Raw genomic sequence first — 56275 nt, 5'->3', positions numbered from 1 at the left:
CGTGCTGTCGACATAGTCGGCAAGGTCTGTCGAGTTCATCTTACCGTCGGTGGAAACGAAGCCGATGACCATCAGGAAGCCGGTAGAGGATTTGGAGACGGTGATGCCGTTGCTCTGGACGACCTGCGGCAGTTGCGACTGCACCAGCTGCAGCTTGTTCTGGGTCTGCACCTGGGCGGTGTCGGGATTGGCGGCGCTGGTGAAGGTCAGCGTGATCGAGGCCTGTCCGGTCGAGGTCGACGTCGCCGTCATGTAATCGAGATTGTCGATGCCGGTCATGCCTTGCTCGATGACCTTGGTCACCGAGTTCTCCACCGTCTGGGCGTCGGCGCCGGGATAGCTGGCGCTGATGTTCACCGTGGTGGGCGCGATCTGCGGGTATTGCGAGATCGGCAGCGACCGGAGCGCGAACAGGCCGCCCAGCATGATCACGATGGCGATCACCCAGGCAAAGATCGGGCGATTGATGAAGAAAGTCGACATCGCCTCAGTTCCCGGTTGCGCCAGACGCTGGTTGCTTGGCGGCGCCGGCAGCCTTGCCGCCAGCCGGTTCCGCCGTGGCGGAGGTCTGCTGGCGATCCTTGATCTCGCCGGTCGCCTCGTCGATCGTCACCTCGACCGGCGTCGCGTCGCCACCTGCGCGCACCAGCTGCACGCCTTCAACGATGACGCGGTCGCCGTCGCCGACGCCGGAGTCCACGAGCCAGTTGTTGCCGACGCTGTTGCGCACGCTGAGAGCACGCGACTCGACCTTGCCCTGGGCATTGACCACCATAGCCGTCGCCTGACCTTTCGGGTCGCGGGTGACGGCGCGCTGCGGCACCAGGAAGCTGTTCTGCGCCACACCTTCCTCGACGATGGCGCGCACATACATGCCTGGCAGCAGCAGGCGGTCGGGATTGGGGAACTGGGCTCTGAGCGCGAAAGTGCCGGTGGATTGGTCGACATTGGCGCCGGCGAATTCCAGCTTGCCGGTCCGCGAGTAGATGGTGCCGTTGTCGAGCTTGAGCTTCACGCTGACGTTGGGCCCGCTGACCTTCAGCCGACCTTCGTTGATCGCCTGGCGCAGGTTGAGCAGATTGGTGCTGGACTGCGTGACATCGACATTGATCGGGTCGAGCGCGCGAATGGTGGTCAGCACCGTCTCCTGGTTGGCGGTGACCAGCGCTCCCGGCGTGAGCGTGGATTTGTCGATCCGGCCGGCGATCGGCGCGGTGATCGAGGTGCGGTTGAGGCTGATGCGCGCCGTCTCGACGCTCGCCTTGGCCGATGCAACGTCGGCCTGGGCCTGCGCCAGCGTCGCGGCGGCATCGTCAAAATCTTGCTTCGAGACGACGTTCTGCTTCAGCAGTCCGGAATAGCGGTCGAATTTGGCCTGGGCGGTGGGGAGCGCCGCTTCGGCCTTCTGCTGGGCGGCGACGGCGCTGTCATAGGCTGCCTGGTAGCTCGCCGGATCGATAAGGTAGAGCGGCTGTCCCGGCACCACCTCGGCGCCTTCCTGGAACAGGCGCTGCTGGACGATGCCGTCGACCTGCGGGCGTACCTCGGCGATGAGTGAGGCCGCCGTGCGGCCGGGCAGTTCGGCGGTGATCGCGACCGACTGCGGATGCAAGGTGACAACGCCGACCTCGGGCCGGCCGACGCCGCCCATGCCCGCAGGAGCCTCGCTCTTTTCCTGCGAACAGGCCGCCAGAAAGAGTACCGCACACAACATTCCTGCCCAGGGGGAGAGGCGACGTGGCCTCGTCGGCAAAAGAGAATGACTAGGCTGGATATGCATCGGCTGGATCTTTCGCTGAAGGTGCAGTCGCCGCCTGACCATCGACGACTCCGGCCGCGACCAGCACGGCGACGAGGAGAAGATGCCTTTTACGCAATTTGCTGGTCATGATTTTCAGCGCTTGAAGACGACATCGGAAGCGACAGGCGGTAAGCGGCGAACCTCAGCCGGACCGCTCCTTTTAGCGCCTGCTTCGATAGGATCTGTTGCCTGGCACCGGCGCTGGAGCGGATCGGCAAGGGCGAGCCTAGCGAGGCAAGCAGCCGCAGCATCATCAGGGCTTCCCACATCATCATGCGCTCCATGCTTGACGGCGGTCGCGCGGACGCGTCCGCCAATTCGCAAAAGAACCGGCCGGTCCTTGAACGGGTGGATCAGCGGACCGGCCGGTGCAGACGGTCAGAGTTGCTCGCCATTCCGGGGTAGGGGTGGCTGAAGCTGTCCGTGCGGACCTCCGGGGCCGGCTGCGTCGTCCGGCGGATTGCCCCATGGACCGGGGGGCGGGCCGTGCGGCCGATCCGCCGAAGCGAGGATTTCGAGCTGTTCGGGCGTAAGCTTGGTGCGCAGCACGGCGATCGCATCCTTCAGCTTGGCGGCCGAAGCCGCGCGCTTGGTGACTTCGTCGGCCAATCGCTCCTGGAAGGCGAAGGGATCGCCTTGCGCCTGGTCGGGACCGCCGGGCGCGGGCGGCCCGCCTGCTTCAGAGCCACCGAGAGCGCCGGGGCCATGGTCGAACCGCGGCGGCGCCAGGACCGCCTGCAGCGCGCTGGTATAGTCGCGCCAGGCATCGAGCTGCTCGGTGCGGATGCCGATGCGGGTCTCGAGCGCCGAAAGCCGAGCGGCAAGCATCTCCGGCGGTGGCGGTCCCATGCGGCGGAAGGCTTCCGGCCCCTGTGGCATCGGTCCGTGCCGCATCGGCCCATGCGGGCCGGGCCAGGGCATCGGGCCCGGGCCCGCATCGTCCTGCCGGCCGATCGCCGGCGGTTCGTCACCAGGCGCCGCGGCAGGGTCGGGCTGGGCGGCCAGCACGGGATGGATGGCCGCGACCGAGAACAGGCCGAGCGCCAAAAGTCTGCTTCGCATGACGTGATCCTTTCCTGCATGCTTCGGATGGCGGGAGGATAGGAAGCGTCTTTTGCCGTTTTGCTTCGGCGCGTTGCCGAAGGTTTCCAGAAAAGGGAGATTTGTTTCTGAATGTTTCCGGAGCCTTCCCGGAAACATTCGGTTGCAAATTTCCATGCCGCTCTTTCGGCCGCTCTTCCTATAATCGGTGGCGAACAAGGTGAGATGGGCTGGGAATGCAGGCACAACCCCACATCCTCGTCGTCGATGACGACCGCGAGATCAGGACGCTGCTCGGACGCTATCTCGACGGGCAGGGTTTTCGCGTCTCGGTGGCGGCCGACCGGCGCGAGTGCGAGCAGAAGCTCGGCTCAGGCCAGTTCGACCTCATCGTGCTCGACGTCATGCTGCCCGACGGGTCGGGTCTCGACATCTGCCGCGCCTTGCGCGACCGCAAGCCGCATATCCCGGTCATTCTGCTGACCGCGCTGAAGGAGGATGTGGACCGCATCATCGGGCTGGAGCTCGGCGCCGACGACTATCTCGGCAAGCCGTTCAACCCGCGCGAGCTTTCAGCCCGCATCCGCGCGGTGCTCAGGCGCTCGGCGCCGGAGGAAGCCGCTCCGCCCAAGGTTCGCGTCTACCGTTTCGCCGGTTACAGGCTTGAGCCGGACACGCGCAAGGTGATCGACGCCGAAGGTGCCGCGATCGACCTCACCGGCGCCGAGTTCGACCTGCTGCAGGTCTTTCTCGACCGGCCGGGGCGGCTCCTGTCGCGCGACCAGCTCCTCGACCTGACGCAAGGGCGCGAGCGCGAGCCGCTCGACCGTTCCGTCGACGTGCTGATGAGCCGGCTGCGCCGGAAGTTTGCCGAAGCGGGCGAGGAGAACCTGTTCAAGACGGTACGTAATGGCGGCTACCAGCTCACCGCCCGCGTCGAGACGGCGGAGACCGAGGCATGACCTCGCTGCGCCGGCGGCTGATCATCCTTCTGGTCGTTTCGATCCTGGGCGTGGTCGGGCTCGCCACCTTCGTCGCGGTGAAGGTGCTCGGCGGGCCGTCGCCGGAACTGATCATGGGCCCGCTCGCCCACCAGATCCAGTACATGGTGCAACTGGCTCCCGCCCACGCGCCGAATTCAAGCGATGCACCCGTCATCGTGCAGGATCGCCCGGCCGACGGCTTCGAGGACCGCAAGCACACAAGGGTGTTGAACGAGATCCTGCACCACAACGGCCTCGATGTTTCGGCCGTGGTCAGCCGCAATGCCGACCGGCCGGGAATGGTCGCTTCGGTCGAGCTGCCCGACCATCGCTGGATGATCGTCGATGTCCCCGATTTCGGTCCGCCGCGCGATGTCTGGTACGGGCTGGCGGGCTGGATGGTGCTGATCGTGCTCGGCGCCACGCCGGTGTCGATCTACTTCACCGGCGTGCTGGTGCGGCCGCTGGAAATGCTTGAGGCCGCCGTCAGCAAGATCGGTTCGGACGGGGTGCTGGCGACGGTTCCTGAAGAGGGGACGGCCGAAGTCAGGGCCACCGCGCATGCGCTCAACCAGCTTTCGGCGAGGCTCGAGGCGGCGATGGAAAGCCGCATGCGCCTGGTCGCCGCCGCCGGCCATGACCTCAGGACGCCGATGACCAGGATGCGACTCCGCGCCGAGTTCCTCGACGAGGATCGCGAGAAGTGGCTGAGCGATCTCGACGAACTCGACCGCATCGCCGACAGCGCGATCCGCCTGGTGCGCGAGGAGGTCAACCAGGACGCGGTAGAACCGGTGGAACTCGACGGGCTGGTCCGCGACATCGAGACCGAGATGACGGCGCTCGGCCACGCGGTGACGATCGACCACCTCGATCATATGTCGGTCAAGGCCGGCGCGCTCGGCCTGCGCCGCGCGCTGCGCAACCTGATCGTCAACGCCGCGACGCACGGCAAAAGCTGCACCGTCTCGCTGTCGAGGCAAGGCGGCCGGGCGGTTCTGACCATCGCCGACCGCGGCCCCGGCATCCCGCCGGACCTGTTGAACAAAGCCTTCGAGCCGTTCTTTCGGGTCGATCCGGCGCGCACGCAGTTCATCCCGGGCGCGGGACTGGGGCTGGCGATCGCGAAGGAAATCATCGAGCGCTACGGCGGGACGATCCGTCTGGAGAATAGGCAGGGGGGAGGGCTGGTGCAGATGGTGGTGTTCGCGGCCGTTTCTTAATGGAATCGACGCTATCGAGGTCGCTTTATTTTACTTGTTCAATCACCGGGGCCGGCGGCTGGTCGGTTGCCGGAGCCAGCGTGCAATCTTGCCCTTTGCATTCCTGCACAGGGTTATCCTTCGGGGGCAAGCAATTTTGCCCCTCGCAGTGTTTTGCCGGCTGTTCTTGCGTTGCATCACCGTTCGACTGGGCAGGCTGATCCTCGGCGCGGAGGGGCTGCAGTCCTGCGAGGCTGATGGCAATGCACGAGAGTGCGGCCCGAAGCAAGTTCATCCCGGCGCCTCCTCGTTGAGAGTGGGGAGAAGTTTACACGCTGTAACTGAGGCTCAGATACCGCCACCCGCCAACGACGTTAACAACGCGTTTCCGCTCCAGGGAGTGCCCGTTGTGCCGACCCCGCATCGCCAATTTCCGTTCAAAGCAACGTTTTGGTGATCTTCCGGACACCTTCAATCAGTTCGGCCACTTCTTCCTTTGTGGGATCAGTAGCCTTCTTATGATCGCACTTGTTTCGCAGATCGCCCAGGTGTTGGATGAAGCGCCACTGCGCGACGTCTGCGACAGAAGCTGCCTTCAAGGCGTCATTGAGATCGGAAATGGCGGGGTCTTTCTTGCGCAACATTACCTTGTGGCGATCGCAGACGGCAGCCAAATGACCTTCCAAGACGACCCCTGCCATTGCTCCGGCTCCGCGCTGAAAGCCATTCTTGTTTAGCTCTTCGGCTGCATGAAGCTCATCATCCAAAAGGTCTGCGTGCAGCAGCGCCTTGATATCGTAAAGGGACGAAGCGAAGCGATTCGCCAATCCAGAAATAATATTGAATTGTTGGTACATGGCGGCATTGGCAGCCGATGGGCCGACGATTACGTCGCCTGCGCGTGTTGCGCTAATGCCACGAAGGTAGTCCGACATCGTGTAGTTTGCGTAGGAGAGGTCCTTTCTCGTACCTTTTGGAGCGTAATATGATCGAAAATCGTCTTCCCTCTCTGGAATGAGCTGACTGACAAGCGCAAGAGCTTCAGAATACCAGCCCTGATAGCTGGATCGAACGTTCGGCAAGTTTTTCAGTTCTTCCTCGGTGAAAGGATGAACAGTCTTTGTGCGCGGATCCGCTTCGATCTGCATCGCAAGGGCCAGCTTTCCACCGAGCGACGCGAGACGTTCTATGTCTTTCTTGTATCGCTCAAAAGTGTTTGCCATTTTCTATCCCCCGCGGCGCATGCTCGATTAGCACAAATCGCCACTCTGCAAAATTTCAATCGGGGGGTGGGAGGGTTTCTGGTACGCCCAAGGGGAATCGAACCCCTGTTACCGCCGTGAAAGGGCGGTGTCCTAACCGCTAGACGATGGGCGCGCTCAGACGAAGCGGCTTATAATTGCGTTGTTGGCAACCGGCAACCCATGCGCAGCCACATGCGACAACTTTTTTCAAGCGTGGCAAAAAGCACGATTTTGGCCAGTCAGGTCACGGTTTGCGGCAGCCGGTTGCTCGTGCATCCTTGGAGATTGGCTGGAACGCCACTCAAGGTCGTCATTCTATGGCGGAGCAAGGAGCGTAGCGACGCGGCGCAGACCATAGAATCCATTCCGTCACCTAGAAGCGTTGCCACGGTGCAGAATTCTGCTCGGCTGCATTCTTCGGCCAAGGTCACGGAATGGATCCTCGGGTCTTCGCGTCCGCTTCGCTCCCGCTCCGCCCGTGGATGACGACGTTCGGAGCGGCTTCGGTTAATCGCCACGTTTGGCACTGCGAGGTTCGTCGCAACGAAGGCGGTGGGCCGCCGACTGTCGAGACTCAGCCGTCCTCGCCGCTGCTGGCGCGGCGGCGGCAGCGCCAGTTCCAGTCGCGCTCGGGGCCGACGTCGACATGGATCGATTCGGTGTGGCAGTAGGTGCCGACGCCGCCGCGGCCGGGCATCGAGCGAACATAGCTCGCCAGTTCCCACTTGGAGACGCCGGGTACCTGGATGTCGGCGGCGGCGCAGTACATGTGCAGCGAGTTCTTGGCGCCGTTGGCGCGGCGGTTGCGGGATGGATCGCGATAGCCGGAGGTGACGATCATCTTGCGGCCGAAATGGCCCTCGATCGTCTTCAGCACGCGCACCAGCGACGGCTTCAGGCAGGCGACGTCGACGCTTTCGTTCTGTTTCAAGAGGCCGTTGGGGGCGAGCCTCGCCATGCCGGCGGCGGACGCCACCTGGTAGGAACCGCCCTCGTCCTCGTTGAGATCGACGTCGCTCTCGTCGTCGATGCCGGACTTGCGCTTGATCTCGAACAGCGCCGTCTGGCGCACGCCCGGCAAGGCATCGGCACCGGTGATGTGGTTGCTTGGATCGTCGCCGAGGGAGGCGAGTTGCACCGGTTTGTCGCCTGGTGTCGCGGAGGCGAGCGTCACGATCGGCTTGGCCGGTGGCGGCGTGGTCTTGGCCTGCGCGGCGGGCTGGTCGCTCGAACGCGTGTTGATCAGAGGCGCGGGCGCTGCCGAGGCCGGGGTGGTGCTGAACAGCGAGGCGAACAGGCCCTTTTTCGGCGCGACAACCGGCTGCTGCGCCGGGTCGCCCGCCGTTACGTAGACGCCCTTGCTCATCGCCTGCACGGTGGCCTGCGCCTGCGATGCGACCGCGGCGGCATCGCCGGCAGCGATCTTCTCAGCGACGGCTTTTGTCTCGTCGGCGGTCTGCGTCGGCTGCACCAGCGGTTGCGGCGTATTGCCGGCAATCGAGGTGGCGCCTGCAGGCACGGCGACCGCAGGGAAGGCGGCTCCGGGCCGTATTTCCGGCACATAGGCGACCTTTTCGGGCAGTGGCTTGTCGCCTTCGCCCATCACGGTCGATGCCGCCTCGGGCGAGGCCGACGCCACTTGCTGGGTCGAATCGGTCGAGGCCACGGGCTTGGCGGTGGAAGCCGCGCTCATCTCGGTGGCGGTTGAATTGTAGCCGGGAGTGACGACCGACATCGTCGGGTCGCCGGTCGAGGTGCAGGAGGCCAGAAGCACGGAGAAAAGCGCTGCCACAATGCTGCGGCTTTCCCTTCGTGCAAGACGCCAACCTGCTGGTTTCAAAATAAAATTCCCCCTCGGTATCCGGTCCGTTCATCATCGCCGTAGCGCTCCAGTGCCCCTGGCGATGACCTCCTGTTCCCGAACCGGAAACGGGATCTGTGTCGATCTGCAAGCCTCGGATTTTCTTCTGCGTCTGAAGGCGAACTGAGGCTGCGAAAACGATTAACGCCACCATTTCGCCCTGTTTTGAGGGGCCGTCAACTCACCAGACATTACAGTCCGTTACACACGCACCTTGACATAGGTGCCCGGTGCATCCCCCAAGGTTTTCATACGCTTGCCCGGTTGGCGGGCGGGTACATGCACATTGTCCTGGCTTTCGATCCAGTGCTGCCAGTGCGTCCACCACGAGCCCGGATGCTCGTGCGCGGTGGCGAACCAGGTGTTGAAATCGCCCACCGGCTTGGCGCCGGTCCAGTATTGGTATTTATGCGCCGCGGGCGGATTGACGACGCCGGCGATGTGGCCGGAGCCCGCCATCACATACTCGACGTCGCCGCCGAAAAATCGCGAGCCGAGGAACACGGAAAGCGCCGGCGCGATGTGGTCTTCCTTCGTCGCCAGGTTGTAGACCGGTATCGTGATGTCGGCCAGCGAGACGGTGCGGCCGGCGAGTTCCATCGTGCCGCGCGAGAGATTGTTCTCCAGATAGCAGTTGCGCAGGTAGAAGGAATGGTTTGCCGCCGCCATGCGCGTCGAGTCGGCATTCCAGTAGAGCAGGTCGAAGGGCAGGGGATCCTTGCCGCGCATGTAGTTGTTGATGACGTAGGGCCAGATCAGGTCGCCGGAGCGCAGCATGTTGAAGGCGGTTGCCATCTTGGTGCCTTCGAGATAGCCCTTCTCGTTCATCGAGCGCTCGACGGCCGCGACTTGGTCCTCGTCGACGAAAACCTTCAGGTCGCCGGCATGGGTGAAGTCGACCTGGGTGGTGAAGAAGGTGGCCGACTTGATGCGGTGGTCGCCTTCCTGCGCCAGAAGCGCGAGCGCCGCGGCCAGCAGCGTGCCGCCGACGCAATAGCCGATCGCGTTGACTTGCTTTTCGCCGGTCGCCTTCTCGACCATGTCGAGGCCAAATTGCAAGCCTTCGCGAATATAGGCTTCCCAGCCCTTGGCGCCGTGGCGCTCGTCAGGATTGATCCAGGAGATGACGAAGACCGTATGACCCTGCTCGATCGCCCAGCGGATGAAGGATTTCTGCGGGTTGAGATCGAGGATGTAGTATTTGTTGATCCAGGGCGGGCAGACGAGCAGGGGGCGCCTCAGCACCGTCTCGGTCGTCGGATCGTACTGGATGATCTCGGCGACATCGCTGCGGCCGATCACCTTGCCTGGCGTCGTGGCGATGTTCTTGCCGATCTCGAACGGCGCGTAGTCGGCCTGGCGGAGCTTCAGGTCGCCCCTGCCGGCGGCGATATCCTCGGCCAGCATCTTCATGCCGCGCACGAGGTTTTCGCCGTTGGAGGCGACGGTCTCGCGGAACAGTTCCGGGTTGGTGAGGATGAAATTCGAGGGCGCGATCGCGTTGGAGACCTGCTTGACGTAGAAGCTCGCCTTGTGGCGGGTGTGCTCGTCCAGGCCCTCGGCATGCTCGACGAGGTCGGAGGCCCAGCGCGAGGTGACGAGATAGGCCTGTTTCAGGAAATCGAAGAAGGCGTTGCGGCCCCATTCCGGGTCCTGGAAACGCTTGTCGCCGCGCTCGGGCTTGAACGCGTCCTCGGCGGCTTCGGCATTGGGGCTGACCTTCTGAATGGCGTTCGCCCAGACCGTCATGTAGCCGGCGAAGAGCCGCGTCTGCGCTTCCAGCGCGCGCTGCGGGTCGGCCAGCCAGTATTCCGAGAGCTTGGAGAAGGTCTTGACCATGTCGACCACGGGTTCGGCGACATGGTCGCGCACCTCACCCTTCTCGCGCGGCTCGGCCCAGGCGGAGGCAGCCTTGCCTGCCTGCTCGATCATGCGCGCCATGTTCAACGCGAAACGCTCGGGATCTTTGACCAGATATTGCTCGACGGTCGAAGGTCCGCCATTTTCCGCTTTGTCCGAATCGGGCGCTTTGGACATGGTTCGCGGGGTTCCTCCCGGAGCGTTTTCTTGACATATTACCATGGGACATCTGACTGGGTCCAACACGCTCTAACCCGGCTGCCAGGAAAACAATATGACGATTAATGTAGGCGGGACTTATTTTCTCGGCACCGGTTCGATTTGCCGCATCGCCGTCGCGGCGGTGGTGCTGTGCGCGCCGCTGCTTGCGGGCGGCTGCGAAACCAGCAGCAACAATTCGGCGCCGACTGCGTTGACCGAGGGCCCGAAGGATACCGGCTCCTATCCGAACCTCAACATTCCGCCGCAGGTGGCCGCCAAGCAGCTGTCCAAGGAAGAGACCGCCGCCAAGCTCGGCGAGCTCAAGGCCGACGAGCAGGCGCAGCTTGCCAAGGGCGGCGGCGTCAAGCCGACCGCCAATCCTGCCGCGCTCAACACGCTCGCCAGGACGCATGGCGACGACACGCTGAAGCAGATCGAAGGCAAATGCGATCCCGCCCTCGACCCTAACTGCAATTAGGTTTATATCGCGCGCCGAAAGCGCCCCCCTTTGATCGTCTGGAACTGAAATGGAAGAATTTCACAAGGTCCGCCGGCTTCCGCCTTACGTGTTCGAGCAGGTCAACCGGCTGAAGGCCAGCGCCCGCTCGCGCGGCGCCGACATCATCGACCTTGGCATGGGTAATCCGGACCTGCCGACGCCGAAAGCCATCGTCGACAAATTGTGCGAAGTGGTGCGCGATCCGCGCACCCATCGCTATTCGTCCTCGCGCGGCATTCCCGGCCTGCGCCGCGCCCAGGCGAACTACTACCAGCGCCGCTTCGGCGTGAAGCTCAACCCCGACACGCAAGTCGTGGCCACCCTTGGTTCGAAGGAAGGCTTCGCCAACATGGCGCAGGCGATCACAGCGCCCGGCGACGTCATCCTCTGTCCCAATCCGACCTATCCGATCCACGCTTTCGGCTTCATCATGTCGGGCGGCGTCATCCGCTCGCTGCAGGTGGAACCCAATGACGCCTTCATTCCGGCGGTCGAGCGCGGCATCCGCCACTCGATCCCGAAACCGCTGGCGCTGATCCTCAACTATCCGTCCAACCCGACGGCGCTGGTCGCCTCGCTCGATTTCTACAAGGATGTGGTCGCCTTCGCGAAGAAAAACGACATCATCATCCTGTCGGACCTTGCCTATTCGGAGATCTATTTCGACGGCAATCCGCCGCCTTCGGTGTTGCAGGTTCCGGGCGCGATCGACGTCTGCGTCGAATTCACCTCGATGTCGAAGACCTTTTCCATGCCCGGCTGGCGCATGGGCTTCGCGGTCGGCAACGAGCGGCTGATCGCGGCGCTGACCCGGGTCAAATCCTATCTCGACTACGGCGCCTTCACGCCGATCCAGGTGGCGGCGGCGCATGCGCTGAACGGCGATGGCGCCGACATCGCCGAGGTGCGCGAGGTCTACCACAAGCGGCGCGACGTGATGGTCGATTCCTTCGGCCGCGCCGGGTGGACGATTCCTGCGCCGGCGGCCTCGATGTTCGCCTGGGCGCCGATCCCGGAGCAGTTCCGCCACCTCGGCTCACTCGAATTCTCCAAGCTGCTCATCGAGCATGCCGACGTGGCGGTGGCACCGGGGATAGGCTTCGGCGAATACGGCGACGATTTCGTCCGTGTCGCGCTGGTCGAGAACGAGCACCGGATCCGGCAGGCGGCGCGCAACATCAAGCGGTTCCTGGCTTCGACCGCCAAGCAGCCCAACAATGTCGTGCCGCTTTCGGCCCGCCGCTAAGCTCATCGCACATCACACCGACCAATCTTTGAGGGGCGTCGCCGGACATGGCTGAAGCGTTGCGTGTTGGAATTGCCGGCCTTGGCACGGTGGGCGCCTCGGTGGCGCGCGTGCTCAACGAAAAGGCGGCGGAGCTCACCCGCCAATGCGGTCGCGACATCGTCGTCACGGCCGTATCGGCCCGCGACCCGAAGCGCGACCGCGGCGTCGATCTGAGCGCTGCCAGGTGGTTCGGCGACGCCGTGGAGATGGCCGAAAAGGCCGACATCGATGTCTTCGTCGAGCTGATCGGCGGCGACGAAGGACCTGCCCACGCATCCGTCAAGGCGGCGCTCGAGGCCGGCCGTCACGTCGTGACCGCCAACAAGGCGCTGCTGGCCAAGCATGGCGTGCAGTTGGCGGAGATCGCCGAGAAGAAGGGCGTGCTGCTCAACTACGAGGCGGCGGTCGCCGGGGGCATCCCGGTCATCAAGACGATGCGCGAGGCGATGGCCGGCAACCAGGTCACCCGCGTCTTCGGCATCCTCAACGGCACCTGCAACTACATACTGACCCGCATGGAGGCCGAAGGCATCTCCTTCGACGCCTGCCTGAAGGACGCGCAGCGGCTTGGCTATGCCGAAGCCGATCCGACCTTCGACATCGAGGGCCACGACACGGCGCACAAGCTGTCCATCCTGACCAGCCTTGCCTTCGGCACAAGGATCGCCGCCAACGACATCTACATGGAAGGCATCTCCAACATCACCCAGGCCGACATTCGCGCGGCGGCCGATCTCGGCTACCGCATCAAGCTGCTCGGCGTCGCCCAGCGCACCGACAGCGGCATCGAACAGCGCGTGCATCCGACCATGGTGCCGACGGCCTCCGTCATCGCGCAGGTGCACGGCGTCACCAATGCGGTGGCGATCGAGACAGACATCCTTGGCGAGCTTTTGCTCTCCGGCCCCGGCGCGGGCGGCAACGCCACCGCCTCGGCGGTGGTCGGCGACATTGCCGATATCGCCAAGAGCCGGCCGGGCTTCCAGCACGGGCCGGTCTTCGGCTGGCCGGCGAAGGAATTGAAGCCCTATAAGAAAGCACAGATGCGCAGCCATGCCGGCGGCTATTTCATCCGGCTCACGGTCCATGATCGCATCGGCGTCTTCGCCGCGATCGCCAAGCGCATGGCCGACAACGACATCTCGCTGGAATCGATCGTGCAGCAGGCGGCCGGTCCGGAAACCCAGGCGCAGAAGACGGTCATCCTCGTCACCCATGAGACGACGGAAGCGGCGGTGCGCAAGGCGGTCGAAGGCATCACCAAGGACGGCCATCTGACCGACAAGCCACAGGTGATCCGCATCGAGCGGGCCGAATAGTTCGAGTCACATTTCACCTTTAATCGATTGATATTGCTGCCATTTCAAAAATTGGCATAGCAAGTCTTGCCGTTGTCATGGAGCTTTGCCAGAAGAAGCGCGCCTCTGGCGGGAGGCGCAGCGCGGTAGAGCGGTTCGGAACTGAACCGCCTTCATCAACGAGGAAAGCCCATTCATGAACATGGCCCAGAACATCGCAGCCGGCCTCGACCGTATCCTCACCATGGAAGTGGTGCGCGTCACCGAGCGGGCCGCCGTTGCCGCCGCCAGGCTGCGCGGGCGCGGCGATGAGAAAGCCGCCGACCAGGTCGCCGTCGATGCCATGCGCCAGGAGCTCAACCGGCTGGCCATCAAGGGCACGGTGGTGATCGGCGAGGGCGAGCGTGACGAGGCGCCGATGCTCTATATCGGCGAGGAGGTCGGCACCGGCAAAGGCCCGGCGGTCGACATCGCGCTCGACCCGCTGGAAGGCACGACGATCTGCGCCAAGAACCTGCCCAATGCGCTCGCCGTCATCGCCATCGCGGAAAAGGGCAGCCTGCTGTTCGCGCCCGACGTCTATATGGACAAGATCGCCATCGGGCCCGGCTACGCCGAGGGCATCATCGACATCGACGCCCCGCCGGCCGAGAACATCGCCAATCTCGCCAAGGCCAAGGGTGTGGCGGTGTCCGACATCACCGCCTGCATCCTCGACCGGCCGCGCCACGCCAAGCTGATCGACGCCGTGCGCGCCACGGGCGCGGCGATCCGGCTGATCGGCGACGGCGACGTCGCCGGCGTCATCCACACTACCGACCCGGAAGAGACCGGCATCGACATCTATCTCGGCACCGGCGGTGCGCCGGAAGGAGTGCTGGCCGCAGCGGCGCTGCGCTGCACAGGCGGGCAGATGCAGGGCCGGCTGATCCTCGACACGCCGGAGAAGGCGGCACGCGCCGCAAAGATGGGCATTTCCGATCCGAAGCGGGTCTATCGCGCACAGGACATGGCACGTGGCGACGTGCTGTTTGCGGCAACCGGCGTCACCGACGGCAATCTGCTCGACGGGGTCAGGTTCGGCCGCACCTTCATCACCACCCACACCATCGTGCTGCGCTCGTCCTCGCGCACCGTGCGCGAGATCAAGGCGCGTCACCAGGATCTGGAAAAGTTTTGATTCGTCCTGCCCACTTGTTTGACATAATCGCCGACGGGCAACCGTTCCACAGTTTTCCTGGAGTTGCCGACTTTCCCGGAATTGCTACCGCCGTCGCATATTGATATCTGCCGAAGGATGATCTGCGGACGGCGCGTCGCATGACGGGCGAAAGACGTTTCTTCCTCGATGTCAGGCAGTCGGCGACCGGTGTTTCCTGGGAGCACCGGCTGACCGAACGCCAGGACATGGCCGCTTTGGCCATCGCGCAAGGCCATGGGGTGCCGGACATCGTCGCGAGGGTGCTCGCCGGGCGTGGCGTCACGGCCGAGCAGACCGAGCGCTTCCTCGATCCGACCATTCGCGAGCTTTTGCCGAACCCGACCTCGCTGACCGACATGGAGAAGGCGGCGGCGCGGCTGGCGGAGGCGATCGCGGCCGGCGAGAAGGTGGCGATCTTTGGCGACTACGATGTCGACGGCGCCGCCTCGTCGGCGCTGCTCAAGCGCTTTCTCGCGCATTTTTCCGTGCCGTCCGAAATCTATATTCCAGACCGCATCTTCGAAGGTTACGGCCCCAATCCCGAAGCCATGCGCGAGCTCATCTCGCGCGGCGCGAAGCTGATCGTCACCGTCGACTGCGGCACCAACAGCGCAGCATCGATCGAGGCGGCCAAGCAGGCCGGCGCCGATGTCGTGGTGCTCGACCATCACCAGGTCGGCGGCGCGCTGCCGGCGGCCGATGCGGTGGTCAACCCGAACCGGGAGGACGATCTTTCGGGGCAGGGGCATCTATGCGCCGCCGGCGTCGTCTTCCTGTGCCTCGTGCAGACGGCGAAGGTGCTGCGCGAGAAGCTGCCGGACGTCGCGCCGTTCGACCTGCTGTCGCTGCTCGATCTCGTCGCGCTGGCGACGGTTTGCGACGTGGTGCCGCTCACCGGCGTGAACCGCGCTTTCGTGGTCAAGGGACTGCAGATGGCGCGCCAGCAGAGGAACGAGGGGCTGGCGGCGCTTGCGCGGGTTTCGCGCATCGGCGAGCCGATCAACACCTTCCATCTCGCCTATCTGATCGGGCCGCGCATCAATGCCGGCGGGCGCATCGGCGATGCCGCGCTCGGCAGCCGGTTGCTCGCCACCGACGATCCGGTGGAAGCGGCAAGCATTGCCGAGACGCTCGACCGGCTGAACCAGGAGCGACAGCAGATGGAAATGGAGATGCTGGCGCAGGCGCGTGCCGAGGCCGATGCCGAGCTTGCCGGCGGCAATGGTCCTGCCATCGTCGTCACCGCCAGCAATAGCTGGCATCCCGGCATCGTCGGGCTGCTGGCCTCGCGGCTGAAAGAGCATGCGCGCCGTCCCGCGTTCGCCATTGCCTTCAACGCCAATGGCATCGGCACCGGCTCGGGGCGCTCTGTCTCCGGTTTCGATCTCGGCCGGCTGGTGCGCGAGGCGGCCGATGCCGGGCTGATCCGCAAGGGCGGCGGCCATGGCATGGCGGCCGGCATCACTGTCGAGCGCGCCAAGCTCGGCGCGCTGCGGGCCTTCTTCGAGGAGCGCGCCGCGGCGGACGTGTTCCGGCTGCAGCGCGAGGAAAGCCTGGCGATCGACGGCGCCTTAGCCGCCGAGGGGGCGACGCTGGCGCTTCTCGATGCGCTGGAAAAAGCCGGCCCGTTCGGCGCCGGGCACATCGCTCCGGTGTTCGTGCTGCCGCGCCACCGGCTCGCCGATGCGCGGCCGATCGGCACCAACCACATCCGCGCCGACCTGCAATCGCAAAGCGGCGGCAACCTCCAGGCAATCGCATTCCGCGCCGTCGACACCGCGCTCGGCGAATTCCTGTTCAAGAACAGGGGCAAGACTGTGCATGTCGCCGGTTCGCTGTCGGGCAATTACTGGAACGGCAACCGGACGGTCCAATTCCGCATCACGGACGCCGCGGTTGCTTGAACTTTGACTGCGGTTTCAGATCAGGCGAGCACCGTCTGCAACCGCGTCAATTCGCTGATCTGAGACATCGTCGCCTGATAGCCGAGGCGGATCGCCTCGTCGGCGCGATGGAATTCGGTCAGGCCGATATGGCTGAGCTTCGGCTGCAGCGACATGTCCGGCGGGTCGCCGGCGAGCCTGGCGCGCGAAATCCGGTCCTGGATGATGTTGAAGGCCTCGACCATGACGCCAGTGATGCCGAGGCGCGTCTGGTGCGGCTGATGCTGAGGGTTGACCTGGCCGGGGCGCGGCGCGTCGTTCTCGACGACGAGCTCACCCGCACTGTGCTTGATGACCGCGGCACGCCCGAACAGATCGTAATGCAGGTTGACGGCCACCACGAGCGGCTGCTCGTAGGCACGGCAGACAGACACCGGCACCGGATTGACCAGCGCGCCGTCGACCAGCATGCGGCCGTTGCAGTTCACGGGTGAGAAGACGCCGGGCAGCGCGTAGGATGCGCGCATGGCGGTGATCAGCGAGCCGTGCGACAGCCAGATTTCGTGGCCGGTGCGGATTTCGGAAGCAACGGCGACGAAGGGCTTCGACAGATCCTCGAAATGGATACCATCCACGTGCTCACGCAGACGCGCATCGAGCTTCATACCGCCGAACAGGCCGCTGCCACGCAGATTGAGATCGAGAAGCCCGAAGATGCGGCGCTTGGTCAAGCTCCTGGCGAATTCCTCCAACTCGTCCAGCTTGCCGGCAAGATAGCAGCCGCCAACGAGCGCGCCGATCGAGGTGCCGGCGATCATCGACACTTCGATACCTGCTTCGTCCAGCGCGCGCAGCACGCCGATATGCGCCCAGCCCCGCGCGCAGCCGCCGCCGAGCGCCAGCGAAATGCCCGCCTTCCTCGCCATTTTCGATCCGGGCACGCCGCCGGACGATGCAGGGCCGTTGGCTTCCTGAACGTCAGGTCTGCTGCGCAATGACGCCCATTCGAGCATCATGATCTCCTTTGTCCCGTATCCCTTCTACATCAAGGATATTTGAGAATAGTGAATGTGAGTGGTTTGTGAATATTGAATGGTTCACACCGGCTTCCGATACGTTTGTTGCGCATCGAACAGCGGCTTGCTGCCATCGTCGGCAAGCGTTGCCTTGCCGTCGTCGAGCCCCACCGTCCGATAAAAGCAGGAACGCCTGCCAGTGTGACAAGTTGCGTCGTGGCCCAGTACTTTGACGCTCAACCATATCGCGTCCTGGTCACAATCCGTGCGCATCTCAACGACGCGTTGGAAGTTGCCCGAGGTCTCGCCCTTCTTCCACAGCGCGTTGCGCGAGCGCGACCAATAATGCGCGATGCCGGTTTCCAGCGTCAGCGCCAAAGCCTCCGCGTTCATATGCGCGACCATCAGAAGCATGCCGTCGCCGGCGTCGGTGACGACGACGGTGACGAGGCCGGCTGCATCGAAGCGCGGAGAAAGAACGGTGCCTTCCTCCAGCGCCTTCTTGTCTGCTGGAGCTTCGGGAAATTGCAGTGCCGACATCGCCGGTCCTTGTTTTGATCCATGCTGATATTCAGCGGAGGCCGGGCCTGCGTAAACGGCGGCTCCTTGCGCTTCCGGTGCTCGCGTACTTCAAATACGCTCCGCTCCGGATTTCGGAAACCACCATTTTCGACTCAGCCTACGCCTTTAGCAGGTGACGGCGGGCGCTTAGGCGCGCACCATGGTGACGAAGCGCACCTGCTCTTCGGGCGTGTCCTTGAAGACGCCGGTGAAGGTCGAGGTGAGCGTGGTCGAACCCTGCTTGCGGATGCCGCGCATGGCCATGCACATATGCTCGGCCTCGATCATGACGGCGACGCCGCGCGGATTGAGCACGTCCTGGATGACGCCGGCGATCTGCGCGGTCATCGCTTCCTGCGTCTGCAGACGATGCGCGAAAATGTCGACGACGCGCGCGATCTTGGAGAGGCCCACGACCTTGCCGTCCGGCAGATAACCGACATGCGCCTTGCCGATGATCGGCACCATGTGGTGCTCGCAATGGGAGTGGAACTTGATGTCCCTGACGATGACGAGATCGTCGTAGCCGGCCACTTCCTCGAAAGTGCGGCCAAGCTCCTCTGCCGGGCACATGTCGTAGCCGTTGAACATTTCGCGGAAGGCCTTGGTGACGCGCTTCGGCGTGTCGACGAGGCCTTCGCGATCCGGATTGTCGCCGGTCCAGCGCAAAAGCGTGCGCACGGCGGCTTCGACCTCGGCCTCGCTCGGGCGATCGGTGACCGGCTTCTCCATATAGGAGGCAGGGGGCATGAGTTTCTTGATGACGGCATCCATAAAGGCGTCTCCCGTAGTCCCACTCAAAGGTGGGACGAGTTGAACGGACCACGACCTTTCGGGTGAAACTCGCCCGGTTTCCAGCCCGTAAGTGGCGTGAACAGATGAGCAATGACAATGGCTTGAGCTTGCCTTGTCGATGCCCGGCTGCCAACATTATATATGGTCGTGCAGAGCGAAAGGAAGACGCAACAGCGGCAAACCCTGTTCGCTTGGCGGCGACGGATTGGAAAAATATGATCGACGACGTCTACAATGCGAAAATTCTGGGATTCGCTGGAAACATCGCGCGGATCGGCCGGCTCGACCACCCCGATGCGACCGCCAGAGCGCACTCCAAATTATGCGGCTCGACAGTCACTGTCGACCTCAAGATGGATGGCGATATCGTGACCGATTTCGCCCATGACGTGAAAGCCTGCGCGCTCGGCCAGGCATCCTCGTCGATCATGGCCCAGCATGTCGTCGGCGCCAACGCCGACGAGCTGCGCGCGGTGCGCGAGACCATGCTGAAGATGCTCAAGGAAGACGGCGCGCCGCCGGAAGGCCGGTTTGCCGACTTGAAGTATCTGGAGCCGGTGCGCGACTACAAGGCGCGCCACGCATCGACAATGCTGACCTTCGACGCGGTGGTCGACGCGATCGGCCAGATCGAGAAGAAGCGCGCCGGACAGGCGGCTTGAGGACACTCTCCTAAAGCGTGCCGCGATCTTTCAGATTCGCTCCTTGCGCTGTAGGTTTTTGATTTTGCGCATGTCTTTGTCCCGAAACCGGTTCCCACTTTCGGAAGACATGCCCTAGCCCGCTCCCCTGCTTTGGGCAAATTCACTCCGTATCCAGTCGGCGAAAGCTCTGGCCGGCTCGGAAAGATTCCGCAAATCTCTCGCCACCAGCCAGTAGGCGCCGGACGCGACGTCGATGTCGAAGGGCTTGACCAGCGCGCCGGAGGCGAGCTCGTCGCCGATCTGCAAGAGATCGCCGAGGGCCACGCCATGGCCGAGCAATGCTGCCTGCTTCGAAAGCGACGCGTCGGCCAGCATCGGGCCACGCGCCGGGACGGCGTCGGCCGGCACGCCGGCAGCCTCGAACCAGCGCGCCCAGCCCTGGCGGTTTTCCTCATGCAGCAGAGTGTAATGGCGAAGGTCGACCGGCTTCTCCAAGGGAGGGCCGGACGCCAGCAGTGCCGGCGACAGGACAGGTGAATCGACTGTCGAGGCCAGCCGTTCGGCATCGCTGCGCGGCCACGAGGTCGCGTGTGGGCTGAAGCGTAAGGCGAGCTCGGGCTGGTCGCCGCGGAACTCGATCAATCTCGGATCGACGTCCAGGGAAACGTCGATATCGGGGCGCAACTGACGGAAGCGGTTGAGCCTCGGCACCAGCCAGACCGCGGCAAGCGAGGGTTCGACGCTGACGCGCAGTACCGTTTGCGCCGGCGAGGCCACTAGATCCGAAAGCACGCGATCAATGTCGTCGAAGCTCCTCACCAGTTGGTCGAGCAGCCGGCCACCGGCATCCGTCAGCTCGACGCGGCGATGGAGGCGGACAAACAAGGGCTGTCGCAGAAAGGTCTCGAGCTCGCGGATCTGCCGACTGATCGCGGCCTGCGAAACGTAAAGCTCCTCCGCTGCGCGGCTGAAGCTCAAATGCCGGCCGGCCGTTTCGAAACTTCGCAATGCCGTCAGCGGCAGCCGGCCCCGCTTCATAACGCATAACCTCAAGTTATCCGAAGCGGAAATTATACTCGTTTGAGGGCAAAGGCCAGCGGCGGTCTAATCGGCGCTCGAAGGAGCAACTGCCGTGAACCAGTTCTTGGCCATTTTGAGCGACGTCATGCGGATCGCCACCTTTCAGTGGCACGGCGAAGCCCGGTACGGGCGTGGCTGCCATGACCATCGGCATATTTCATGTCACCACCCACCATGGACGGACAGGTATCCTAACCGTCGCTCCAGACCATGAGGGCAAAAGATCATTGCGTTCACAGTTCGAAGCCCACATCTATCGCGAAGAAGAACGCTGTGGAGCAAAGTGGTTGGCTGACCACGATGGGCATACGCATGGCAGCCGGCCGATACGGCGCGGGCGCAACTGGCCGGGACCTTGGCGCAAGACTCCGGGACGCATCCTTGGCACGTCGCTGGTGCGCCTTTATCAGCTGACGCTTTCCGGCTTCGTCGGCAACAGCTGCCGGCATCTGCCGACCTGCTCCGAATATGCGTATGAAGCTATCGCCCGTCATGGCCTGTGGGCCGGAGGCTGGATGGCGCTGTTTCGTGTTTCGCGCTGCGGGCCGTTGGGAACGCACGGCATCGACCGCGTGCCGGAGACGCTCGCGGCGCGCTATGTCTGGTTCATGCCGTGGCGCTACTGGCAGCTCGGCGGGAAACGCGGGCAAGCGGAGCGCTGACCGCATGGACGTTCCGCAGACCGTGTTTACGGTCCGGTAGGGTTAACGCCAAGCTGCACAAACACTGCGAATTTGAGACAAAATCGAGACATGACGCCTCGCTAAGTCCCTTCCCGTAATCCCTTTCCGGAGTGAGCTTCGATGCGCCAGATGGACCGCTATCCCTTCTTTATTGCCATTATTCTGTTCCTTCTGGCCTGGATGCTCGGCCTGCCGACGCGGGCGCAATCGGCGCCGCTCGAGGACATCCACTGCACGCTGATCCAGGATTCGGAAAGCGGCGCGACGCTTTACCAGGACGGTGTGTGCGACCGGCGCGTCAGCCCGGCTTCCACTTTCAAGGTGCCTCTGGCACTGATCGGCTACGATTCCGCAATCCTGAGCGACCAGCACACGCCGAGCTGGGACTGCAAGCCGGAGTTCAACGCGGTGAAGCGCGACCGCAAGACCGTCGACCCGACGATCTGGGAACGCGACTCCATCATCTGGTATTCGCGCGAGATCACGCGCCGGCTGGGAACGGATCGTTTCGCGGGCTATGTCTCGAAGTTCGGCTACGGCAACGCGGATGTTTCGGGGACCGCCGGCAAGAATGACGGCCTCACCAATTCCTGGGTGGATTCCTCGCTCGAAATCTCACCCGTCGAGCAGGCGGCGTTCCTGCGCCGGCTGCTTGCCGGCAAAATGCCGGTTTCGGCCAAGGCGCATGAGATGACGAAAGCGATCATCCCAACCTTCGAGACGGGGGAATGGATCGTGCAGGGCAAGACCGGCAGCACGGGGCTCGACAAAAACAAGCGTTCGCTCGGCTGGTTCGTCGGCTGGGCCGAGAAGGGTGGCCGGCGCATCGTGTTCGCCCGATTGGTTGTCGATGGCACGCGCGGCGACAAGCCGAAGGGGCTCGCCACGCGGGCGGCGTTCCTGAAGGATCTGCCGCAGCTGGTGAAGTGACCGGATTTCAGACGCTTCGGCGGGCGCGAAGAATGTGCCCGCCGGAATTGCGACGGCCCGCGCTGGGGGTTCTGGCAAAACGGGCGGCGATGGCGCCGCTCTCGAGATCCTCGATTTCGTCGAAGCCGAGCTCGTTGAGGGATTTCGCCAGCGCAATAGGATCAAAGAAGCTGATCCAGGGCTCGCCGATGGTGGCGACGCGCGCCGCATAGAAGGCGAGCGTCGCCTGACCCGTCACATCGCGGTTCTCGGCCGGTTCGCTGTAGTCGAACACGACCTCGGAACCCGGGATGCCGGCAATGTAGGACAGCGTGCCGAAGATCGCTTCCCGAGTAAGGTAGGGCACCACTCCCAGCCACATGAAGAAACTCGGCTCGGTCGGCTTGAAACCGGCCGACGGCAGTTCTTCCGAGAGAAGCTGGCGCTCGAAATTGATCGGCACGAAGGCTGTGCCGGCGGGCTCGTCAAGGCCCGCGTCGGCGATACGCTGGCGTTTCCAGCTTTGCGTTGCCGGGTGGTCGACCTCGAAGACTGCGAGGTTCGGATACGGATTGCGCAGTGAAAATGTGTCGAGACCGGCGCCGAGCACCACGACTTGCCGCACACCGCGTTGCACCGCTGCCGCCAGCCAATCCTCGGCGAGGCGGGCGCGCGCCGCAACGAACAAGCGCATGCGGCGGCCATGCTCGTCTTCCTGTTCGAGTTCCTGCGCGCGAGGCGCGGCTTCGCCCAGAATTGCTGCCGCGTAGGGATCACGAAACAGCGCGGCCTGCGGCGAAAACTGATGCAGCGCCCGCAAGCGTGCGACGCGAAGGGCGGTTCGGCTGGGTGCGGCGTCTTCCATTCCGGTCATCCAAATCTGTCCCGGGATTATTCGCAAGCCCTCGCGACCGGCCTGCGACATCGCTGGCGACAATTCCTGACGGGCCGCTCTTTACCTGAGGCGGCGCTGCCTCTAAAACCGCGCCCGCCGGCCCTCCGGCTAACCCCTCTGCATGCCCCAGCGCATTCCTGCGACATGCATTTTCACCACCCGCGCTCGTTTGCGGGACTGGATAGGAGAAGATTGATGCTGAATTCCGTTTCCCTGACGTTTCCCGATGGTTCGGTCCGCGAGTACGACGCGGCTATGACCGGCGCCGGTCTTGCCGAATCGATCTCGAAGTCACTGGCCAAGAAGGCCGTGGCCTACAGCCTCGATGGCACCGTGCGCGATCTTTCCGCTCCGCTCGGCAAGTCCGGCAAGGTCGAGATCATCACCCGCGAGGATCCGCGCGCGCTGGAACTCATCCGCCACGACGCGGCACATGTGCTGGCCGAGGCCGTGCAGGAGCTTTGGCCGGGAACGCAGGTGACCATCGGGCCGGTGATCGAGAACGGGTTTTACTACGACTTCGCGCGCAACGAGCCGTTCACGCCGGACGATTTCCCGGCGATCGAAAAGAAGATGCGCGAGATCATTGCCCGCAACAAGCCGTTCACCAAGGAAGTCTGGTCGCGCGAGAAGGCGAAGAAGGTCTTTTCCGACAAGGGCGAGCGCTACAAGGTCGAGCTGATCGACGCTATCCCCGAGGATCAGGACATCAAGATCTACGCGCAGGGTGATTGGTTCGACCTCTGCCGCGGTCCGCACATGGCCTCGACCGGCCAGGTCGGCAATGCCTTCAAGCTGATGAAGGTGGCGGGCGCCTACTGGCGCGGCGATTCCAACAACCCGATGCTGACGCGCATCTACGGCACCGCCTTTGCCGACCAGGCGCAGCTCGATGCCTACCAGACGCTGCTCGAGGAAGCCGAGAAGCGCGACCACCGCAAGCTTGGCCGCGAGATGGACCTGTTCCATTTCCAGGAAGAGGGGCCGGGCGTTGTCTTCTGGCACGCCAAGGGCTGGAAGATGTTCCAGAACCTGGTCAACTACATGCGCCGCCGCCTCGACGAGCACGGCTACCAGGAAGTCAACGCGCCGCAGGTGCTGGACAAGAGCCTTTGGGAGACGTCCGGCCACTGGGGCTGGTACCGCGACGCGATGTTCAAGGTCACGGTCGCCGGTGACGATACCGACGACGACCGGATCTTCGCGTTGAAGCCGATGAACTGTCCCGGCCATGTGCAGATCTTCAAGCATGGGTTGAAGTCTTATCGCGAACTGCCCGTGAAGCTTGCGGAGTTCGGCAACGTGCATCGCTACGAGCCGTCCGGCGCGCTGCACGGGCTGATGCGCGTGCGCGGCTTCACGCAGGACGATGCGCATATCTTCTGCACCGAGGAGCAGCTCGCCGCCGAATGCCTGCGCATCAACGACCTGATCCTGTCGACCTATGCCGATTTCGGCTTCGACGAGGTCGCCGTGAAGCTGTCGACGCGGCCGGACAAGCGCGTCGGCACCGACGAGGCCTGGGACCATGCAGAGGCGATCATGAGCAACGTGCTGGAGACGATCCGCACGCGCTCCGGCAATCGCATCAAGACCTCGGTCAATCCGGGCGAGGGCGCTTTCTACGGCCCGAAGTTCGAATATGTGCTGAAGGATGCCATCGGCCGCGAATGGCAGTGCGGCACCACGCAGGTCGACTTCAACCTGCCGGAGCGGTTCGGCGCCTTCTATATCGGCTCGGATTCGGAGAAGAAGCAGCCGGTCATGGTGCATCGCGCGGTATGCGGCTCGATGGAACGCTTCCTCGGTATCCTGATCGAGAACTATTCCGGCCATTTCCCGCTGTGGTTCGCGCCGCTGCAGGTGGTGGTGGCGACGATCACCTCGGATGCCGACGAATACGCGATGAAGGTCGTCGATCGGCTCAAGGCGGCTGGCCTGCTGGCCGAAGCCGACCTGCGCAACGAGAAGATCAACTACAAGGTGCGCGAGCACAGCCTGGCCAAGGTGCCGGTCATCCTCGTCTGCGGCAAGCGCGAGGCGGAAGAGGAGACCGTCAATGTCCGCCGGCTCGGTTCCCGTGACCAGGAATCGCTCAAGCTTGCGGATGCGGTGACGTCGCTCGCCGACGAGGCGGTCTCCCCGGACCGCAAGCGCCGCGCGGCCTGATTTTTCCCAAACAGTCTTAAAGCGCATCGCGCTGCGACGCGCTTCAAGTTTCTTCGTTTTGATGCATGTCGTTTTCCCAAAACCGCTGCGCACTTTTGGGCGACATGCATCGGAATGGCGATGGCATGGTCCACCGCCATTTCACACGCCTGTCACGCCAAACCTGTAACGAGCCGCCATGCTCAAGCTGAAATTGCGGGAAAGGCCGTTTCCCGAGCTCTCCTACGCGAACCAGCATCAGCCGGCGCTGACGCGATGGTTTATCCATTCCGTCGAAGGCCTGTCGGGCCGCGACCGCTTTGCCGTGCTCTATGATTTCTGGAGGCGCCAGGTGGCGCCGACCGGTGAGCGCGTGTTCAGCCGCATGCTGGAACTGATCGACGTCAGGGTGCGCAACGCCGGCCATTGGCCGCCGGTGAATTTGCCGGACACGCCGCTGGTTATCGTCGCCAACCATCCGTTCGGCATCGGTGACGGCATTGCCGTGCTGTCGCTCGCCGAGCAACTCGGGCGGCCGTTCCGGGTCATGATCCACAAGGATCTGCTCAAGATCCGCGAGATGGAAGCTTATTCGCTGCCGGTCGATTTTTCCGAGACCAAGGAAGCGCTGAAGAACAACATGGCCGTGCGCCACGAGGCGGTGCGGCTGCTGAAGGAAGGCGTCACCATCGTCGTCTTCCCGGCTGGCGGCGTCGCCACGGCGCCGAAGGGTTTCGGCCGGGCGATCGACCTGCCCTGGAAGATGTTTCCAGCCAAGCTCATCCAGGAGGCCAAGGCCTCGGTCATTCCGATGCATTTCTCCGGCCAGAACGGCCGCCTGTTCCATCTGGTCAGCGGCCCCATGAACATGGCCGAGCGCGACAACCGCGTGGCGAAGTTCGTCGGCAAGGCGTCGCTGACGCTGCGCACATCCTTGCTCATCCGCGAGTTTGCGCGGCTGTCCGGCAAGGCGATCGAGGTGCGGATCGGCGATGTTCTGAGATGGGGTGAGCTCGAGCCGCTGCGCGACCGCAAGACGCTGCTCGACCGGCTCTATCGCAGCGTTTTCGATCTCGCGCCGCCGGCTGCGCCGCGCGGGCGCGTGCCGTTCCTGCCGAAGCGAATGCGCAAGGCGGCCTGAGCCTTTTGGCAATTCCGGACCGAAAACCTCAGTCCGCGCCTTCCTCGGGATCGATGGCGGACGATTCATTGGCCACGACCTCGATCTCCTGGTTCTGGCCCGCCACGACGGTGAAATCCTTCTGGTAGATGCGGTCGCGGTTCTTGGCGATGATGGTGTATTGGCCCTCGGCCAGCACCATCGAGGCGAAGGCGCCGACGGCTTCCTTGATCGGATCGCCCGATTCGTTGAGCAGCGACCATGAGGTGTCGGCGATGGCTTCGCCGCCGGGCTCGCGCACGAGCTTCATCGTCATCTCGGCCGCGCGGTGCTCGACGGTGGCTTCCGTCAGCTTGCCGGCCTCGACGCGGATGTCGGAGCGGATCACGGCGTTGACCGCGCCATAGGTGGAGACGACGTGGTAGGTGCCGGCATTCAGCCGCACCACCGTATTCGGCTCAACATCGGGGACGATCAGCGCGCGGTCGCCATTGGCCTCGGCCTGGCCTTCATAGATTGCGAACCGCAGCTTCTTCGGCGGGATATGCGCGCCGCCCGACGTCACGGCGTCGAGCTTCAGGCCGCCGGCATCGAGGACGAGGTTCTCACGCTTGGCATCCTTGCCGACAGTGATGCGCTTGGTGGCGCCGGCCCGTCCGTAGGAGGCATGGACCAGATAGCTGCCGGGGTCGAGCTGGAACACCGCCGTGCCGCCATGCGCGGACGCCACCATCGGCAGCTTGCCGTCGCCGGTGGGTTCCGGCTTAAACACACGCCAGACGATGCCGCGGGTGATGTCGGCGCCCTTGTCGGTCAGTTGCGCCGAAAGGGTGATTGCCCCGCCGCTGCCCAGCGCCAGCGACCTCTCGCTCTTCGGCGTCGCATAACTTGAAATGCCCGGCAGCTTGATGTTGCCGACGTCGTTGGCGTTCTGGGCCAGCGCGAACGAAACCGGCACCGCGAACAGCGCGGCGATGAGCCCGATCACGAAAAGGCGCAGAGTCCCCTCAAACATGCCTTGCGTTGAAGCCCAAGGCGGTGGCAATTTCAAGGCTCAAGAGCCTGCCGCCTCCCGCCAGGGCTCTTTATCCGGCGCATAACGCGCCATTGCCCGAGCCGCCCCACCTCCCGATGGCGCGCTTCAGCTCAAAATTGAATGCATAGGAGACTTGCGCCCATGGCGTCGCCGATCATCGACTTCCTGCTGACGCGCAATTCCGCGCCGATTCCCGACCTCAAGGAGCCGGCGCCGACCAATGCGGAGATCGCCACGATGATCGCGGCCGCCTCGCGCGTTCCCGACCACGGTCGGCTCGAGCCCTGGCGGTTCATCCTCTACCGCGGCGAGGCGCGGGTCGAGATCGGCAGGAAACTCGCGGCCCTTGCAGAGCAGCGCGAGGGGCCGCTGCCCGAAGGGCGGCGCAATCAGGAACTGGCGCGCTTCTCGCGCGCGCCGCTGGTGATCGGCGTGGTGTCGGTGCCGCGGGAGAACCCGAAGATCCCGCAATGGGAGATGTTCCTGTCGGGTGGAATGGCGGCTATGAATCTGATGATTGCGGCCAACGCGCTGGGCTATGGCACCAACATGATCAGCAACTGGTATTCCGACCTCGCGGAAGGCAGGGCGATCCTCGGGCTGTCGCCGCAGGAGCGCGTCATCGGCTTCGTCCATATCGGCTCGTACCAAGGGCCGGCGCCCGAGCGGCCGCGGCCCGATCCGGCGAAGCTCTATGCCGACTACACCGGGCCCTGGGCCGGCTGACATGTTCTACGAGCCGTCCAAGGGGCACGGCCTGCCGCACGATCCGTCGAAGGCGATCGTGGCTCCCCGCCCCATCGGATGGATATCGACGTTGAACAGGGCCGGTGAGATCAACCTTGCGCCCTATTCCTTCTTCAACGCGTTTTCGACGCGTCCCTTCATCGTCTGGTTCTCATCGGAAGGCGCGAAGGACAGCGCCACCTTCGCTGAAGAGACAGGCGAATTCGTCGCCAATCTCGTTAGCCGCAAGCTGGCCGAGAAGATGAACCGCACGGCAGTGGACGCGCCGCGCGGCGTCAGCGAGTTCGCCTATGCCGATCTCGCCATGGCGCCGTCGCGCCTCGTCGCGCCGCCGCGCGTGGCGGAGGCGCCCGCTGCCCTCGAATGCAAGGTGACGGAGATAATCCGGCCACGGGCGCTGGACGGCACCGAGACCAGCGCCATCGTCGTCGCCGGCGAGGTCGTCGGCGTCCACATAGACGATGCTTATCTCAAGGATGGCCTGTTCGACATCGTCAGGGCCGGCAATGTCGCCCGGCTCGGCTACATGGACTATGCCAGCGTCAGCGAGATATTTTCGATGCGTCGGCCGCGCTGGGGGAAGGACTAGCGCGGCGCGCGGTCATCACGGCGCGCACATAGCCTGGCTCGCCGATCCTGATGCTGCCGTCGGGAAGCCCGAGAATGCGGTCGAGCGCGATCTCATAGAGCCTGACGCGCTTTTCCAGGGCTTCGATCGCAACTTCCATGTCTGCATCGCTGCCGCTGGCAAAAGCCTTGGCGATGACGTCGTGCGTGGCCATGCCGAACTGCATGACGATATCGGCGACCCCTTCCGGATCGAAGGTGCGGAACGTGCCGTCCGCGACGCCTTGCCGGATGATCTCGACCAGCACGGGGGAAAAGGACGCGCTGGCCGCCAGATTGATGCGGTGGAACAGCACCAGGTTTTCCGGCCGGAACAGCGTTTCGAACAGCGCCCAGGCTTCCGCGGCGGTCTCGATCTTTGCCTGCCGTGATTTCGCCAGCAGCGCATTCAGTCGACCCAGCGGGTCGAGGGCCGGATCGGCGACAATGTCCTCGACGCCGGCGAGCGCCTGTTTCGCAAAGCGCTTAGCCAGCGCTTCCAGAAGCGCCTCCTTGGAGGGGAAGTAGTGGTAGAAAGCGCCCTTCGAGATGCCGGCTGCGGCAATCACGTCATTCAGGCTCGCTTTGTCATAGCCATGCGTGAGGAACAGGACCTGGGCATGGTCCAGCAGTTCTTCGCGCCTGAGTTCCGGGTGCTTGACGATACGGGGCATGACGAAACCTTGTGCATGCGACGGCCGTTCCCGTCCAGATGACGACAGTCGACGCTTGAGCTATAGACCGTTGGTCGGTATGATAGACCGGTGGTCGGTTTCGACCAATAGCGGCGGGGCATGTCATGGCAGGTGGGTCATGGTCGCGAAATTGATTATCCAGACATTCCTGTGGTTCGGCTTCATGGGCGCGTTGCTCTTCATGTCGGCCGGAACGATGCACTGGCCGGGAGCCTGGGCCTATCTGGTGCTCATGGTGGGGCTCAGCCTGACGCTGGGCATGGCGCTGGCGCGGCGTGATCCCGGCCTGATGAACGAGAGGCTCAGCCCACCGATCCAGAAGAACCAGACGGCGGCCGACAAGGTCCTGCTCTCCATCCTGCTCACTGCCATCTTTGCCTGGCAGATCCTGATGGGTCTCGACTTCCGCTTTGGCTGGTCGGCCGTTCCCGCTTGGCTGCAGGTGATCGGCGCGATCGTGCTGCTGGTCAGCATCTGGATCTGCTACCTGACGATGCTGGAGAACAGCTTCGCGGCACCTGTCGTGAAAATCCAGGACGAGCGCGGCCAGAAGGTCATCACCACCGGCCCCTACAGCTATGTCCGCCATCCGATGTACGCCGGGGCCATCCTGTTCTTCGCCGGCACGGCGCTGCTGCTTGGCTCGTGGTGGGGACTGTTATCGGTCCTCGCCTTCATCGTTCTGCTCGCCATCCGCACCTTCATCGAAGAAAAGACGCTGCGTACCGGCCTGCGCGGCTACGACGATTACGCAGAGAATGTCCGCTACCGGCTGATCCCGATGGTCTGGTAACGGTTCAGGCGGAAATGCCGGCGGCTTTGGCGCGGGCGAGCAGCCGCTGGGCGAGCCGCAGATGAGGGCGGTCGTACATCTTGCCTTCGATGCCGACAACGCCCGGATCTCCCGCCGCCGCGAAGGCGTCGACGATCGCCTGCGAGCGCTCGATCGCCTCGGCCGACGGTGTGAAGGCGGCGTTGATGACCGGCACCTGCGCCGGATGGATCGCCATCTTGCCGGTAAAGCCGTCGCGTTCGGCCTCGCGGCATTCGGCCTCGAAAGCGGCCATGTCGCGGAAATCCGGAAAGACGGTGTCGATCGCCGCGACCTCGGCCGCGCCGGCTGCCAGGATCGTCAGCGTGCGCGCAAGGCGGAATAGATCGGTATAGCGGCCGCTCTCGTCGCGCGCCGAGCGCGCGCCGATCGCGGCGGACAAATCCTCCGCTCCCCAGGTAAGCCCGGCAAGCCGCGCGCTTGCCCCGGCATAGCTTGCCGCCGCCAACACGCCGGCCGCGGTTTCGGTGATGATCGGCAGGATTCTTATGCCGCCGTCCGGCAATCCGTTTTCGGCCTCGTGCACGCGAAGCTTGGCCGCCAACTGCTGCACATCCTGACCGCTGTTCGACTTCGGCAGCATGATGCCGTCGGGCTTCACCGGGACAAGTGCGGCAAGGTCGTCATCGGTCAGGCCGGTCGTGAGGTCGTTGACGCGCACATAGATGGCGGAGCTGATCGGCTGTTTCCGGTTGGCGATGAAGCTCGCGGCGACTGCGCGCGCAGCCGCCTTGTTGGCGGTGGCGACGGAATCCTCTAGGTCGACGATGACAACGTCGGCGCCGGTACCAAGACCCTTTTCCAGCTTGCGCTCGGAATCGCCGGGCACGAAAAGCAGCGAGCGCATCAGGCCGCCTTCTTCTTCATCATCGCCTGCCTCGTGCATTTGGCGACGAGCACGTCGTCCTGATTGTAGGCGCGATGCTCGAATTCCACGATGCCGCGATCCGGCTTCGACTTGGATTCGCGCACCGAAACGACCGTGGTCTCGACCCGGATAGTGTCGCCATGGAAGACCGGGTGCGGAAACACGGTTTCCTTCATGCCGAGATTGGCGACGGTTGTGCCGACCGTGATGTCGTTCACCGAAATGCCGATCATCAGGCCGAGCGTGAACAGCGAATTTACCAAGGGCTTGCCCCATTCGCTCTTCGCCGCGAAGGCGAAATCGATATGCAAGGGCTGCGGGTTCAGCGTCATCACCGAAAAAAGCATGTTGTCGCTTTCGGTGACGGTCTTGCGCAGCGAGTGGCGGAAGACATGGCCGACGACGAACTCTTCCAGATAAAGCCCGGCCATGGTCGATCTCCTCCGCTTGTCCCTGCTTGATAGGCGTTGGTTACGGCTCCATCAAGCCGGTTAAGAAACATGGTGAACCGTTCGTAAACCATTTCCAGACTACCGTTCACAACGGGGCCGGGGAACATTCCGGCGAGGGCGTAGCTGGTCGGCATGATTGTTTCGCATTTTCTAAAATGGATTGATACGGCAAGGGTTTCCGAGCGCGCCGCCGCCGCGAGCGCGCTGGCCCGCGCCTACATAAACTCCGACCTGCCGTTCGAGGATCGCTGCGCCGCCGAGGCAGCGCTCACGCTGCTGCTCGACGACGTCTCCGCCAAGGTCAGGCAGTCGCTCGCCGAGGCGTTGTCGATGAGCCACCACGCGCCGCCGCAGGTGATCGCAGCACTCGCTTCCGACCAACCTGAGGTGGCGGCGCTGGTGTTGGCGCGTTCGCCTTTGCTTACCGACGCCGATCTCATCGACCGCGTCGCCAGCGGCCAGAAGGCCACCCAGAAGGTGATAGCCAACCGCCCCATCGTTTCGATGTCGTTGGCGGCAGCCATTGCCGAGATCGGCGAGCCAGAAGCCTGCGCAACGCTCGTTGCCAATAGCGGCGCCGATATCGCGTCGCTGAGCTTCCGCCGCATGGCCGAACGCCACGGCCATGTGCCGCTGGTGCGCGAGGCGCTGATCGCCGACGCGCGTCTGCCTGCCGATTGCCGGCATATGCTTTTGGTCAAGCTCGGCGAGACGCTGAAAGGGTCGCCTCTGGTCTTGGCGCTGATGGGCGCCGCCCGCGCCGATCGCGTGATGCGCGATGCCTGCGTGAAGGCCTCGGTGACATTGATCGAGGGCACACGCGCCGAGGAGCATGCCGCGCTGATCGAGCATCTGAGGCTGCGCGGCGATCTCACTGCAGGCTTCATCATCCGCACCATCGCGCATGGCAAGGTCGACTTCTTCGGCTCGGCGCTGGTCGCGCTTGCCCAGCAGTCCGAACAGCGGGTGAGGGCGCTGCTGGCCGGCGGCCACGACGTCGCGCTGCAGGCGCTGTTCCGCAGCGCCGGCCTCGCCGCCGCCACGCACGGCATCATCCTGCGGGCGCTGAAGGTCTGGCGCGAGGTCGCCAACGGCAAGCGCGTCGCGGGCGTTCAGGAAGTGAGCTGGCTGATGCTGAAGGAGCTCGGCGGGCAGACGGCCGAGGGCGATCTGGCAGGGCTGGTGAAGTCGATCCATCTCGACGCGCTGCGCGAGAACGCCCGCGGACACGCGCTGGCGATAGCAGCCGCTTGAGACGTCAGCCTCGACCTCTCGCGAAAAAATCCGGATAATCCTCCATCGCCGCGGCGATGATGCGCAGCGAGGCCGCGATCTGCAGCATTTCGGGCCGGTCGTTGCGGTCGGCGATGCCGGCCGCATATTGCCTCGCCACGGCGACGGTCGACGTCTGCGGCTCGCCATGTCTCCTGAACAGCAATTCCCGCGCCAGGCCCCTCAGGAAATTGCCGATCGATTCGACCGTCTCGTGCGGGATCGCGGAATTCAGCTGCGCGCCGCGCAGCCGCAGCACTTCGAGCCCGATGGTGACGGCGGCGATGCTGCCGCCCAGTATGGGATCGCCCTTCCTGCCTGTCTGCTGCAACTGCGGCATCAACTGGTTGATCCGGTCATAGGCCAGGCTCTCGAAGGCCGAACGCCTGGGAATACGCTCATGCAGGCAAAGGCGTGCCAGGTCCTCGCGCATTGCCTGCGAGATGCGCTCGACGGTGATCCAGGGGTTGGCCGGCAGCACGACGATGAAGACGCCGATGGCGATCAGGATGCCGACCAGGATCGACGCCGACCCGGCGAAGAACGGGCCGGGATCATAGGTCATCAGCTGGTGCGGGCTGAGGAAAGCCAAGAAATTGATGGCGAAGGCGGTGGCGACGCCGACATAGCGCGGATTGGCCATGCCGAGCGCCGCCGGCACCATGATGGGCACGACAAAGAGCGTGAACCAGCCGAAGCCGGGGAGTGCCGGGAGAGCGATCTGGCCGACAAGGAAGGCGAAGGGCAGCGCGAGCAGCGTTCCCCTGAAGAAACCCCAGGCGGACTGGACCGGATCGGGCCGGGCCGCGAACAGGCTGGAAACGACGGCGACGAGGATGACGGTGCCTGCGGTCTCCGACCATTTGGTCGTCAGCCAGAAGGCTGCCACCAGAAGCGTGGCGAGTGCGGCGCGCACGGCGTTGCGCCAAGCGGCGTGATAGTCGCGATGCACGACCAGCGCCGGCTGCTGTCGTTCACGAGACGACCTGGAAACCGGCGAGCGAAGCGCATCCAGGCCACGCATCACCTGTTTCAGCGCCTCCGCGAAATCCGCGGCGATGGTGAGGCGGGTGATGGTGCCGACCCTGTCCTCGCCGGGTTCGGCTGGCGTAGCCGGCGCCTCCCGCGCCTTGGTCGTGATCGCGTCGAGCCGCGCAACCCAGGGGCCGGTATCGTCAAGTGCGCCTGGCGTTGCCGAGAGCTCACCGACGAAAGCCTGCAAGTCGCTGCGCACGGGAAGGAGCGTCGCGTTTTTCGGCGCGGCATGAGTATGCAGCGCGCGGGCCGCCGATAGCGCCCACAGGAGCTGTCCGATCGTGCGCCGCACCGGATGGGCGCGCGTGGCGAAACTCGGCGCCTCCAGGCGCGCATAGGTGCGCATCTCGGCGAGCGTCTGGGCGTCGGTGATCAGCTTGCGCTGGAGGGCCACAAGGCTTGCCGGATCGCCGCCGGAAAAGGCGCCCCCCGCATAGTCCGCAAGATCGAGGATGCTGCGCTTCAGCCTCGAAATGATGGCGTCCGCCGCCAGCTTCGGCAGGATCAGCCGGCTGGTGACGCCGGCGCAGACGATGCCAAGCACGATTTCGGCGCAGCGCGCGATGGCGAGATCGACGACGAGATGCGGCTGACCGAAGGCCGGCAGGCTGATGATCATCGCGGTGTAGCCGGCAAGGGCGGCACCATAGGCCTCCGGATTGCGCAGCAGCGAGGAGACGAGCGTGCAGACGCCGATCCACAGCGCCAGTGCCGTCACCAGGAGCCAGGGATTGATGTCGAACAGCGACGTGATGCCGATCGCCGCCAAGCCGCCGGCCAACGTGCCGAGCAGCCGGTAGAAACCTTTCGCCAGCACCATTCCGGCCACCGGTTGCGCGACGATGAAGACGGTCATCATCGCCCATTGCGGATGGCCGAGCTTGAGGGCGTAGGCGACAAGCAGCGCGATCAGCCCGGCCGAAACCGTGCGCAGGGCGAAGATCCAGTCCGAGCGCGTCGGCTGCGTCAGGCCGCTCAGCGGTGTCTCGACAAGCTCTTTCAGCCGCGTCCAGGTCACATGCAGGTCTCCGTGCCGGAGCCTGTTATGACCGGCAGGTGCTCAGATATCCAGCACGTCGGTCTCGGCGAATTCGGCGCGTTCCTGGATGAAGCGGAAGCGCGCCTCGGGCTTGGTGCCCATCAGCGCGTCGACGGCATCCTTGGTCGCCTCCTCGGCATCGATCACATCGACCCTGAGCAGCGTGCGCTTCCTCGGGTCCATGGTGGTCTCCTTGAGCTGTGAGGCCATCATCTCGCCAAGGCCCTTGAAGCGGCCGATCTCGACCTTGCCGCGCCCGGTGAACTCGGTGCGCAGCAATTCGTCCTTGTGCGCGTCGTCACGGGCATAGGCCACCTTGCCGCCCTGGCGGATCGAATAGAGCGGCGGCACCGCCATGTAGAGGTGGCCGCCACGGACCAGGTTCGGCATCTCCTGATAGAAGAAGGTGATCAAAAGCGAGGCGATGTGCGCGCCGTCGACATCGGCGTCGGTCATGATGATCACGCGATCGTAGCGCAGGTCCTCGTCGCGGTATTTCGAGCGCGTGCCACAGCCGAGCGCCTGGATCAGGTCGGAGATCTGCTGGTTGGCGGCAAGCTTGTCGTTGCCGGCGCTGGCGACGTTGAGGATCTTGCCGCGCAGCGGCAGCACCGCCTGGCTGGCGCGGTCGCGCGCCTGCTTGGCCGAGCCGCCGGCCGAGTCGCCTTCGACGATGAAGATCTCGGCCCCCGCTGCGGCGTTCTGCGTGCAGTCGGCAAGCTTGCCGGGCAGGCGAAGCTTGCGCACCGCGCTCTTGCGCGACACTTCCTTTTCCTGGCGCCGGCGCACGCGTTCGTCGGCGCGCGCAATCACCCATTCGAGAAGCTTCGAGGCTTCTTGCGGGTTGTCGGCCAGCCAATGATCGAACGGGTCGCGGATGGCGGTTTCGACGATGCGCATCGCCTCGATGGTGGCCAGCCTGTCCTTGGTCTGGCCGACGAATTCCGGCTCGCGGATGAATACCGACAGCATGCCGGCGGCCGATATCATGACGTCCTCGGTGGTGATGATCGAGGCGCGCTTGTTGCCGATCAAATCGGCATAGGCGCGAAGGCCGCGGGTCAGCACATTGCGGAAGCCCGCCTCATGCGTGCCACCCTCGGGGGTAGGAATCGTGTTGCAGTAGGAATTGAGGAAGCCGTCGCCGCCGAACCAGGTCACCGCCCATTCGAGCGAGCCGTGGCCGCCCTGCTTGTCGCTTTTCCCCGCGAAGACCTCGCGGGTTACCTGGAATTCGTCGCCGAGGGTTGCCTTGAGATAGTCCTTCAGGCCGCCCGGGAAATGGAACTCCGCCTTGGCCGGGGTCTGGTCCTTTTCCTTGATCAGCGACGGATCGCAGGTCCAGCGGATCTCGACGCCGCCGAACAGATAGGCTTTCGAGCGCGTCATGCGGTAGAGCCGGGCCGGCTCGAAGGCGGCGCCCTTGCCGAAGATCTGCTCGTCGGGATGGAAGCGGGTCCTGGTGCCGCGGCGGTTGTGCACCTCGCCGAGGTGCTCCAGACCGCTTACCGGAACGCCCCGCGAGAAGCGCTGACGATAGAGCTGGCGGCCGCGCGCGACCTCGACCTCGAGGTGATCGGACAGTGCGTTGACGACCGAAACGCCGACGCCGTGCAGACCGCCGGAGGTCTCGTAGACCTTGGAGTCGAACTTGCCGCCCGAATGCAACGTCGTCATGATGACTTCGAGGGCCGGCTTCTTGAATTTCGGATGCGGATCGACCGGGATGCCGCGGCCATTGTCGGTGACGGTGAGAAACCCGTCGGCCGAAAGCTCGACATCGATGAAGGTGGCATGGCCGGCGACCGCCTCGTCCATCGAATTGTCGATGACTTCGGCGAACAGGTGATGCATCGCCTTGTCGTCGGTGCCGCCGATATACATGCCCGGGCGGCGCCGCACCGGTTCCAGCCCCTCCAGCACTTCGATGTCAGCGGCGCTGTAGCTTTCGCTGCCGTCGCGGACAGCGACCGAGCGCTTGGCGGCCTGTGCGATCGGATCCGCAGCGCGCGATGGCGTGCGCACTGGTTGTGGCTGCTGCTTTTCCAGGTCGCCGAAAAGGTCGTTTCTATCGTCCATGCTGGCCCTAGCGTTGGGTACTGCGAATCACTCCTCGATACTGCCACGCTTTTGGCGGGCGAACGAGGTTCCTGTTCCGTTCAGGGATCAAAGTCTCTCTTATTCTAAAACCATTCGATAACCAAGCCGCCGGAAATAGGGCGGTCTCCATACCCTTGGATTCCTGATTCTTTAACAATGACGCCTAGGGTGAGTAGTAACCAACAAAAGACCACGGGGCGTCAGGGGTTTCGTTGTGAGGGGCAGGGCCATAACAATGATCGGCATCGCCGCCGTTTTTGGCGCGATCTCGATCTTTGCCGCGGATTTCTGGGTCAAAAGCCAGGCGAAAGCCCAATCCGAGCAGAAGGTGGCGTCGATCGCGGCGCCGCAAGAGCCCAAGGTCGAGTTCAAGACCATAGTGGTGGCGAGCGCGCCTCTGCGTTACGGCACCGAGCTTGATCGCTCGCAACTCACCGAAATCCCGTGGCCGCAGGATTCCTTGCCGCAAGGCGCGTTCCCGACCATCGACAAGCTGCTTGCCGAAGGCAGCCGGGTGGTGCTGTCGCCGATCGAAGTCAACGAGCCGGTGCTGCTCGCCAAGCTGTCGGGGCCGAATGGCCGCGCGACGCTTTCCAACATGCTGTCGCCAGGCATGCGGGCCGTCACCATCCGCACCGACGAGATCGCCGGCGTCGGCGGCTTCATCACGCCGGGCGACCGGGTCGACGTCGTGCTGACGCGCGATGCCGGCGAAATCCAGGAAGTGGCCAAGAACGCTCAAGGGGCGGCCGGCTCGACGGTCACATCCGAAATCGTCGTTTCCGATGCCAGGGTGCTTTCGGTCGGCCAGGGCGCCGACGAGCGCAAGACCGAGCCACAGGTCGCCAATTCCGTCACCCTCGAGGTGACGAACGAAGGGGCTCAGAAGGTCGCGCTTGCCCGCACCGTCGGCACCTTGTCGCTGTCCTTGCGGTCCGCCGCCGACGCCAGCGCCAGCAGCAATGGGCTCACCACCATCTCCTCCTTCGGCGGTTCGGTTGCCGCGCGCGCGGAGGCAAGCGCCGCCTCGCTGGTCAATGCGGTGGCGAAGGAGCCGGAAGGGCCAAAGTTCAAGACGGTGATCGTGTCGCGCGGCGAGAAGGTCGAGGAATACAAGGTTCTTTCCAAGCAAGCCGAGGGAGACGTCGTTCCTTCCAAGGAACAAGAACAATAGCCGGTGGGGACCGGCCGGGGACGGGACAATGCCTGTGTTGAACAAAGAACGGACAACCAGAAGGCTGCGCCTTCTGCGCGCGATGGCTGCGGGCGTCTTCCTGGCAGCCGCGGGAATGCTTGCCTTCGGGGCGCCGGCCCGGGCAAACAACGACGTCGTCTACGTCTCGGCGACCAAGAATGCCTCGATCAAGGTCGCCAAGGGCAAGCCCAAGACGATCATGACGAGCGCCGCCTTCTACCAGATCGTCATCGGCGATCCGGAGATTGCCAACGTCAACCCGCTGACCGACAAGTCCTTCTACGTGCTGGGCAACAATCTCGGCACCACCGGCATTGCGCTGTTCGACCAGAACAAGCAGCTCGTCGGCACCATCGACGTCGAGGTGACGCTGGATACCGATCAGCTCGCAAGCACCATCCGCGCCAGCGTGCCGGATGCCAAGATCAGTGTCGGTTCGGCCAACGGCCGCGTGGTGCTGTCGGGTGAGGCCGACGACGCGGTCGCGGCCGAGAAGGCGAGCAAGATCGCGTCGCGCTTCTCGGGCAACGAGGAAGTGATCAACTCGGTCAACATCTCGTCCTCGCAGCAGGTTCAGCTCAATGTCCGATTCGTCGAGATCAACCGCCAGGCGGGACAAGATCTTGGCGCCAAGTACGGGGCCAACTTTGCCTTCGGCATAGGCGGTCGTGACGTCATCCTTGATCCCGGCACCGTGCCGACGGCTGGTACCGGCGAGATCATCGGCCGGTTGCTTTCCAACGGCGTTTCGATCGACATCGCCATCAAGGCGCTGGAGGAGCGCGGTCTCGCCCGGCGGCTGGCCGAGCCGAACCTGATCGCCCGCTCGGGCCAGACGGCAAGCTTCCTTGCCGGCGGCGAGTTTCCGATCCCGGTCTCCGAGGACAACGGCAAGATCAGCGTCACCTATAAGAAATACGGCGTCGGCCTGGATTTTACGCCGACCGTGCTCAAGGACGGGCTGGTCAGCCTCGATATCGCGCCTGAAGTGTCCTCGATCGACACTTCCGCCTCCATCCAGGTCAGCAACGGCATTTCCATTCCGGCCTTCATCGTGCGCCGCGCCAGGACGTCGGTCGACCTGAAGAACGGTCAAAGCTTCATGATTGCCGGCCTCTTGCAGTCGCAGAACGACATTACGACCTCGCGTCTGCCGGGACTCGGCAAGCTGCCGGTGCTGGGCTCGCTGTTCTCCTCGAAGTCCTATCAGCGGCGCGAGACCGACCTGGTGATCATCGTCACACCTTATCTGGTCAAGCCGGTCGACCCGTCGAAGAAGATGGTCGAGCCGACCGACGGAACGCAGCCGCCAAGCAATGTCGACTACTTCCTGAACAACACAGAGGAAGTGAGCGCCTCGGCGCCCAAGCGGCCGGTGGCGTTGGCCGACGGAAGTGTGGCCCGTCCGGCGGCCGCCACGACGTCCGGCCACTTTCTCGATCTGCCGAAGGACTGAGCTTATGCGCCTGGCTCCCTGTATCGCTCTGCTGCTTGCCGGTGCCCTCGCAGGCTGCACCAGTGACGACTACGTGCGCAGCGAAGGCGTGACGACGGCTGCCGGCAACGCCCAGGCGTCGAACACGGTCATGCAGATGGTCGACCCCTGGCAGTACGGCGTCCAGAACACCAGGCTTCTGGTGCCGGCCCAAAGCGCGAGCCCCGCGGCCGGCGCCGCCGGCGCGAAAGCCGGTTCGGAGTCGGCATCGACGACATCGGCATCGACGACATCAAACTGATTGGCTGGCGATCATGGCATCCGGCACCAAGACCAAGAAGATCCTGCTCGTTTCAACCGACAGGGCGTTCTCGCAGGACACACGGACAGCTTTCGCAGCCTCCGAGGTCATCGAGCTTTTGACAGTCGAGAGAAGCGTCAACGAGCTTCGCGGCGAAGTCCAGGAAGCCGAGTTCGGTGCCGTCATCGTCGACATGGATGCAGCCAAGCTCGAGGAGATCGAGTCGCTGCAGCGCATCATGCGCCGGCTCGAAGGCCGGGTTCCGGTGATCGTCGTCACCCAGGAGTTCAATGCGGCGGCGGTGCGCATTCTGGTGCAGCTCAAGGTCGCCGACTTCCTGGTCAAGCCGATCACCACCGCGGACCTGGTGCGTTCCGTCATCCGCGCGCTGCAGGGGCCGGGGCGGGAGGAAAACACCGAGTCGCAGATCTACACCTTCATGCCGGCCGCCGGCGGCGTCGGCACCACCACGCTTGCGCTCCAGACCGCCTTCCAGCTGCATCATTCGGTGACGCGCGGCGCCTCTACCTGCGTAGTCGACCTCAACTTCCAGCAAGGCGCCTGTGCCGAATATCTCGATCTCGAGCCGCGCTTCGACATCACCGAAATCGAGAACCAGCCCGAACGCCTCGACCGGCAGCTGCTGGATGTCATGCTCTCCAAGCATGCGAGCGGGCTCTGCGTGCTGGCCGCGCCGACGCGTCCCTCGGAAATGCGCTCGTTCAAGACCGATGTGGTGGTGCGCATGCTCGACCTCGTCTCGGCCTATTTCGACAATGTCGTCATCGATATGCCGCGCACCTGGTTCCCATGGACCGAGACGGTGCTGCTCGGCTCCAACAAGCTCTATATCGTGGCCGAGATGACAGTCCCTTGCCTGCGCCACACGCAGCGTCTCATCCAGGCCATCTATGAGACTGCCGGCAAGGAAGTGAGGCCCAACGTCATCGTCAACCGCTTCGAGCAGAAGATGTTCGACAGCGGCATCAAGCAGGCCGATGTTCAGGACATTCTCGGCGAACATTTCGTCGGCGGCATCTCCAACAACTACCGGCTGGTGCGCGAGGCCGTCGACAGGGGCGTGCCGCTGCACGACATCGACCCCAACGCCAATGTCGTCAACGACCTGAAGAAGATCATCCTGCCTGAGGAGGCGGTGACGACGACGGCAAAATCGAAGTCGCTGTTCGGCCTTGGCAAGGGCCTCTTGAAAAGGAACGCAGGATGAGCAGCCGCTTCTCCAACCTGCAGAATCGCGACGCCCGTCCGCTGCGGCCGCCCGAACCCGCGCCCGTTGCGCACCATGCCGTGGTCATTCCGACGACCCGCAAGCCGGCGCCGCCGAAGCCGGATGCGGCACCGGCAAAAAGCGCCAACAAGGTGCTCGACGCGCGCGTGCGCATCCACCGCATGCTGCTCGAGGAGATCAACCTCGTCGCGCTGGAGCGGCTGCCCAAGGATGAAATGCGCCGTCAGGTGCATGAGTTCGTCTCGGAAAAGACGCGCGAGGAGCGGATGGCGATCAACACCGCCGAGCTCGACGCGCTGGTCGACGACATCGTCGACGAGATGGTCGGCCTCGGCCCGCTGGAGCCGCTGCTCAAGGACCCCGAGATCAACGACATCCTCATCAACGGTCACCAGAACTGCTTCGTCGAAAAACGCGGCAAGCTGCAGCAGGTCCATATCCCGTTCAAGGACGAAGCGCATCTGCTTAGGATCATTAACAAAATCGTCGCCGCGGTCGGGCGCCGAGTCGATGAATCGCAGCCGATGGTCGACGCCCGCATGCTCGACGGCTCGCGTTTCAACGCCGCCATCCGGCCGGTCGGCGTCGACGGGCCGCTGGTGTCGATCCGCAAATTCTCCAAGAACAAGCTCGGCCTGCACAAGCTGGTCGAATTCGGCGCCATCACCCAGAACATGGCGGAGGTGCTGGCGGCGGCCGTGCATGCGCGCAAGACCACGATCATCTCCGGCGGTACCGGCACCGGCAAGACGACGATGCTCAACGCATTGTCGGCCTTCATTCCCGAGGACGAGCGCCTGATCACCATCGAGGACGCGGCCGAGCTGCAGCTGCAGCAACCGCATGTCGCGCGCATGGAAACGCGGCCCGCGAACATCGAGGGTCATGGCGAGCTGAAACAGCGCGACCTGGTCAAGAACGCGCTGCGCATGCGGCCCGACCGCGTCATCCTCGGCGAGTGCCGCGGCGAGGAGGCCTTCGACATGCTGCAGGCGATGAACACTGGCCATGAAGGTTCGATGGCGACCATCCACGCCAACACGCCGCGCGACGCCATCTCCCGCCTCGAGCAGATGCTCGGCATGACCGGCATGCCGATGACGGTGCAGTCGATCCGCAGCCAGATCGCCAGCGCCCTCGACATCATCGTGCAGCTGACGCGCCTGTCCGACGGCAAGCGCAAGGTGACCAGCGTTGCCGAGGTGACGGGCATGGAGGGCGACGTCATCCAGATGCAGGAGATCTTCCGCTTCGTGCGCACCGGCATGGAGGCCGACGGCAAGATCGTCGGTCATTTCGAGGCGACGGGCATCCGTCCGCGCTTCCTCGAGGACCTGCGCAACATGGGCATAGAATTTCCGGGCAAGTATTTCGAACCCGGCCGGCCGCAGGAGTAGCCGGTGCTCGAGGGGTTCGGTCCGATCTACGCGGTCTACGCCGCGGCCGCGCTCACCGGCATCATGATCGCCGAGGGCTGCTACCTGCTCTATGCCGGCCGCAGCGACAAGCGCACGGCGATCAACCGCCGCATGAAGTTGGCGGAGAACAAGATCAGCCAGGAGCAGGTGCTGATCCAGCTGCGCAAGGAGCGCGGCGTCGAGGGCGGCGCGTCCCTGTTTTCCCTCGATCGCTTCCGCGCCTTGCGCACGCAGTCCGGCATGATCACGCCATTGCCCAAATTCCTCACGATCACGTCTGGGGCGGCTTTCGCGCTGGCCCTTTTCGCCATGTGGTACGGCCTGCCCTTGCTTTTCGGGCTGGTCCTGTTCGTCGTGCTGCTGCCGATCCTGCCGGTGATGGCGTTACGCTTTCTGCGCAAGCGCCGGCATAAGCGCTTCGGCCTGCAACTGCCGGAAGCGCTGGAGCTGATCACGCGCGGCCTCAAGGCCGGCCACCCGGTGCCGGTGGCGATCGCGATGGTGGCGCGTGAGATGGCCGATCCGATCGGCACCGAGTTCGGCGTCGTGGCCGACGAGGTGACCTACGGCTCCGATCTGGTCTCGGCGCTCAACAACCTTTTCGAGCGGGTCGGCCACGAAGACCTGCCGCTGTTCGTCACCGCCGTGTCGATCCAAAGCAGTTCCGGCGGCAATCTACGCGAGATCCTGGACGGGCTGTCGGCGACGATCCGCGAGCGCGGCAAGCTGCGGCGCAAGGTGCGCGCGATTTCGACCGAGGGCCGCATGTCGGCCTATATCCTGACCGCCGTGCCGGTGCTTCTGTTCACCGCCATCATGGTGCTCATGCCGCAATTCTACCGGGAAGTGTGGGGGATACCGAAGACCTGGTACATGCTGGGCGGCTCCATCCTGTGGCTGCTGCTTGGCAACGCCATCATGTTCAAGATGTCGAATTTCAGGTTCTGAGATGGAGGACATCATCCGCTTCCTCGCCTCGCTCGCGCCGACATCCCTGATGCCGGTGGCGGTGCTGCTGCTGGTGCTAGGCGGCGGCGCGATGGCCTGGCCGCTGGTCGTCGCCAAGGGAGATCGCAACGAGGTCAAGCGCCGGCTGAAGGTCGAGGTGGTCCAGCCGATCGAGCAGGCGGAGCCGGCGGCGCCCAGGAAAAACGCAAACGCCGTGCGCGAGAAGGCTGTGAGGCGGGCGCAGGAATTCTACGCCAAGAGCGACCCGGAGAACGTCGCGCGGTTGCGCATGAAGCTCATCCAGGCCGGTTACATGGAACCGCGCGCCGTCGGCATGTTCTTCCTGATCCGCTTTGCCGCTCTGGTCGGCGTCGCACTTGGCGCGTTCCTGGTCAACCATTGGGCGGCCAGCGCCGAGTCGACCATGACCAGCCGCTGGACCTTCATCATCCTGTCGGGTGCGGCCGGCTATTTCCTGCCGGGCCTGATATTGACACAGAAGGTGCGGGAAAAGATGCGCGAATACCGCAACGGCTTTCCCGACTTCATGGATCTGATGATCGTCTGCTCTGACGCCGGCATGAGCATGGAGGCCGGCATCGAGCGCGTCTCGAAGGAACTGGCAAAGACCTATCCGTCGCTCAGCCAGAACCTGCAGCTGGTGTCGTTGGAGCTGAGGGCCGGCCGCAGCCTCGACGATGCGTTGAAGGCGCTCGCGGACCGATTGAGCCTTGATGAGGTCCGTTCCTTCGCGACGCTGTTGCAGCAGTCCAAGGAACTCGGCACCAGCCTGTCGGGCGCGCTGCGCGTCTTTTCCGACGAGATGCGCCACAAGCGCATGTCGCTTGCCGAGGAGAAGGCGCATGCCCTGCCGGCCAAGATGTCGGTGCCGGTGACGGTGTGTATCCTGCCGGTGGTGCTGATGGTCGCCATCATTCCCATCGTCGTGAAGCTGACGGCGCACTGAGGCATGTTGATATTCAGGTGATGCCGGCCTGCAAGCGGCAGTTTTCTGCGCTTCCGGTGCTCACGTACCCAAAAGTACGCTCCGCCCCGGTTCCCGAAAACCACCACTTTCGGCTCGGCCTGACCATCTCAACATGTCTCAAGCTCCCGCGTATTGATTAACGCATCCTTTGCACGCAACTGAAATTTAGGGGCTTTTCGGCACCGAAGCTTAATCGCTGTGCTTTATGGTCCTTGCTGAAGAACGACCCGGCAAATCGGGCGATGGGGCAGGGGCATGCGTCACGGACTTCCCAGGGCAGCAGCGGCGTTGGCAGCCGTCTTGATGATCACCGGCTGCACGACGAGCAGCAACGTCGACACCACCAAGACCACCGCGATCCAGCCGACGGCCAAGGACGTCAGCGCCGCCGACCTGGTGGAGGGCAAGGCACAGTTCCGCGAGGCCAATTTCGGCCTTGCCGAGCAGCATTTCCGTAAGGCGGTGGAGCTCAAGGCCGACAATGCCGAAGCCTGGATGGGGCTCGCCGCGTCCTATGACGAGCTCGGCCGCTTCGACTTCGCCGACCGCGCCTATGCCCAATTGCTCAGGGTCGCCGGACGCAAGCCGCAGATCGTCAACAATATGGGCTACTCGCAGCTGCTGCGCGGCAACAAGAAGAAGGCGAGGGCGCTGCTATTGGAAGCGAAGGCCGGCCTCGCCGATCAGACCGTGGTCAATGCCAACCTTGCGCTGCTCGACAAGAGCTGATCCGCGTCCACACTCCTTGCCGTCGCGGATCCGCGCCGGCATTTCAGGCGGCATGTCGACGCTTTGTAAACCCTGTACCGACGTAGCGGCGGGCGCCAGCCGAAAACGGTTTGCGCCGGGCGTCTACAACCTACATTGAGGAAGTAACGAGACTCCCCAAGGCAGATCTTCAGAGATGTTGGATTTCAGCTCGCTCCTGCTCGCGGCGGCGCTGTCTGGCACTTGCCTCAGCATCACACTGTTCGCGATCTGGTTCACCGCGCCCAGAGCGCGTTTCATTCCCATGGTCGCTTGCGGCATGCTCGTGCTCGTTGCCCATGTCGTCCTGTTCTGGCGCTATACCAAAGATGCCAATCCGTGGCTCTGCCAGATCGTGCTCGCGCTGCTCAGCCTAGGCTTTCTGGCCATCTGCCTGTCGGCCATGCAGTATCTCGGTTTTCGCAACTATCGCCGCGCGGTTCTGCCGACGCTTGCAGCCATGGCCGCTTGCGCCGCTTTCACCTATCTCGGTTTCGACGGCGTCGGCTTCCAGATCACCTACGCGGCTGTGACAGCGCTGCTCGCAGCGATCGGAACGATGTTCTGGATGAAGGGCGATCACGACCGCCGGATCCTGCTCGTCGTCTCGTTCCTGAGCGGAGCCTGCGGTCTGTCTTTTGCGCTTTGCGGCCTGGTGCTGCTCTTCCACGGGCAATGGGTGGTGGGCGCCGCTCCGGACAATTGGGCCGAGAGGGTGAACTCCGTCGTCGCGGTCGCCTGCATGACCGGCCTCGGCGCGCTGACGCTGTCGCTGCACCATCTGCAGGCGCAGATCGAGCTCAAAGCGGAGACGATGACCGATCCGTTGACCGGCCTGATGAACCGCAGGGCGCTCGGCGAGCTTTACGGCGATCGCAGCTTCGGTCCGTTCATGGCGATCGCGATGTTCGATCTCGACCATTTCAAGACGACCAACGACGTCTTCGGCCACCCTGTCGGCGATCAGGTCCTTTGCCGCTTCGCGGCGGTGATCAAGAAATATGGCAGGGCCGGCGTCGACGCCTTCCGGCTGGGCGGCGAGGAATTCGCGCTCGTCATCTCGCGCATGACGCCGGAAAAGGCGCATGACATGGCAAGCAGGATCGGCGTCGCCTTCGGCACCGAGATCGTTCCGACCCATCGCGGCCCGCTGCGCAGCAGCGTCAGCGGCGGCATGGGATTTGGCGCCGGCGTCGGCCGGAGCCTGGACGAGGTGCTGGCGGAAGCAGACGCCGCGCTCTACGCCGCCAAGCGCGCCGGGCGGAACCGCGTGATCGCCCAGAACAAGGAAGGCCAGCCCGACAGCGGGCCGGCCCTGAAAACCGCCTGAGCGACTACTCGGCGGCGCCGAGATATTCCGTCAGCGGCGGGCAGGAGCAGACCAGGTTGCGGTCACCGGCGACATTGTCGATGCGTGACACCGGCGGCCAGTATTTCGCCGACAGGTCGGCGTCGCCCGCCGGATAGGCCGCATCGAGCCGCGAATAGGGATGCGTCCACGCGCCGGCGAGCGCCTCGGCGGTGGTGTGAGGAGCGTTGACCAACGGGTTATCGGCCAAGGGCCATTCGCCCTTTGCGACCTTGGCCGCCTCGCCGGCGATCGCGATCATCGCCTCGCAGAAGCGGTCGAGCTCGCGCTTGGGCTCGGACTCGGTCGGCTCGACCATCAGCGTGCCGGCAACCGGGAACGACATGGTCGGCGCGTGGAAGCCGTAGTCGATGAGACGCTTGGCGATGTCGTCGACGCTGATGCCCGCGCTCTCCTTGAGCACGCGGGTGTCGAGGATGCATTCATGGGCGATGCGATCGCTCCGGCCCTTGTATAGGAGCGGGAAATGCGGCGCGAGCCGGGTCGCCACGTAGTTGGCGGAAACGATGGCCGTCTCGGTCGCCTGCTTCAGCCCTGCGCCTCCCATCATACGGATATACATCCAGGTGATCGGCAGGATCGAGGCACTGCCGAAGGGCGCGGCCGCCACAGCATGCGCCGAGCCTTCGGTGACATGACCCGGCAGATAGGGTTTTAGATGCGCCCTGACGCCGATCGGGCCGACGCCCGGGCCGCCGCCGCCATGCGGGATGCAGAATGTCTTGTGCAGGTTCATGTGGCAGACATCGGCGCCGATGTCGCCGGGACGGGCGAGGCCGACCAGGGCGTTGAGGTTGGCGCCGTCGAAATAGACCTGGCCGCCGTGCTCATGGATGAGAGCGCAGAGATGGCGCGCGCCTTCCTCATAGACGCCATGCGTCGAGGGGTAGGTGAACATCAGCGCCGCAAGGTTCTTGGAATGCTCGTTGGCCTTGGCCCTCAGATCGTCCATGTCGATATTGCCGTCGTCGGTGCAGCGCACGACGACGACGCTCATGCCCGCCATTGCGGCGCTGGCCGGATTGGTGCCATGCGCGGAGGACGGGATCAGGCAGATGGTGCGATGGCCCTCGCCGCGCGCGCGGTGATAGGCGCGGATGGCGAGCAGGCCGGCATATTCACCCTGGCTGCCTGCATTGGGCTGCAGGCTGACCGCGTCGAAACCGGTGATCTCCGACAGCCAGGTTTCCAAGTCGCCGGCCATGGCGCGGTAGCCCGCCGAATGGCCGGCCGGCGCGAAGGGGTGCAGGTTGGCGACGCTCGGCCAGCTCACCGGCATCATCTCGGCGGCGGCGTTGAGCTTCATCGTGCAGGAGCCGAGCGGGATCATGGCGCGGTCGAGCGCGAGGTCCTTGTCGGCCAGCCGGCGCAGGAAGCGCATCATGTCGGTTTCGGAGTGGTTCTCATGAAAGACCGGCTGCGTCAGGAACTCCTTGCCGCGCGGCTTGCCGGGCATGGAGCCGGCTTCCACCGTGCCGGACTTGGCGCCGAACAGGGCCGCGATCGCTTCCAGATCGGCTTCCGTCGAGGTCTCATCGAAGGCGATGCCGACGCGGTCGGCATCGATCACGCGCAGCAGCCGGCCGGTCTTTTCGGCGGCGGCGGCAATCGAGCTTGCCTTGCCCTTCACCTCGACCGTCACCGTGTCAAAGCGATGGGCGCCGAGGACTGCCACGCCTGCTGCCTTCAGCCCCGCCGCGAGGCGGTTGGCAAGGGTGTGGACGCGCTCGGCGATAGCCTGCAGGCCGGCGGGGCCGTGCCAGATCGCATAGGCGGTCGCCATGTTGGCAAGCAGCGCCTGCGCGGTGCAGATGTTCGAGGTGGCCTTGTCGCGGCGGATGTGCTGTTCGCGCGTCTGCAGCGCGAGGCGATAGCCCGGGCGGCCCTTGGTATCGGTGGACTGACCGACGAGACGGCCGGGCATCAGACGGGTCAATCTGTCGGAGACGGCGCAATAGGCGGCGTGCGGACCGCCAAAGCCCATCGGCACGCCGAAACGCTGCATCGGGCCGACGGCTATGTCGGCGCCGAGCTTGGCCGGCGCATCCGTCAGCGTGAGCGCAAGCGGATCGGCGATGAACACCACCAGAGCGCCGGTGGCGCGGGCCTTCTCGATCGCCGCCTTGTGGTCGCCGTAGACGCCAAAGGTGTCCGGCCAGGAGACGAGGAGTGCGGCGGTGTTGTCGTCGATCGTCTCGCCGTCGACCTCGGTGCCGAGGGGCTCGGCGCGGGTGCGCACGACATCGAGCGTCTGCGGATGCGGCGTGCCGGCGAGCGCCACCTTGGTGCGCTTGTCGCGGTGATGGCGCAGCGCGATGCCGACCGCTTCGGCGACAGCGGTGGCTTCATCGAGCAATGATGCCGATGCCACCGGCAGGCCGGTCAGCTCGGTGACCAGGGTCTGGAAATTGAACAGCATCTCCAGCCGGCCCTGGCTGATCTCGGCCTGGTAGGGCGTGTAGGCCGTATACCAGGCCGGGTTCTCGAACATGTTGCGCTGGATGACCGGCGGCACAAAGACACCGTGATAACCGGCGCCGATGAAGCTCTTCAGCACCGTGTTCTTCGCCATGATCGCCGACAATTCGGCCAGCGCTTCGGCTTCGCTGGCGGCGGGAGGCAGATTGAGCGGCTGATCGAGGCGTATCGATCTTGGCACGGCCTGGCTTATCAGCGTCTCGACGGACGGCACGCCGATGGTGGCAAGCATGGCCCTGACATCGTTGACGCCGGGGCCGATGTGGCGGGCCGAGAAAGGAACAGGTGCTGCGGTCATTTCCAAAATCCTGCTATCAGCCGATATGGGCTTTGTAGGCGGCCTCATCCATGAGGCTGGCGAGCTGGCTTTCGTTGGATAGCTTCATCTTCCAGAGCCAGCCGTCGCCGGTCGCCGCCGAGTTGACTAGCGAAGGGTCGGAGGACAGCGAGGTATTGGCTTCGATGATCTCGCCGTCGACCGGCGCGTAGACATCCGAGGCCGCCTTGACGGATTCGACGACCACCGCAGTGTCGCCCTTGGCGAGCTTGCGGCCGATTTCCGGCAGTTCGACGAAGACGAGATCGCCGAGCTGCTCCTGCGCGTAGTCGGTGATGCCGACAGTGGCGACGCCGCCCTCGACGCGCAGCCATTCATGGTCTTCAGTGAAATAGGTGTTTGCCATCGGGAATTCATCCTTTGCGGTAGCGGTGTGGCGTGAAGGGGAGCGAAGTGACGTCGACCGGAATTTTCGTCCCACGGACATCGGCGAACAATCTGGTGCCGGGTCTGGCCAGCGCGGTGTCGACATAGCCCATGGCGACCGGGTGGCCCGTCGAGGGGCCGAAGCCGCCCGAGGTGACGTGGCCGGCCGGATTGCCCTCGACGTCGACCAGCGCCGCGGCCGCGCGCACCGGCTGGCGACCATCGGGCTTCAGGCCGACACGCTTCTGCGACTGTCCGCGCTCGAGGACCGAGCGCAGCGCCTCGGCGCCGATGAAGCCGCCGGAGGCGCGGACCTCCTTGGGGATTGCCCACATCAAACCGGCGCTCGCCGGGTCGATCTCGGGTGTCAGATCCTGGCCGTGCAGGCAGAGCCCGGCTTCGAGCCTAAGGCTGTCGCGGGCGGCAAGGCCGATCCATTGCACGCGCTCGTCCTGCAGCAGCTTCGCGACGAGACCGCGGGCATCCGCTTCCGGCAGCCCGATCTCGAAGCCGTCCTCGCCGGTGTAGCCGGAGCGGCTCATGAACCAGTTTTGCCGGGGCTCGACACCGTGCATGAACAGCAAGGAGCCGGTCTCGATGCCGGCTCGCGAAAGGGCCGCCCAGGCGTCCGGGCCCTGGATGGCCAGGAAGACGCGGTCGAGCGGCTGGACCTTCACATCATAATCCGCCGCCAGGGCACTGAGGTGCTTTTCGTCCTCGACGGCGTTGCCGGCATTGGCCACCACCATGAAGCGGTCGTCGCCGAGCCGGGTAACGATCAAGTCATCGATGATGCCGGCGGCCTCATTGAGGAAGAAGGTGTATTTGGACTGGGAGATTTCCAGCGCGCCGGCGTCGAGCGGGCAGGCGCGGTTGAGAAGGTCAGCGGCGCCGGAGCCGCCGACCGCGAACAGCTTCATATGCGAAATGTCGAACAGGCCAGCATGTTCGCGCGTGTGGAGATGCTCCTTCATCACGCCCGCCGGATAGGTCAGCGGCATGGACCAGCCGGCGAACGCGCCGAAGCGCGCGCCGGCAGCGTTATGCAAATCCTCGAGGGGTAAGAGCTTGGTGCCTTCGCCTGTCATGTCTTCTCCAGAGTCGCACGCAATCGACCGCCATTGGCGGTCCAGTCCGTGCCCCTCTGTCTGAAGCCTGAGAGACTCGCGCCCCGGAACTCTGTCGGCAGCGCTTACACCTTCGGCGCGGGACGAATCCCGACTTTCCAGAGTTGTCTTTCCCGTCCACGGTTCTTTTGCCTGAGAGATTTCGGGCGATTTCCCCTTCGGCGACAGCTTTCGCTGTTCTCTCCCGCAAACAGGTAGGACTCAGTCGCCTGAGTCCCCGACGCGCCATCCATAGCCCGTCGGCGACACCTTGTCACCTCCCAGCGACATGTTGCCGACAAGTCTTCGCCAACTACGCGGTTTGCGTGCTCGGCACTTTCCTGAAATTGCCCAGAAGTCTACTGCTTCGGCTTTGCCTGTTCCGGCTTGGCGCCGGTGTCGAAACGCGACATCCATTTGAAGCCACCGAACCAGTAGCGGCGAACACCCGCGATGGTGCCATCAGCGGTGCGCGCGCTGATCCAGTTGTCGACGTATTGCACGAGGCGAACGTCGTCGGGACGCAAGGCGAAGGCTTCCGGCGTGCGCAGCAACGGGCCGCCCACCAGCTTGAATTTCGCGTCATAGAGCTTGGCCGCCATCTGCGGCGTCGGCGACGTGGCCACCATGGCCTGCGCGTCGCCGCCGATGAGAGCGGCAAAGACGGCGGTCGTGTTGTCGAAGGACAAGATGTCCGCCTTCGGGAAGGCCTCCTTGGCGGCGGCCTCGTCGGTGGAATTGGACAGCACGGCGATCTTGTAGCCAGGCGCCGTCAGCGCCTTGTCCGGCCGCTTGCCGAGGCCGGCTATCGACGCGACCATGCGGATGTCGGCGGCGCCGGTGGGATTGGAGAACACCACCTCGCGGGCACGCTCCGGCGTGTTGGCGTAACCGGTCGCGATCAGGTCGAAGTCGCCCTTGAGCAGCCGCGCCTTCAGGTCGTTCCATGGTACCTCTACCAGCTTCAATTCAACGCCGAGATCCGAGGCGAGCGCGTTTGTCAGATCGACGTCGTAGCCCGCGAATTTGCCGTCGGCCTTTTTGAGGATCCAAGGCGGATTGATTGCCACACCGACCGTCAGTGTCTTCTGGTCGATGACGCGCTTGAGGCTGTCATCGGCGCGTGCCGGCAAAACGGTCAGCCAGACAGAAAGAGCAAGTATAATCGTCGCGATTATCTTAGCGCGCATGAATATAACCTCGCTGCTGGCCCCTCTGGTTGTCAGATTTACACAGAGGTGCCATTCTGTCGATAGCGGCCCTCTGACGGAGATTTGCAAATGTCGGTGCGGATGGCAGTTACCGGTTCGATGATGTTGCTGGCCTGCCTCATCGGCAATCCGGCAAAGCTATCGCTTCTGCCCGACGCAGCGCAGGCGGCAGGCCCCAGGCGCGTGGTCTGCTCCAGCGCGGACTATCGCTATTCCTATTGCGGGGTCGACACGCGCGGGGGCGTGCAGCTGACCAATCGGCTGTCGAAGTCGCGCTGCCAGTACGGCAGCAGCTGGGGCTATGGCGCCGGCGGCATCTGGGTCGACAAGGGCTGTTCGGCCGAATTCGTAGTTGCGGGGTCCGGCCGCAGGCCGTCCCCCGGCGACGCAGCGGCGGCGATCATCGTCGGGGGCATTGTCGGCGCGATCCTCGACAACAACAACCGCCACGGCCACCATTCGGACAATTACTATCCGAGGCCCCAGCCGCGCCGCGACGATCAATGGATCGATCCGACGCCGCAATTCGACAGGGACGGCAATCCCAATTTCGATACCCACGGCCGCTACCAAGGATGTCATGGCGTCGGCTGCATGGTTGATAATCCGGATGAGATGGGTGACGCGCCGCCTGAGCCCGGTCAAACCACCTTCGACAGTTCGGACGAATGATCGCGCCGCCAAGGCCTGTATGCTGAACGCCAGACCGGTCTGGCTGCTGCCTACAGGGGAACCATCGTCTTGCAAAGGACGATGTTGGAATGGCCTGCGGGCCACCCGATGAATTCGGCCATACGCTCGAAGCCGGCCTTTTCGTAAAGGCCAGGCGCCTGGAAGTCGTGCGTCGTGACCCACACGCGCCGCGCGCCGCGAGCGGCCGCCTCGGAGACAAAAGCATCAAGCAGCTTCCTGCCATGGCCGACACCTCGGCAGGTTTCCTCGACCCACATCAGCTCGAGCTCGGCGATCCCCGCCCAGGAATAACCGGCGGCGACGCCGACGGCGCATCCATTTTCGTCTCGCAACGCAAAGATCAGGTTCCGGTCATCGTCGCGGCCGACAAGGCGCCGGTTGCCACCGTTCAAGCGCTCCTTGATGGCATCGAGTTCGGTCGGCGCCAGATCATGCTCGGCCAGCAGGCGAGGGGTCATCAAATGCCGCCATACCAGTCGTAGCCATTGTCTTCCCAATAGCCGCCGCGGCCGCCGCCGATATTGGCGAAGCTGTCGACCAGCTCGATCTTGTGGATGTATTTCGGCATCTTGTAACCGAGCTGGCGTTCGACCCGGACGCGCAGCGGCGCGCCGTTCTCCACCGGTAGCGGTTTGCCGTTGAGGCCGTAGGCCAGGATGGTCTGCGGGTGGCGGGCGTCGATCAGATCGATGGTGCCGTAATATTTGATGTCGCCCGACAGACTTTGCTCGATCGTGTCGAGGCAATGGAACATGACGTAGCGCGCCTCAGGCTTCACCACGGCCTGGTCGAGCACCAGCGACAATGGCGTGCCGGTCCATTTGGCGATGCAGCTCCAGCCTTCGACGCAGTCGTGGCGCGTGATCTGGGTGCGGCTCGGCATGTTCTGCAATTGCTCGCGAGTGAGCGACAGCGGTTTTTCGACGAGGCCGGCAACCTCCAGGCGCCAGTCGGCGAAATTGTTGGCGAGAAGGCCCTTGTAGGTGTCGTCGTCGGGAGCGGTGACGCCGTTCGGCCGCTGCGGCTGGCGAATGTCGGCCTCGGTGAATTCCGGCGCCAGCGCATTACGGCCGGCCAGCAGGCGCTGCGCGCGCCAGGTCAGGCCGTTGGCGTTTTCGAGGAAGCTGCGCAGGCCGCCACCGATGCCGAGGCCGCTGTCGAAGGCGTCGCAACCCGACAGCGCGATGCCCGACAGCCCCAGGCTGGCGGAGGTCAGGAACTTGCGGCGGCTGATCTGGAATTTTGCCATGTCAGGCGCTCCTCTCGTTGGGCTGATCGTGCGTCGCGGGCGGGTCGGTCCGGTACCAGCCGGTGATGATCGAGCGCAGCTCGTTGATCGGGCCGGCTGCGAGGATCATCACGATGTGGATGACAAAGAAGAGGACAAGCAGCACCATGACGGTGAAGTGGATGGTGCGCGCCGTCTGCCGGCCGCCCAGGATTTCATTGAGCCAGGGCAGCACCGAATCCATGCTGGGCGACATCGCAAGGCCGGTGACGATCATTAGCGGCAACAGCACGAAGAGCACGCCGCCATAAGCCATCTTCTGCAGCGTGTTGTATTCGTGCGTGTGATGGAACTTCAGCTTCGCATGGTCGACGATGTCGCGCGGCAGCTTGCGCAGATCATCCAGGCGAGGGGCAAGGTCGCGGCGGATATGGCCGTTGATGAGGCTGGCGATGAGCCAAACCAGCAAAGTGGCCGAAAGCACCCAGGCGAAGAAGAAATGCACGACGCGCGCGGTGCCGAGATCATAGTAGGACGGGATCGTCGCCCAGGCCGGGAAGGCGCGCGGCGTCTCCTGTCCGGGAGGGCCGGACCAGCCGAGCACGCCGGTGGTGTCGAAGCGATGGCCGAAGATGTCCGTGAAGCCGCGCGGCCCGTTATCGGTGTTTTCGGCGCCGATCTCGAGAATGGTGTTGTGGAATTGGAAGCCGGACTGCTTGCCGATATAGAGCTGCGGACGCGCGTTGAAGATCTGCAGGCCCGAAAGCAGCATGAAGAACAGCGAGAAGGCCCAGACCCAGTGCGTCAGGCGCGTCCAGCGCGACTGCCGGTAGATCAGCGTCGTATCCTTCGCGTCAGCCGCTGTGGCCGGTTGGCTCGTGGCACCAGAATCCATTCAGTCCTCCAGCCGCGCCATCGGACGCGGCTTTTCACGTCATTGTCTTTCCCTCAATACGTCGCGGCATAAGGCAATGTTTCATGCGATCACGTATTTATTACGGAGTGCCCAGGCTGACCGCGAGATTGACCGCGGCAGCGACGATCACCGTATTGAAGAAGAACGTCAGGATCGAATGAATAAGCACGATCTGACGCATGCGCGAGGTGGTGATCGCGGTGTCGGCCGTCTGCGCGGTCATGCCGATGACCGTTGCGAAATAGAGGAAATCCCAGCCCTCCGGCCGCTTGTCGCCGGGAAATTCGAGGCCGCCTATCGGAATCTTCTTGTTGGTTTTCGCGTCGACCTCAACGCCGTCCATCCAATAGACATGCGCGTAGTGCAGCGCCGCCATGGCATGGATGGTGAACCAGCCGAGCGGAATCGACAGCATCGCGAACGAAATCTCCAACGGATGCGCGGCACCCTTTTGATTGATGAGCTGGAACAGCGAGCCGATGGCGATACCGACCACAAAGAGCGTGACGGCGAAGATCAGCAGCACCGGAAGGTCGGTGGCGCGCGCGTTCTTGCTGAGATAGCGGCCGGTAAGCCTCGGCATCGGGGCGAGGACCAGAATGATGAAGGTCAAAAAGAACACGTTGGCGCCGATCGAGTAGGGAAGCGGTAGGCGCAAAAGCAGTGCAAGAAGCAGCGCGACGATGCCGATGGCCGCGGCCAAAGCGAACTGCATGTGCCGATGCATCGGCGTCTTGACGGACGTGTCGTCACCCATGGCCGGCCTCTGAAAGGCGTTCGGATCAATCCGGTGTGACGGATTTGAAGGCCCGCCGCAAGATGCGGTCGAGCTCGCCGAGAAAGTTCGACCTGTCCTTCGGAGTGAAGGCGGCGTTGAAGCCACGGCTCTCGCCGGTCTCACGCAGATGCTGCTTGAGATCGCGCATCGCCACCGCCATGCCGATTGTTTCCGGCGTGAAGGGACGGCCCGTCGGTCCCAGCACATGAGCGCCGAGCGCCACTGTGCGCGCGGCGAGCGGGATATCAGCCGTCACGACGATATCGTTTGGCCTGGCATTCTCGACGATCCAGTCGTCCGCGGCATCCGCGCCCTTGGAGACGACGACGTTGCGGATCATCGGATCGCGCGACGGGCGCAGCCCACCATTGGAGACATAGGTGACCATGACGCCATGGCGTTCCGCAACCTTCTCGACCTCGGCTTTGACCGGGCAGGCGTCGGCATCGACATAGATGATGGGCGCAGGCAATCGTCTCTCCAAATGTGCAAGGGGCCGGCGAAGGCCGGCCCCTTGCCTGAAATTTCGGGAATTGTCAGGCCGCCAAGGCGCCTGACTTCTTGGCCGTCCAGGTGGCGATGTAGTCCATCAGGCCTGGGTTGAGGCAGTCATAGGG

The 56275-nt window shown here is 64.1% G+C and carries 53 protein-coding genes, 1 tRNA gene, 1 pseudogene and 1 riboswitch (1 of these 56 cut by a window edge); of the genes and pseudogenes, 26 read left to right on the top strand and 29 right to left on the bottom strand.

The window, feature by feature from the left end; translation table 11 throughout:
• The 4 genes from P9236_RS26820 to P9236_RS26805 form a co-directional block, all read right to left on the bottom strand.
• Positions 1-483: the beginning of an efflux RND transporter permease subunit gene (locus tag P9236_RS26820; protein ID WP_278077643.1), read on the bottom strand. Its footprint begins 2673 nt before the window's first position; only the first 483 of its 3156 coding nucleotides appear in the window; its start codon is at positions 481-483; the stop codon falls past the left edge of the window.
• 4 nt (positions 484-487) lie between these two features.
• Positions 488-1780, bottom strand: a complete 1293-nt coding sequence (locus P9236_RS26815; RefSeq protein ID WP_278077665.1) for an efflux RND transporter periplasmic adaptor subunit — start codon at positions 1778-1780, stop codon at positions 488-490.
• Positions 1781-1869: 89 nt separating this feature from the next.
• Positions 1870-2055, bottom strand: a complete 186-nt coding sequence (locus tag P9236_RS26810; protein WP_278077642.1) for a hypothetical protein — start codon at positions 2053-2055, stop codon at positions 1870-1872.
• Positions 2056-2179: 124 nt separating this feature from the next.
• Positions 2180-2863: a hypothetical protein gene (locus P9236_RS26805; RefSeq protein ID WP_278077641.1), complete on the bottom strand. Its 684-nt coding sequence runs from the start codon at positions 2861-2863 to the stop codon at positions 2180-2182.
• Between the two features lie 215 nt (positions 2864-3078).
• Here P9236_RS26805 and P9236_RS26800 point away from each other — a divergent pair, with 215 nt between their 5' ends.
• The gene (locus P9236_RS26800) at positions 3079-3804 is read left to right on the top strand and encodes a response regulator (RefSeq protein ID WP_278077640.1); all 726 of its coding nucleotides are present in this window, start codon (positions 3079-3081) and stop codon (positions 3802-3804) included.
• Positions 3801-5048, top strand: a complete 1248-nt coding sequence (locus P9236_RS26795) for an ATP-binding protein (RefSeq protein WP_278077639.1) — start codon at positions 3801-3803, stop codon at positions 5046-5048. The genes P9236_RS26800 and P9236_RS26795 overlap by 4 nt, the downstream gene beginning before the upstream one ends.
• A 416-nt stretch (positions 5049-5464) precedes the next feature.
• On the opposite strand, the gene P9236_RS26790 is transcribed toward P9236_RS26795, so the two are convergent.
• The 4 genes from P9236_RS26790 to phaC form a co-directional block, all read right to left on the bottom strand.
• On the bottom strand, positions 5465-6250 hold the full coding sequence (locus tag P9236_RS26790; protein ID WP_278077638.1) for a hypothetical protein: 786 nt from the start codon (positions 6248-6250) through the stop codon (positions 5465-5467).
• Between the two features lie 79 nt (positions 6251-6329).
• Positions 6330-6404 (bottom strand) — tRNA-Glu (locus tag P9236_RS26785).
• Positions 6405-6845: 441 nt separating this feature from the next.
• Positions 6846-8063 carry a D-Ala-D-Ala carboxypeptidase family metallohydrolase gene (locus tag P9236_RS26780; protein ID WP_278077637.1) on the bottom strand — a complete coding sequence of 406 codons (1218 nt, stop codon included), beginning with the start codon at positions 8061-8063 and terminating at the stop codon, positions 6846-6848.
• 270 nt (positions 8064-8333) lie between these two features.
• Positions 8334-10169 (bottom strand): class I poly(R)-hydroxyalkanoic acid synthase, encoded by a 1836-nt coding sequence (gene phaC, locus P9236_RS26775; protein WP_278077636.1) that lies wholly within the window; start codon positions 10167-10169, stop codon positions 8334-8336.
• 97 nt (positions 10170-10266) lie between these two features.
• Between phaC and P9236_RS26770 the strand changes: the two genes are divergently transcribed.
• From P9236_RS26770 to recJ, 5 genes are all read left to right on the top strand, one after another.
• Complete coding sequence (locus tag P9236_RS26770; RefSeq protein ID WP_278077635.1) at positions 10267-10671, top strand: hypothetical protein; 405 nt, start codon at positions 10267-10269, stop codon at positions 10669-10671.
• A gap of 49 nt (positions 10672-10720) precedes the next feature.
• Positions 10721-11938, top strand: a complete 1218-nt coding sequence (locus P9236_RS26765; protein ID WP_278077634.1) for an LL-diaminopimelate aminotransferase — start codon at positions 10721-10723, stop codon at positions 11936-11938.
• Positions 11939-11985: 47 nt separating this feature from the next.
• The gene (locus P9236_RS26760) at positions 11986-13299 is read left to right on the top strand and encodes a homoserine dehydrogenase (protein ID WP_278077633.1); all 1314 of its coding nucleotides are present in this window, start codon (positions 11986-11988) and stop codon (positions 13297-13299) included.
• A gap of 175 nt (positions 13300-13474) precedes the next feature.
• On the top strand, positions 13475-14458 hold the full coding sequence (gene glpX, locus P9236_RS26755; protein ID WP_278077632.1) for a class II fructose-bisphosphatase: 984 nt from the start codon (positions 13475-13477) through the stop codon (positions 14456-14458).
• A 140-nt stretch (positions 14459-14598) separates the two neighbouring features.
• Positions 14599-16383 carry a single-stranded-DNA-specific exonuclease RecJ gene (recJ, locus tag P9236_RS26750; protein WP_278077631.1) on the top strand — a complete coding sequence of 595 codons (1785 nt, stop codon included), beginning with the start codon at positions 14599-14601 and terminating at the stop codon, positions 16381-16383.
• Between the two features lie 20 nt (positions 16384-16403).
• On the opposite strand, the gene P9236_RS26745 is transcribed toward recJ, so the two are convergent.
• The 3 genes from P9236_RS26745 to folE all read right to left on the bottom strand — a co-directional run bounded on the left by P9236_RS26745 (position 16404) and on the right by folE (position 18713).
• Complete coding sequence (locus P9236_RS26745; protein ID WP_278077664.1) at positions 16404-17375, bottom strand: patatin family protein; 972 nt, start codon at positions 17373-17375, stop codon at positions 16404-16406.
• An 84-nt stretch (positions 17376-17459) separates the two neighbouring features.
• Positions 17460-17918: a phosphoribosyl-AMP cyclohydrolase gene (gene hisI, locus P9236_RS26740; protein WP_278077630.1), complete on the bottom strand. Its 459-nt coding sequence runs from the start codon at positions 17916-17918 to the stop codon at positions 17460-17462.
• Between the two features lie 168 nt (positions 17919-18086).
• Positions 18087-18713 carry a GTP cyclohydrolase I FolE gene (folE, locus tag P9236_RS26735; protein ID WP_040969653.1) on the bottom strand — a complete coding sequence of 209 codons (627 nt, stop codon included), beginning with the start codon at positions 18711-18713 and terminating at the stop codon, positions 18087-18089.
• A gap of 236 nt (positions 18714-18949) precedes the next feature.
• Between folE and P9236_RS26730 the strand changes: the two genes are divergently transcribed.
• Positions 18950-19396: an iron-sulfur cluster assembly scaffold protein gene (locus P9236_RS26730; protein ID WP_278077629.1), complete on the top strand. Its 447-nt coding sequence runs from the start codon at positions 18950-18952 to the stop codon at positions 19394-19396.
• A 114-nt stretch (positions 19397-19510) separates the two neighbouring features.
• On the opposite strand, the gene P9236_RS26725 is transcribed toward P9236_RS26730, so the two are convergent.
• Complete coding sequence (locus P9236_RS26725) at positions 19511-20416, bottom strand: LysR substrate-binding domain-containing protein (RefSeq protein ID WP_278077628.1); 906 nt, start codon at positions 20414-20416, stop codon at positions 19511-19513.
• A gap of 329 nt (positions 20417-20745) precedes the next feature.
• Between P9236_RS26725 and yidD the strand changes: the two genes are divergently transcribed.
• Together yidD and blaOXA are read left to right on the top strand one after the other, a co-directional pair.
• Positions 20746-21120, top strand: coding sequence for a membrane protein insertion efficiency factor YidD (gene yidD / locus P9236_RS26720; protein WP_278077663.1), 375 nt, complete (start codon positions 20746-20748; stop codon positions 21118-21120).
• Between the two features lie 141 nt (positions 21121-21261).
• A complete protein-coding gene (gene blaOXA / locus P9236_RS26715) occupies positions 21262-22071 on the top strand; it encodes a class D beta-lactamase (protein WP_278077627.1) in 810 nt (269 codons plus the stop codon).
• 7 nt (positions 22072-22078) lie between these two features.
• Here blaOXA and P9236_RS26710 read toward each other — a convergent pair whose 3' ends face one another.
• The gene (locus tag P9236_RS26710; RefSeq protein ID WP_347405211.1) at positions 22079-22924 is read right to left on the bottom strand and encodes an SAM-dependent methyltransferase; all 846 of its coding nucleotides are present in this window, start codon (positions 22922-22924) and stop codon (positions 22079-22081) included.
• Between the two features lie 216 nt (positions 22925-23140).
• Between P9236_RS26710 and thrS the strand changes: the two genes are divergently transcribed.
• On the top strand, positions 23141-25114 hold the full coding sequence (gene thrS, locus P9236_RS26705) for a threonine--tRNA ligase (protein ID WP_278077626.1): 1974 nt from the start codon (positions 23141-23143) through the stop codon (positions 25112-25114).
• Positions 25115-25292: 178 nt separating this feature from the next.
• Entirely contained in the window at positions 25293-26234 is a 942-nt protein-coding gene (locus P9236_RS26700; RefSeq protein ID WP_278077625.1) for a GNAT family N-acetyltransferase, read from the top strand.
• 28 nt (positions 26235-26262) lie between these two features.
• Here the strand turns inward: P9236_RS26700 and P9236_RS26695 are convergent, their stop codons facing one another.
• A complete protein-coding gene (locus P9236_RS26695; RefSeq protein WP_278077624.1) occupies positions 26263-27228 on the bottom strand; it encodes a hypothetical protein in 966 nt (321 codons plus the stop codon).
• 162 nt (positions 27229-27390) lie between these two features.
• Here P9236_RS26695 and P9236_RS26690 point away from each other — a divergent pair, with 162 nt between their 5' ends.
• Together P9236_RS26690 and P9236_RS26685 are read left to right on the top strand one after the other, a co-directional pair.
• Positions 27391-27975, top strand: coding sequence for a nitroreductase (locus P9236_RS26690; protein ID WP_278077623.1), 585 nt, complete (start codon positions 27391-27393; stop codon positions 27973-27975).
• A 1-nt stretch (position 27976) separates the two neighbouring features.
• Positions 27977-28585, top strand: coding sequence for a flavin reductase family protein (locus tag P9236_RS26685; protein WP_278077661.1), 609 nt, complete (start codon positions 27977-27979; stop codon positions 28583-28585).
• Here the strand turns inward: P9236_RS26685 and P9236_RS26680 are convergent.
• Positions 28539-29276, bottom strand: a complete 738-nt coding sequence (locus tag P9236_RS26680; RefSeq protein WP_278077622.1) for a TetR/AcrR family transcriptional regulator — start codon at positions 29274-29276, stop codon at positions 28539-28541. The genes P9236_RS26685 and P9236_RS26680 overlap by 47 nt on opposite strands.
• Before the next feature lie 139 nt (positions 29277-29415).
• Here P9236_RS26680 and P9236_RS26675 point away from each other — a divergent pair, with 139 nt between their 5' ends.
• Positions 29416-30090 carry an isoprenylcysteine carboxylmethyltransferase family protein gene (locus tag P9236_RS26675; protein ID WP_278077621.1) on the top strand — a complete coding sequence of 225 codons (675 nt, stop codon included), beginning with the start codon at positions 29416-29418 and terminating at the stop codon, positions 30088-30090.
• Positions 30091-30094: 4 nt separating this feature from the next.
• On the opposite strand, the gene P9236_RS26670 is transcribed toward P9236_RS26675, so the two are convergent.
• Together P9236_RS26670 and P9236_RS26665 are read right to left on the bottom strand one after the other, a co-directional pair.
• Entirely contained in the window at positions 30095-30976 is an 882-nt protein-coding gene (locus P9236_RS26670) for a CoA ester lyase (protein WP_278077620.1), read from the bottom strand.
• Positions 30976-31428, bottom strand: a complete 453-nt coding sequence (locus P9236_RS26665; protein ID WP_278077619.1) for a MaoC family dehydratase — start codon at positions 31426-31428, stop codon at positions 30976-30978. The genes P9236_RS26670 and P9236_RS26665 overlap by 1 nt, the downstream gene beginning before the upstream one ends.
• A 153-nt stretch (positions 31429-31581) precedes the next feature.
• Between P9236_RS26665 and P9236_RS26660 the strand changes: the two genes are divergently transcribed.
• Positions 31582-32703, top strand: a complete 1122-nt coding sequence (locus tag P9236_RS26660) for a DUF2336 domain-containing protein (RefSeq protein WP_278077618.1) — start codon at positions 31582-31584, stop codon at positions 32701-32703.
• 4 nt (positions 32704-32707) lie between these two features.
• Here the strand turns inward: P9236_RS26660 and P9236_RS26655 are convergent, their stop codons facing one another.
• Together P9236_RS26655 and parE are read right to left on the bottom strand one after the other, a co-directional pair.
• Positions 32708-34774, bottom strand: coding sequence for an FUSC family protein (locus P9236_RS26655; RefSeq protein ID WP_278077617.1), 2067 nt, complete (start codon positions 34772-34774; stop codon positions 32708-32710).
• 42 nt (positions 34775-34816) lie between these two features.
• Positions 34817-36874 (bottom strand): DNA topoisomerase IV subunit B, encoded by a 2058-nt coding sequence (gene parE / locus P9236_RS26650; RefSeq protein ID WP_278077616.1) that lies wholly within the window; start codon positions 36872-36874, stop codon positions 34817-34819.
• Between the two features lie 256 nt (positions 36875-37130).
• Here parE and cpaB point away from each other — a divergent pair, with 256 nt between their 5' ends.
• The 9 genes from cpaB (at position 37131) to P9236_RS26605 (ending at position 46506) form a co-directional block, all read left to right on the top strand.
• Positions 37131-38069 (top strand): Flp pilus assembly protein CpaB, encoded by a 939-nt coding sequence (gene cpaB / locus P9236_RS26645; RefSeq protein WP_278077615.1) that lies wholly within the window; start codon positions 37131-37133, stop codon positions 38067-38069.
• A gap of 82 nt (positions 38070-38151) precedes the next feature.
• Positions 38152-39546 (top strand): type II and III secretion system protein family protein, encoded by a 1395-nt coding sequence (locus P9236_RS26640; RefSeq protein WP_278077660.1) that lies wholly within the window; start codon positions 38152-38154, stop codon positions 39544-39546.
• A 4-nt stretch (positions 39547-39550) separates the two neighbouring features.
• Positions 39551-39826: a hypothetical protein gene (locus P9236_RS26635; protein ID WP_278077614.1), complete on the top strand. Its 276-nt coding sequence runs from the start codon at positions 39551-39553 to the stop codon at positions 39824-39826.
• A 13-nt stretch (positions 39827-39839) separates the two neighbouring features.
• Entirely contained in the window at positions 39840-41054 is a 1215-nt protein-coding gene (locus P9236_RS26630; protein ID WP_278077613.1) for a response regulator/pilus assembly protein, read from the top strand.
• Positions 41051-42472: a CpaF family protein gene (locus P9236_RS26625; protein WP_278077612.1), complete on the top strand. Its 1422-nt coding sequence runs from the start codon at positions 41051-41053 to the stop codon at positions 42470-42472. Before P9236_RS26630 ends, P9236_RS26625 begins: the two co-directional genes overlap by 4 nt.
• A gap of 3 nt (positions 42473-42475) precedes the next feature.
• Entirely contained in the window at positions 42476-43441 is a 966-nt protein-coding gene (locus P9236_RS26620; RefSeq protein ID WP_278077611.1) for a type II secretion system F family protein, read from the top strand.
• A gap of 1 nt (position 43442) precedes the next feature.
• Positions 43443-44408, top strand: coding sequence for a type II secretion system F family protein (locus P9236_RS26615; protein WP_278077610.1), 966 nt, complete (start codon positions 43443-43445; stop codon positions 44406-44408).
• A gap of 276 nt (positions 44409-44684) precedes the next feature.
• Positions 44685-45158 carry a hypothetical protein gene (locus tag P9236_RS26610; RefSeq protein WP_278077609.1) on the top strand — a complete coding sequence of 158 codons (474 nt, stop codon included), beginning with the start codon at positions 44685-44687 and terminating at the stop codon, positions 45156-45158.
• A gap of 175 nt (positions 45159-45333) precedes the next feature.
• Positions 45334-46506: a GGDEF domain-containing protein gene (locus P9236_RS26605; protein WP_278077608.1), complete on the top strand. Its 1173-nt coding sequence runs from the start codon at positions 45334-45336 to the stop codon at positions 46504-46506.
• 4 nt (positions 46507-46510) lie between these two features.
• Here P9236_RS26605 and gcvP read toward each other — a convergent pair whose 3' ends face one another.
• The 4 genes from gcvP to P9236_RS26585 form a co-directional block, all read right to left on the bottom strand.
• Positions 46511-49321, bottom strand: a complete 2811-nt coding sequence (gene gcvP, locus P9236_RS26600) for an aminomethyl-transferring glycine dehydrogenase (protein ID WP_278077607.1) — start codon at positions 49319-49321, stop codon at positions 46511-46513.
• A 16-nt stretch (positions 49322-49337) separates the two neighbouring features.
• Complete coding sequence (gene gcvH / locus P9236_RS26595) at positions 49338-49706, bottom strand: glycine cleavage system protein GcvH (protein ID WP_126093472.1); 369 nt, start codon at positions 49704-49706, stop codon at positions 49338-49340.
• Between the two features lie 7 nt (positions 49707-49713).
• Positions 49714-50814: a glycine cleavage system aminomethyltransferase GcvT gene (gene gcvT / locus P9236_RS26590; RefSeq protein ID WP_278077606.1), complete on the bottom strand. Its 1101-nt coding sequence runs from the start codon at positions 50812-50814 to the stop codon at positions 49714-49716.
• 149 nt (positions 50815-50963) lie between these two features.
• Positions 50964-51050, bottom strand: a riboswitch (glycine riboswitch).
• Positions 51051-51191: 141 nt separating this feature from the next.
• Positions 51192-52022, bottom strand: coding sequence for a transporter substrate-binding domain-containing protein (locus P9236_RS26585; RefSeq protein ID WP_278077605.1), 831 nt, complete (start codon positions 52020-52022; stop codon positions 51192-51194).
• Between the two features lie 90 nt (positions 52023-52112).
• Between P9236_RS26585 and P9236_RS26580 the strand changes: the two genes are divergently transcribed.
• Positions 52113-52715, top strand: a complete 603-nt coding sequence (locus tag P9236_RS26580; RefSeq protein ID WP_278077604.1) for a DUF3011 domain-containing protein — start codon at positions 52113-52115, stop codon at positions 52713-52715.
• A 50-nt stretch (positions 52716-52765) separates the two neighbouring features.
• Here P9236_RS26580 and P9236_RS26575 read toward each other — a convergent pair whose 3' ends face one another.
• The 6 genes and pseudogenes from P9236_RS26575 to P9236_RS26550 all read right to left on the bottom strand — a co-directional run.
• Positions 52766-53194 carry a GNAT family N-acetyltransferase gene (locus tag P9236_RS26575; protein ID WP_278077603.1) on the bottom strand — a complete coding sequence of 143 codons (429 nt, stop codon included), beginning with the start codon at positions 53192-53194 and terminating at the stop codon, positions 52766-52768.
• Positions 53194-53985: a molybdopterin-binding protein gene (locus tag P9236_RS26570; protein ID WP_278077602.1), complete on the bottom strand. Its 792-nt coding sequence runs from the start codon at positions 53983-53985 to the stop codon at positions 53194-53196. Before P9236_RS26570 ends, P9236_RS26575 begins: the two co-directional genes overlap by 1 nt.
• A gap of 1 nt (position 53986) precedes the next feature.
• Positions 53987-54859 carry a cytochrome b/b6 domain-containing protein gene (locus P9236_RS26565; protein WP_278077601.1) on the bottom strand — a complete coding sequence of 291 codons (873 nt, stop codon included), beginning with the start codon at positions 54857-54859 and terminating at the stop codon, positions 53987-53989.
• A gap of 100 nt (positions 54860-54959) precedes the next feature.
• A complete protein-coding gene (locus P9236_RS26560; RefSeq protein WP_278077600.1) occupies positions 54960-55637 on the bottom strand; it encodes a DUF1345 domain-containing protein in 678 nt (225 codons plus the stop codon).
• 25 nt (positions 55638-55662) lie between these two features.
• Positions 55663-56130 (bottom strand): YaiI/YqxD family protein, encoded by a 468-nt coding sequence (locus P9236_RS26555; RefSeq protein ID WP_278077599.1) that lies wholly within the window; start codon positions 56128-56130, stop codon positions 55663-55665.
• 64 nt (positions 56131-56194) lie between these two features.
• Positions 56195-56275 (bottom strand): annotated as a pseudogene (locus P9236_RS26550) (aldehyde-activating protein); the annotation flags it as partial.

This window comes from Mesorhizobium sp. WSM4884, assembly GCF_029625675.1.
Taxonomy (GTDB): domain Bacteria; phylum Pseudomonadota; class Alphaproteobacteria; order Rhizobiales; family Rhizobiaceae; genus Mesorhizobium.
Note: the sequence above shows the minus strand (reverse complement) of the source record. Positions and strands in the feature narration are given on the sequence as shown.

What these genes read in the sequence shown, in the direction of transcription:
- P9236_RS26640 (WP_278077660.1), top strand. Translation starts at nt 38,152, where the DNA reads ATGGCTGCGGGCGTCTTCCTGGCAGCCGCGGGAATGCTTGCCTTCGGG.
- folE (WP_040969653.1), bottom strand. Translation starts at nt 18,713, where the DNA reads ATGGATGCCGTCATCAAGAAACTCATGCCCCCTGCCTCCTATATGGAG.
- P9236_RS26745 (WP_278077664.1), bottom strand. Translation starts at nt 17,375, where the DNA reads ATGCTCGAATGGGCGTCATTGCGCAGCAGACCTGACGTTCAGGAAGCC.
- gcvP (WP_278077607.1), bottom strand. Translation starts at nt 49,321, where the DNA reads ATGACCGCAGCACCTGTTCCTTTCTCGGCCCGCCACATCGGCCCCGGC.
- P9236_RS26695 (WP_278077624.1), bottom strand. Translation starts at nt 27,228, where the DNA reads ATGTTTGAGGGGACTCTGCGCCTTTTCGTGATCGGGCTCATCGCCGCG.
- P9236_RS26670 (WP_278077620.1), bottom strand. Translation starts at nt 30,976, where the DNA reads ATGCGCTCGCTGCTTTTCGTGCCCGGCGATTCCGAGCGCAAGCTGGAA.
- P9236_RS26605 (WP_278077608.1), top strand. Translation starts at nt 45,334, where the DNA reads ATGTTGGATTTCAGCTCGCTCCTGCTCGCGGCGGCGCTGTCTGGCACT.
- recJ (WP_278077631.1), top strand. Translation starts at nt 14,599, where the DNA reads ATGACGGGCGAAAGACGTTTCTTCCTCGATGTCAGGCAGTCGGCGACC.
- hisI (WP_278077630.1), bottom strand. Translation starts at nt 17,918, where the DNA reads ATGTCGGCACTGCAATTTCCCGAAGCTCCAGCAGACAAGAAGGCGCTG.
- P9236_RS26575 (WP_278077603.1), bottom strand. Translation starts at nt 53,194, where the DNA reads ATGACCCCTCGCCTGCTGGCCGAGCATGATCTGGCGCCGACCGAACTC.
- P9236_RS26760 (WP_278077633.1), top strand. Translation starts at nt 11,986, where the DNA reads ATGGCTGAAGCGTTGCGTGTTGGAATTGCCGGCCTTGGCACGGTGGGC.
- P9236_RS26795 (WP_278077639.1), top strand. Translation starts at nt 3,801, where the DNA reads ATGACCTCGCTGCGCCGGCGGCTGATCATCCTTCTGGTCGTTTCGATC.
- cpaB (WP_278077615.1), top strand. Translation starts at nt 37,131, where the DNA reads ATGATCGGCATCGCCGCCGTTTTTGGCGCGATCTCGATCTTTGCCGCG.
- P9236_RS26680 (WP_278077622.1), bottom strand. Translation starts at nt 29,276, where the DNA reads ATGCCCCGTATCGTCAAGCACCCGGAACTCAGGCGCGAAGAACTGCTG.
- P9236_RS26630 (WP_278077613.1), top strand. Translation starts at nt 39,840, where the DNA reads ATGGCATCCGGCACCAAGACCAAGAAGATCCTGCTCGTTTCAACCGAC.
- P9236_RS26615 (WP_278077610.1), top strand. Translation starts at nt 43,443, where the DNA reads ATGGAGGACATCATCCGCTTCCTCGCCTCGCTCGCGCCGACATCCCTG.
- P9236_RS26560 (WP_278077600.1), bottom strand. Translation starts at nt 55,637, where the DNA reads ATGGGTGACGACACGTCCGTCAAGACGCCGATGCATCGGCACATGCAG.
- gcvH (WP_126093472.1), bottom strand. Translation starts at nt 49,706, where the DNA reads ATGGCAAACACCTATTTCACTGAAGACCATGAATGGCTGCGCGTCGAG.
- P9236_RS26660 (WP_278077618.1), top strand. Translation starts at nt 31,582, where the DNA reads ATGATTGTTTCGCATTTTCTAAAATGGATTGATACGGCAAGGGTTTCC.
- parE (WP_278077616.1), bottom strand. Translation starts at nt 36,874, where the DNA reads ATGGACGATAGAAACGACCTTTTCGGCGACCTGGAAAAGCAGCAGCCA.
- P9236_RS26815 (WP_278077665.1), bottom strand. Translation starts at nt 1,780, where the DNA reads ATGCATATCCAGCCTAGTCATTCTCTTTTGCCGACGAGGCCACGTCGC.
- P9236_RS26690 (WP_278077623.1), top strand. Translation starts at nt 27,391, where the DNA reads ATGGCGTCGCCGATCATCGACTTCCTGCTGACGCGCAATTCCGCGCCG.
- P9236_RS26765 (WP_278077634.1), top strand. Translation starts at nt 10,721, where the DNA reads ATGGAAGAATTTCACAAGGTCCGCCGGCTTCCGCCTTACGTGTTCGAG.
- blaOXA (WP_278077627.1), top strand. Translation starts at nt 21,262, where the DNA reads ATGCGCCAGATGGACCGCTATCCCTTCTTTATTGCCATTATTCTGTTC.
- P9236_RS26685 (WP_278077661.1), top strand. Translation starts at nt 27,977, where the DNA reads ATGTTCTACGAGCCGTCCAAGGGGCACGGCCTGCCGCACGATCCGTCG.
- P9236_RS26700 (WP_278077625.1), top strand. Translation starts at nt 25,293, where the DNA reads ATGCTCAAGCTGAAATTGCGGGAAAGGCCGTTTCCCGAGCTCTCCTAC.
- P9236_RS26800 (WP_278077640.1), top strand. Translation starts at nt 3,079, where the DNA reads ATGCAGGCACAACCCCACATCCTCGTCGTCGATGACGACCGCGAGATC.
- P9236_RS26610 (WP_278077609.1), top strand. Translation starts at nt 44,685, where the DNA reads ATGCGTCACGGACTTCCCAGGGCAGCAGCGGCGTTGGCAGCCGTCTTG.
- P9236_RS26730 (WP_278077629.1), top strand. Translation starts at nt 18,950, where the DNA reads ATGATCGACGACGTCTACAATGCGAAAATTCTGGGATTCGCTGGAAAC.
- P9236_RS26570 (WP_278077602.1), bottom strand. Translation starts at nt 53,985, where the DNA reads ATGGCAAAATTCCAGATCAGCCGCCGCAAGTTCCTGACCTCCGCCAGC.
- P9236_RS26565 (WP_278077601.1), bottom strand. Translation starts at nt 54,859, where the DNA reads ATGGATTCTGGTGCCACGAGCCAACCGGCCACAGCGGCTGACGCGAAG.
- P9236_RS26790 (WP_278077638.1), bottom strand. Translation starts at nt 6,250, where the DNA reads ATGGCAAACACTTTTGAGCGATACAAGAAAGACATAGAACGTCTCGCG.
- P9236_RS26635 (WP_278077614.1), top strand. Translation starts at nt 39,551, where the DNA reads ATGCGCCTGGCTCCCTGTATCGCTCTGCTGCTTGCCGGTGCCCTCGCA.
- P9236_RS26580 (WP_278077604.1), top strand. Translation starts at nt 52,113, where the DNA reads ATGTCGGTGCGGATGGCAGTTACCGGTTCGATGATGTTGCTGGCCTGC.
- gcvT (WP_278077606.1), bottom strand. Translation starts at nt 50,814, where the DNA reads ATGACAGGCGAAGGCACCAAGCTCTTACCCCTCGAGGATTTGCATAAC.
- P9236_RS26665 (WP_278077619.1), bottom strand. Translation starts at nt 31,428, where the DNA reads ATGGCCGGGCTTTATCTGGAAGAGTTCGTCGTCGGCCATGTCTTCCGC.
- P9236_RS26625 (WP_278077612.1), top strand. Translation starts at nt 41,051, where the DNA reads ATGAGCAGCCGCTTCTCCAACCTGCAGAATCGCGACGCCCGTCCGCTG.
- P9236_RS26585 (WP_278077605.1), bottom strand. Translation starts at nt 52,022, where the DNA reads ATGCGCGCTAAGATAATCGCGACGATTATACTTGCTCTTTCTGTCTGG.
- P9236_RS26810 (WP_278077642.1), bottom strand. Translation starts at nt 2,055, where the DNA reads ATGATGCTGCGGCTGCTTGCCTCGCTAGGCTCGCCCTTGCCGATCCGC.
- P9236_RS26805 (WP_278077641.1), bottom strand. Translation starts at nt 2,863, where the DNA reads ATGCGAAGCAGACTTTTGGCGCTCGGCCTGTTCTCGGTCGCGGCCATC.
- P9236_RS26770 (WP_278077635.1), top strand. Translation starts at nt 10,267, where the DNA reads ATGACGATTAATGTAGGCGGGACTTATTTTCTCGGCACCGGTTCGATT.
- glpX (WP_278077632.1), top strand. Translation starts at nt 13,475, where the DNA reads ATGAACATGGCCCAGAACATCGCAGCCGGCCTCGACCGTATCCTCACC.
- P9236_RS26710 (WP_347405211.1), bottom strand. Translation starts at nt 22,924, where the DNA reads ATGACCGGAATGGAAGACGCCGCACCCAGCCGAACCGCCCTTCGCGTC.
- thrS (WP_278077626.1), top strand. Translation starts at nt 23,141, where the DNA reads ATGCTGAATTCCGTTTCCCTGACGTTTCCCGATGGTTCGGTCCGCGAG.
- phaC (WP_278077636.1), bottom strand. Translation starts at nt 10,169, where the DNA reads ATGTCCAAAGCGCCCGATTCGGACAAAGCGGAAAATGGCGGACCTTCG.
- P9236_RS26675 (WP_278077621.1), top strand. Translation starts at nt 29,416, where the DNA reads ATGGTCGCGAAATTGATTATCCAGACATTCCTGTGGTTCGGCTTCATG.
- P9236_RS26725 (WP_278077628.1), bottom strand. Translation starts at nt 20,416, where the DNA reads ATGAAGCGGGGCCGGCTGCCGCTGACGGCATTGCGAAGTTTCGAAACG.